Below are 57,671 nucleotides of genomic sequence, written 5' to 3'. Positions count from 1 at the left end.
CCCGGGCACCGGCTACGGCGTGTCGCAGTTCCTGGGCACGACGCTGGCCACGCCCGCCACTGCCTTCGTGCTGCCCGAGTACCAGGCCACCGGCATCGGCGCCTCTTACGCGTTCGGCCCGACCACGCTGGCAGCGCTGACCACGCGCACGAAGTACGAACTGGCCAATGGCGCATCGGACGCGATGAAGACGCTGGGCGTCTCGGTGGCGCACAAGATGGGTGAGCTGATCCTGTCCTCGGGCGTGCAACGCGCCAAGCTGGAGTCTTCCGCCTGGACCACCTTCACGCTGGGCGCTGACTACTACCTCTCCAAGCGCACCGACGTGTACCTCACCTTCAACTCGCGCAAGGCCTCGGGCCCGAACACGCGCGCGGTGCTGGTGACCAACGCCCCGTCGTCCAGTGACAGCCAGAACGCACTGCGCGTCGGCATCCGCCACCGCTTCTGACGCTGGCCACCCGCTTCGGGCTCCCGCCCGAAGCGGGTTGTGCAACGCGCCGCGCGGCGGCGTGTTGCAGCTGCGTGCATGGCCTGGCTGGCCGAACACGAACCGCGCCGAGGCGCGGATCCATCAGCCGCACTGATGGCTTGCGGTGGCTCATCCAGTGCGCGGATAAGATCGACGGCACCCCGCAGCGGCACCCATCCCGCTCTCCACCTCCCCTCACTGCCGCGCCATGACCCAAGCCACGACCTCCTCACGCCGCCAGCTCATCACCGTGGTGATGCTGGTGCTCGCGCTCGCGGGCGGCCTGCTGCGCTGGTTCGCGCCGGACCCATCGGGTGCGCGCGATCTCGGGTCATTGTTGATGGTGCTGTGGCTGCCCATCGTCGGCAACATCATCGGCTGGCTGCTCCAGCGCGCCAAGACCCCCAAGCACCTGCCGCCCGGCTTCGCCCCCGGCACCGTGTTCGAGCCGCACGCGCGCATCGAACTCACCCTGCTCGCGGCCGACACACCACGGCAGAGCCGGCCGATCCGTGCCGGTTTTTTCGATGGCGCACTGGTGGTCGGCACCGAGGGTTTCACCACCCGCCTGGCGGTGCCGCACGACGCCGAGCCGGTGCCCGAAGTGCCCTGCACGCTGGACGTGCAGTTCCTGCGCCCCGAGCTGGCACTGGCCCAGCTCACACCAGGCACCCAGTTCGCGCTGCTGTCGGGCCGCAGCCTGCTGGGCAAGGGGTACGTGTTGCCAGGCGGTGCTCCCGCGGCGGATTGAGCCGCCTCTGTGCGCTGCCGCACAGTCGGCACCGGCAGATGTGTTCAAACGCTTCCGCAAGCCGCGGTACTGCGGGTTTTCCTACACCTGTCGACGCGCTTCTCCTACGGATGGCCGCATGGCGTTGCAATGAAGATGAAGCTTCCAGCAACCCCTGAAGGAGCCGCCATGTACATCAAGACATTCACCGCCATTGCCCTCTGTGCCGCATCCGCCTTCGCATCGGCACAGACGATGACCAAGGCCGAACACGACGCGGCCAAGGACCGCATCGAGATGGACTACAAGAACGCCAAGAAGGCCTGCGACAGCATGAAGGACAACGCCAAGGACGTGTGCCAGGTGGAAGCCAAGGGCAACGAAAAGGTGGCCCGTGCCGAACTGGAGCACAAGTACAAGACCACCGAAGCCAACGCCCGCAAGCACGAAATGGCCAAGGCCGACGCCGCTTACGACCTGGCCAAGGAAAAGTGCGAAGACCAGGCCGGCGACGCCATGAAGGTGTGCAAGGCCGACGCCAAGGCGGTCCACGAACGTGCTGTGATGGCTGCCAAGGGCAAGGGCTGAATGGTGCGCTGAGCAACGCCGGCCGGTGCACTTGAGCGCCGTGCCGGCGTCGGTGCGTGATCTGCTGCAGGCGGCGTCAGGCGAGCTGTGTGCGCAGCACTGGCAACACTTCCCGTGCAAACAGCCGCATGTGCGCCAGCGCAGTGGTGTTGTCCAGCAGGCCGTTGGCGTTGAACACACAGCGCAGCGCTTGGATGCCGGTGTGCTCGAGCAGGACCTTGAGCTGCGCCAGGCACTGCTCGGCTTCGCCCCAGACGAACTGTTCGCGCAGCATGCGGCTGGTGTCGATGGGCTGCACCTCGTGCGACGGCACGCCGCGTTTGGCGGCGAAATACACGCGGCGTTCGTGCAGGCGAGGCCATAGCTGCTCGAGCTGCGCCAACGCTTCGGCACGTGTGGGCGCAATGCAGACATAACGCGCGAGCGACGAGCGCGCCCGCAAGCCCGGCGCGGCTGCGCCTGCGGCAGCGTCGAGCAGGGTCAGCTGGCGCGCTTCGGGTGGCTCCAGGCTCAGCAACAGGGGCAGGTCGCGCTGCACGGCGAAGTCGATGCTCTCGGCCGTGGTGCCGCCGATGTAGAGCGGTGGGTGCGGCCCTGCCAGCAAGGTATCGCAGGCTTTTTCAAAGAGCGGCCGGGTGTCTTCGGGCCGAATGCCCAGCGCATTCAGCGTGGCAGGGTCGGTGCCGCGGCCTAGGCCGACATCGAGACGGCCACCACTCTGAAAAGCCAGCTGTTGCAGTTCTTCCGCCAGCAGTTGCGGCTTGTGCAGGGGCAGCACCAGCACAGCGGTGCCGATGCGCAACCGTTCGGTGCGTGCGAGAAGGGCAGCGGCCAGCAGCAGCGGCGAGGGGTAGGGCCAGTCGGGCGAGGCGAGGCGGAATTCGCTGAACCATACGCCGTCAAACCCGAGTTGTTCGGCGGTCTCGAACAGCGCAAAAAAATCGTGCGCGCTGCCGCGTGTGGCGTCGCGTGTCCAGCCGGCGAGGTCGATGCGCAGTCCGGGTGGTGGCGCCGGTTGCGATGGCGCCGCGGCAGATATCGCCACCGTCGTGGGCGTGTCGCCGAGAGTCACCGCAAAACCTGTTTGTCGGGGCTCGGCGCGTAGGCCAGCGCTTCGACCGGCTGGCCCTGCAGCAGGTGCTCGGCGACGATGCGGTCCATACCGGCTTCGTCCACACCGCCGTACCAGGTGCCTTCGGGAAACACCTGCACCACGGGCGCGAGTTTGCAGGGGCCGAGGCAGCTGGTGCGGGCGCTCATCATGCCGTCGCCGGTGGTGCGCAGGTCGAGCCGTTTCTGTTCGTTGCGCAGGTGGCCCCAGACCAGCGCCGCACCGGCGTCGTTGCAAGGGCCGCCCTGGCACACCAGCACACGCCGCTTCTGCGGCGGGATCACCGAACCCAAGGCCGGTGCACCCGCCTTGGCGGGCGCCACCTCGGTGGTCGGGCCGTCGCACACCGCCTGCAGCACGCCCAGCATGGCGGCCGCCTGGCTGGGGCCCTCGGTGACGGTGATGCGTGGCAGCGTGCGCCCGGCAGCGGCCATGTGTTGTGCCCAGCGCTGCACCGCACCGGTGATCCAGGTCTTGAAGCCGGGCTCCATCGGCAGCAGGCAGGGCAGGATGCAGATCTCGTCGAACGGCGCCGCTGCTTCACCCAGGCTGTTGAGCACCTCGCGCAGGCTCGGGCTGCCTTGTTCGCTGAAGGCGTGCAGCACCGTGTGAAACCGCGAGCCGCCCAACACGCCGCGCGCGAGTGTTTCCATCTCGCGGCTGGCGGCGCCGGTGATCGAGGCCTTGGCCAGCAGGATGGCGGCACGCCGCCCGGCGGTGAGGGTTGGGTCGTTCATGGTCGCTCGGCGGTGGTCGGGATCACGTAGGTCAGGCCGGCGTCGGTACCGACGTGTGCGCCGACGTCGAACAGGGCCTCGATGTGGGCCGGTGTCAACACCTCGGCCGACGGCCCGGCCTGCAGCAGCCGGCCGCCGCGCAGCATCAGCAGGCGGTCGCAGAAACGCGCGGCCAGTGCGAGGTCGTGGATGGCCATGACGGCGCCCACACCGGCCTGGTCGGCGAGGTCTCTTACTGTCTGCAAGGTGGTGAGCTGGTGGCGCAGGTCGAGGTCGCTGGTGGGTTCGTCGAGCAGCAGCAGGCGGCCTTGTTGCGCCAGGGCGCGCGCCATCAACACCCGCTGGCGTTCGCCGCCGCTGAGGTCGCTGAAATGCCGCAGCGCCAGCGCTTGCAGCGCGAGGCGTTCGATGGCGGCGAGGCAGATGCGCTGGTCTTCGGCCGCGCTGTGGCGGCCGCGGTGCGGCAGGCGGCCGAGCATCACCATGTCGAGCACACGCAGCGACATGGTGGGGCCGGTGTGTTGCGGCACGTAGGCCACGCAGCGCGCAAGCTCGTCGCGCCGGTAATCGGCGAGGGCGCGCCCCTGCAGTTGCAGGCTGCCTGCGCTCAGTGGCCGCAGCCCGGCAATGCACTTGAGCAAGGAGCTTTTGCCCGAGCCGTTGGGGCCGATCAGGCCCACCACCTCACCGGCAGCCAGCGAGAAGCCGATGCCTTGCAGCACCTCCGGCGATGTGCGGTGGCCGTAGCGGCTGCGCAGGCCTTCGGCGCGCAACAGGGGCGGTGGTGCGGTGTGCGTCACGCCGCCATCTCGTTGCGCCGCGTCAGCAGCAGGTGCAGGAAGAGCGGCACACCGACAAAAGCCACCACGATGCCGACCGGCACCACCACCGGCGCAAACAGGAGGCGCCCGGCCATGTCGGCCAGCAGCACCAGCAAGGCACCGACCAGCGCGGCGAACGGCAGCAGCGCGCGGTGGTCACCACCGATGAGCAAGCGTGCGATGTGCGGCGCCACCAGGCCCACGAAACCGATGACACCGGTGAAGCTCACGATGGCCGCGCTCGACAGCACCGCCGCCAACGTGACCGCGATGCGTGTGCGCGCCACCGCCACACCGAGTGACGCCGCCACGTCGTCACCACCGGCGCTGAAGGCGTTCAGCGCGCCTGCGTGCAGCAGCAGCACCGGCGCGCAGAGCAGCCACACACCACCGGCCACGCCCACCTCGTGCCAGCTGCGGCCGTTGAGCGAACCAAAGGTCCAGTGCACGATGGCGGCGAGCTGCTGTTCGTTGGCAAAGAACTGCAGCGTGGCGGTGAGTGCGCCGAACAGGTAGGTGAAGGCCACGCCCGCCAGCACCAGCACGATGGCGTTGACACCGCGCAGCGCGGCCAGGCCGAGCACACCCACGGCGCAGACCAGCGCCGAGAAAAACGCCAGGCCCACCATCCAGTAGGCGCCGGTGCCTGGCAAGCTGTTCCAGCCCAGCAGGATGGCGATGGACGCACCGAACGCGGCCGCCGGCGAAATGCCCAGCGTGTAGGGACTCACCAGCGGATTGCGTGTGATGCCCTGCATGGCCACGCCGGCCATGGCCAGGCCGGCGCCGCAGACCAGCGCCATCAGCGTGCGCGGCAGGCGCAGCTGCAGCAACACCTCGCGCGCTGCGCCGGGCGTGGCGAGAAACTCCAGACCCGGCAGCAGCGACAGCAGTTCGCGCAGCACCGTGCTGGCGGGCTGCGCCTGCACACCCAGGCTCAGCGAGGCAAGCACGGTAGCGCCCAACACCAGCACAGCCAGCAGCGCCACGCGCCAGCGGCAGACACGCAAGGACGTGATGCCTTGCTGCAGCGTGAGCAGCGCCGCCGAAGGTTCGGTGGGTGTGTCGGGGCGTGCGCCGGCCATCGTCATCGGGGTCGCACGCCGGTCAGGGAATAGGCGTAACCGCGTTGTGGCGGCACACCCTGAAAGTCTTGCAGCCACCGGCCCATCACGGCTTCGGGGTCGATGCCCTGCATGCGCTGCGGGTGCAGCCACTGCGCGATCTGCAAGGCGCCGGTGATCTTGGAGCAGCCCGACGCGAGGTAGTAGCTCAGGTGGTACACCTGCCCGCTGCGCACCGGCGCTGCATCTTGCAGGCCAGGCCGCGCCGCCAGCTTGTTCAGCAGCTCGGCCGAAAATTCGCGCGTGTGCGGCAGGTACTGGCCGGGCTGTAGTTTGATGATGACCTCGGGCCGGCGCGCCAGCACTTCTTCGGGGTCGACGGTGAAGTTCTGCACGTTGCCGCGCGGTGAGCTGCCTCCAGGCAGCTGGATGTCGCCGAACACGTTGAGTCCACCCCCGGCCTCGATCATGTCGTGCCAACCCGAGCCCTGCAGCGCGGTTTTGTAGTCGCCCACTTCTTCAAAGTACACGCGCCTGGGCGTCACGCCCTGCAGGCGGCTGCGCAGGGTGTCGCGCCAGTGGCGGTAAAACGCGTTCAGGCGCGCTGCCGGTTCGGGCCGGCCGAACAGCTGGCCGAGCAGGGTCACGTTCCATTCGTGTTTGAGCAGGTCCCAGCCGGTGACGACGATCACCGGAATGCCGAAGGGCTGCAGCACCTGCGCGGCTTTTTTCCAGTCGCTGTTGCGTGGCATGAAGACCGCGTCGGCGCGCATGCCGACGATGGCCTCGTAGTTCACGCTGGTCTGACCGCTGCCGGCGAGCATGTCGCGCGTCACGCCGGGCCAGTAGTCGGGGAACTTGCCACCGTCAAAGTCCACCCCCACCACCGCCGGCATCGCGCCGATGGCGCGGATGAACTCGGTGGTGTAGCGGTTGAACACCACCACACGCCGGAGCGGCAGCGTCAGGCCGACGCGACGGCCCAGGTCGTCGGTGATGGTGGTCGTTTTGTTGCCTCCACCACCACCGGTTTGCGCACGTGCGCGCAGCGGCAGCAGCGCCGCTGCACCACCGGCAGCGGCCGCCGCCAGCAGCAGCGCACGCCGCTGCAGGGGCGGATGTTGCTGCACATGACCGAGGTCAGAAGGCATAACTGCCGGACAGCCAGACCGTGCGCGGCCGGCCAAGAATCCACTGCACGTCCGAGCCCTGCGTGGCGTAGGTCTTGTCGAACAGGTTGTCCACGCGCAGGTCCAGCGTGAGGCCGCGGGTGGCGCGCCAGTTCACGCCGGCGTTGGCCACGGTGTAGGCCGGCAGTGAGGCGGTGTTGGTGTTGTTGACGAAACGCTGGCCAACGTATTGCAGCGAGGTGCGGGCCGTCCACTGCGGCGCAAAGTCCCAGAACGCGATGATGTTGGCGGCGCGTTTGGGCACCGTCATCGGCACGTTGCCGGCCAACTGGCGTGTAGCACCACCGACCTGCGCCTTGAAGTCGTCGAACTTCGCGTCCAGCACCGTGCCGTTGGCCTCCAGGCGCCAGGAGCCGAGGCGCGTGGTAACCGAGGCCTCGATGCCGCGTGACGACTGCTGGCCCACCTGCTCCTGCACCGTGGGGTTGGCCAGGTTGGCGGTGAGCAGGTCTTTCTTGCGCAGGTGGTAAGCCGCCAGCGTCCAGTCGAGGCGACCGCCCCACAGCGTCTGCTTCAGGCCCACTTCCACCTGCTGGCCTTTGGACAGGCCAAAACCCTGCTGGTTGGCGCCGATGCTGGCGAGCGAGGTGACCGGGTCTTGTGCGGTGGCGATCTGGCCATACAGGGCCAGCTCCTGCACCGGGTTGAAGACCACGCCCAGGCTGCCGCTGGTGCCGCTGACCTTGCCGTTGGTGGTGCGGCCCGCCTGGCGGTCTTCGCGTTCGGTGCGGTAGTTGTCGCTGCGCAGGCCGGCCACGACCGACCAGCGTTCGTTGACCGTGAGGCGGTTCTCGGCGAACACACCCACCTTGTTCAGCGTCAGGTAGTACATCGGGATCGACTCGCCCAGCCAGCCCTGCGTGTACGTGCCCGGCACCGGGTTGAGCGCGTCCACCACCGTCGCGCCGCCGCGGTTGTTGTCGAAGCGGTCGTAGAAGCTGCGCTCCACCTGCAGGCCCGCGAGAAACTGGTTCTTCATGCCCGCCAGATCACCCTGGAACGTGGCCCAGGTGTTGACGCCGCGTTGCGTCTGTTTGGAGTGCGAGATGTCGCGGTAGCTGCTGCGCCGTACGGCCGAGGTGGCCGGCTGGTAGGTGAACACGGTCACGTCGCGGTAGCGGCGGTTGTGCTCCATGTTGTAGAGCGTGTTGTGCACCGTGATGTGGTCCGACGGTTTCCACTCGGTGTCCAGCGTGAGCCATTTGTCCTGGAAGAACAGGTCGCTGTCGGTGATGTTGTAGTTGATCTTTTCGGTGCCCGGCACCGGCGCGCCGTTGAACACCGGCGTGCCCAGGTAGTGCATGGGCTTCTGCCGGCCATGGTCGGCGGCGAGCACGAAGTTCAGCTCGGGCGACACGTCAAAACGCAACGAGGCCGACGCGGCCAGGGTGTCGGACTTGCTGCGCTCGACCCAGTTGTCCGAACTGCGGTGGCTCAGGTCCACGCGGTACGAAAGCCCACCGCCCAGCGGGCCGGTGCTGCTGATGGCTTCGTGCCGCGCCTTGTTGGAGCCGATGCCAAAACCGATTTCGTGCGAAGCCTTCTTCGGGTCCGGTCGTTTGGCGACCACGTTCACCGCACCACCAATGGCGCCGGCACCGTAGAGCACCGAGGCCGGGCCGTACAGCGCTTCGATGCGCTCCACGTTCCACGGGTCGAACGGGAAGCTCATCACACCGCCGGCGTTGTTGAGTTCGAGGCCGTTGTAGAGCTGCTTGACCGAGTTGGTGCCGGTGAAGCCGCGCGCGTTGAGCAGGTTGCCACCGTTGCCGGGGCTGTTGGCCGAGCTGAGGCCGGGGGCCAGGGTTTTGGCGTCAATCACCGAGCTGGTGCCCAGCTCGCGGATGAGCTCACCTGGCACGATGGCGATGCTGGCCGGCGTTTCAAACGGCGTGAGTTCCAGCCGGCTGCCGGCGGTGGACGGTTTCACCAGCGGCGTGGCGACACCACGTTCTTCCGTCACCGTGACCGGTGCCAGGGTGGGGGTGTTGCCGGCGTTGTTGTCGGCCGCCTGGGCCCAGGCGGAAGACGCACCGGACAGCAGGCAGGGGAACGCAGCGGCGAGGGCGAACGGAAGCGCAGCCACGCGCGCGCGGGGGGTGTTTTTCATGGGAACGATGCAGAACACAAAGCAGCCCTTGCCGGCATCCCCGCCGGCTCTGGACGAATAACGAACACACCGTTTGTTGCCGAAGCCACAACGCGGATGCGTTCACTGTGTTGGCCGGTATCCGGGCTGACGGCGCCGCAGGCATCGCCTTCCCAAACGCTTGTTCAAGGCGTTCAGTGGCGGAGTGATGCATGCCGAAGACACGTACGGCGGTGTTGCCGTGGTGCTTTCGTCCGTTTGACCGTTGCGGGGGCAGCGCAGGTGGGAGGTGTCGGCGCATCGGTGCCGCGTGTGCAGCGCCAAATGCCTGGCCTCCTCCTGCTTCCCGTTGAACTGCGGCATGTGAACCACGCCGCGAGCACCAACGGGCGCATTGTAAAGGTGGGGGATGCGCACCTCGTGCGTACCCACGATGGACCGGAGTTCACCTACCGCGCCTTCATGGTCAGGGCGCAGGCGCGCGGCATGCGCCACATGCCGATTCAGCCAGGGCGCCTCATGCAAAAACGGCTACAAATGTAGGTTCTCAGAAGACGCGCAAATTTCTCTTAGATGAATCAAGGAGCTTTGCACGCCATCTGAGAATTACGACGAAAACTAATCTCAAATAGATGCAAATTTCCTAACGCGTATCCTCGACAACGTTCAGTTGTAGATGCGGACCGGGGGCGCTGGGGATCCGGAAATGGCTTAAAAGTCACTGAGGTGCTTCTCGACGTCGAACGCTCTGGAGCTCATTTAGCGCTGCTTACGCTCGAGCTCTGCCAACACGCCCGCCAAGCTCAGGTCCCGGCCGCGCCCGTAGACTGCCCAGATTCCCCTGGGTTTTCTCCCACCCTGAATCGTCTCGTCCACGAGGCCCAACGGCTCCATGCGCTCAGCTAGGTAGATCTCCTGCTGAAGGCCGTTGATCACTGCGTAGCGATAGATCTGGTCTGCCTCGTTCTTGATCGCGATGACGCTGTCCGATGAGCCTCCAATCTTGCGCTTGGCTGCTCTGAGCGCCTTGAGGACATCTGCGTCTTTGACATGTGCCACAACTCCGTCTACCAATCCAGCTTTCACGATTGCGCTCCTTTATTCCATCACCGAGGCGGTGGAGACTTTGAGTCCCCTTGTCGTGAGTATGTCTGGAGATTTGATCTGACAAAAACACTGTTCTTGAGGGGCGTTTACGCTTTCCTAGTCACTGGAGTTCTTCAACAGACCCAAGCTGGCCGCCCTTTCCGGATAGGCGCGAATCCATTCCGCGAGAGCTTCCCCTTTCAGGAACAGATCTTCGCCCGCCGAATTGCGCATCCAGGCAGGAATCAAGCCCGGATACAGCGACGACGATTCGGACATGCGCTCACTAGGAGCGAGCTCCCTTCGCCTGGGGCTCCTCCTCCGCATTGACTTGTAGTGACCTTGAGTCGACTTGGTCAGAACATCCTTGATCTCGGGCAGCAGAGCGCCCAGAAATTGGTCGTATCGCTCTTCACGCACGTAGTTGGATGGCTCAAGCAACAGATCGTGACGCACCGTATTTCGCAAATCATCGAACGCCTTCCGATCTTCCTCGCTCATCGACAGCTTGAACACTAGGGCGGCGCCGAGATACACAGGCCCCCAGCCATGGTGCAGTCGATTTGGACCACTCAGCAGCTTTCGAATTAACTCAAACCCAGTTGCGCTGGCCTCGCTCAAAGGGCGCTCCAGCTTCATTGCCAGCAGGTTTGCGAGAACCGATGCACGGTGCAACATCATCACAATGTCAGTACCACTCATGCCGCGAATCTCAAGTTGACGGATGTGTTCGGTCGCTCGGGCTCGTAGCTTCTCTGCAGTGATCCATCTGGGGTCATTGCCAAAATAGCGACCACGGTGCTCACTCAGATGTTCGAAGAAAGCTACGACGGGTTCAAGATTGATGACGTCCGAGGAGTCACCGCGAGCTTGACTGTGCCAATTGCGCTCCCCCTCGACTGCTACCGTGGCTTCTGCTGCCCGCTCGGCGTCCACTTCCGCCTGCAGACGTGCTTGTTGAACGTTGGAATCAGGGTGGTGCAACCATGCCTTCATCGAAATGTTGTGAACCACCAACTGGCGCAACTGTGTTTTGGTGAGGCGACCGCTCAAACGCCTCAGGTCTATCTCCAGAGCAGCCAAGCCGAGCGATTGAATCCTGGCCACGCGGCGCGCATCCACAGGGTTCGTGACAGTTACCTCAATGCAGAGGGTGCCATAGGCCAGACTGCCGTCAACGCGCCAGGTGGAACACGTCAAATCTGGCCGAACTCCTCCAAGCCAGCTCTCAAGTTGAATGTCTTTGAGCTGTACAAGTTCGGGTTGCAGGCTCCAGCGCCTCTCGATGAGATCCTGGTGCCCCATGACTGAGGCAAGCAGAGTCTTGCCCGGAAGGCGTATTTCACCTGCCTCTTGCAGGATCAGCTTTACTGCGTAGTGCAGTACGGTCTCCGTCTTCAGTTCCGCCGGCATGTCATCGGGCAACTGAAGCTCACCTGGCACAACCGCCAAGTGCTCGGCGGCCATTTCGAAGGCAAGCACATCTGCTTCCTTTGCCAGATTGTCATCATCCCAGTGCTTCTGCCAGCAAACTGAACCCGTGATCTTCAGTCTCGCGCGCAGCTCTTGTGGGCTCATCTCCGCAAGGGATGCATCCCCGACGTCGATCGTGATCATCGCGTTGATAGCGCCGTTCGTGCCATCGATATCGGGAGTGCCAGTGAGCACGACATCTATGTGGCGGCCATCTTCAAGCACAAGCACCGCCCTGGTGTGATCTACGAAGTCCAGGTTCCGCACGTGAAGCTGTTGCGCAGGCCGGTGGGCGAAGGCGCTGTACGTTATCCCATCGATCCCAACAAAGTTTCCAGGGACAGTTCGCGCGGGAAGGTCAATCCACCCCTGCTGCTGCATGGTGCGCAGAACCGCCGCACGCGCGGCGACGATCGCGCAGTCACGGTGACCGTCCCCGATCATGTGGCGAAAGTGCGGGCGCCTTTTGAAATCCTCTTTTGCGTTGTTGACGGCGATCATCCTCTCGCCGCACGCGGGGCACAAACACCCCGAGCGGGCGCCGGACCGCTCAGGCCCTAGCTCCAGGATATGCCAGGGTGCCAGGCTTCGTGCATCCAGCGCCCAAGCGATCGTCAACCCGCCGAGTAGGGCCACCCCTTCATCGCGCGAGTTCACTCTGATTCTGGTGGTCGATTTCATTGACCACATGATGCCTGCGAGGGGCCAGTGAACTCAAGTGCCGACACGTCCTGCCTCAGCACGAGGTGGGTCTCCCGACGAAGATGCTCATATCGTTCTCGTGTCTGCGGTTAATTGCACTTCAGTGGGAAAGGTGCGGGTTGCGTTCTCGGACATCGACCGGGCAGCCGCGCTTTGAGTTGCATTTTCTGTCGCAGCACCCAATCTGGAGATGCTTCCTTCCGGCGCGGTGTTCTGGGTCCCAGCAGGCACACAGTACAGGACCAAGTCGGAGCCACAATGAGGTCCACCAAGTGCATCCAACTGACGTATCTGCCTTCTCTTTGCTGTAGCAAATCTGCGGCTGATGCTTGGCGTTGAACGGCCACTTTGGAAGTACCCCGCCGGCTGCTTCTGGCCGATGAGTGTCATGGTGATACTGGCAAGAAGATTATTCGAACAATCAAAATCGCATAAATCGGAAGAATCAAAAGGAATATTGATAGCCATTTGAACTGCAAAGAATCACCTTTTTCAACCGTGTAGTAATACCAAGGGATGCTCACTGATTTTCCTTCAGTAATCTTGCAAATGGCTGAAGCATGAAGCAACGCCACGAAGGCGGTGAGCGCTATGATCTTCCAATTAGCTGAAAAATCAGATGCCAAAAGTAATGTATCGATCAGAATCGCAGGGCAATATAAAATTAATAAAATGAGAGAAGATTGTAAGCTCACATTAAATTCTGACGTTGTCGCTAGTCTTCCGAGCGATGACATTTGGATCAATCACAGGAGTTCTAAAAAATGTTCGCTTGTGGCCGATGACCGTCATACTAGCTCAGGCCGGACCGGGCCCTCGGTCGACTCCTGGCCAAGCGTCGCAAAGCCGAGATTCCGACTGCAGCTGTCGACAGGTTGTCCGAAGGGCAATCTTATATTCCGACTAGACTGAGATGTGTCTTGCAGGCCTGACTGGACTAGCTGGCCGTTGCACACGAACGTCCATGCTCCCCATGGCCGCCGATGAACTTGGGCGTTAATGCCAAAACTCACCCTATGCCAGTTACTACCGAAAGCTTCTACGCAAACGTAACTTTGACGGACGTACAACTCGCATCGTGCTACTACCCAATTCTTGTTGATATTGCAAAGCACAAGCACTGCTTGACCTACGGCGAACTTGTCGAACGGGCCAAGGCCGAATACCCGGACCATCCCGTCGTGCAGAAGGCAATAGCCGTTTCGACAGGGCGTCGGCTCGACGTAGTGCGAATGTTTACGGCAGAGCGAGAGCTGCCAGACCTGACTTCACTGGTGATTAGCAAGGGGTCTGGCGAGTGTGGCACCGGATTCACGAACCACTTCGACCCGCAAGCAGCGCGGGACAAGGTGTTCGCTTTCGACTGGAGCAACGCAACTCTCGATTTCGATGGTTTCGTCAAGTCGACGGAGACCGGGATCACACCCCGCAAAAAGGTTAAGGAAAGCAAGGCACTCCAGCTAATGGCTGCCTACTATCAGGAGCACAAGTCGGCGATGCCTCTGTCGATCCGAGCGCAACGCGAGTTGATAGTTGAACTCATCATGGAAGGCTTTTCCGAAGAAGAGGCCTTCAAGCAGGCAGCGCACATTGACACATAGGTCGAAGCGACGCCCAACTGCCCGGGTGCCTTGCCATCGGCCCTGACGCACCGCAAAAGATCAATTTTTCTCACCCGTATGGACGCGAATCAAAAAATATCCATGACCCTGTCGGTTATGGCACTGTGCACATCTCTCTTTGCTGCATACCTGCAATATCAATCCAGACAAGACACCATTGCCGAACAGGTAAAAATCGAACTTAAGATGACGCTGGAAGAGTCACCCCTAAATTCGCTAGACCTAAGAATGATCAGTGGTGTAGAAGAGCGAAGAATGCTTGAGCCTGCCATTTTATTGACAAACACTGGCGCCACTAATGTGCGCATTATAGAAACTGGGTTTCACGACATGAATTTACCGGTGCATGCGTTTTATGCAAAGCCGGACGAATCTAGGCTTATAGCTCCGGGTGAGCAAGCGATTTTCAAGATTCCGGACCTGCTGAAAGTTGAAAATCAGTTGACAAGCAACGTCCGAATTGGAGAATCAAAAACAGCCAAAATATTTGCAGTTTCCACCAAGGGAAGTCGATTTGAAGCACCTGCGATAATTGAGGTCTCGCAGTAAAAAATAAGATACTTCCTATCGGTCAGGCCTCGAATCTCATACCATCCGCAAACCGGAGGACCATGGACTGGCTCACGTTCATCAGTAAATTGGTTGACTCGCTCGCGTGGCCGGTTGCGGGCGTTCTTCTTGGCCTGATCTTCCGCAAGAAGATACTTGACCTAATCCCATCACTACGAAGGGTGAAGGCGGGCCCGTTGGAGGCAGAGTTCGAGGTCGCGACCAAGCAGGTGCTCGCAAGCACGGTTGATCTAGCGTCCAAGCAGCATAGCTTTGAAGTCTCTCAAATAGAATCCAGACCGCGCGTCGAGGAAACAGCAACGAAGCTGCTCATGGCACGATCTGAACCTACCGCAACGATCATCGAGGGTTGGTCAACGCTAGACGGAGAGTTGCATAGGCTCGGACGGCAAACTGGCATTGTGGTTGATCCACTTGAGAGCCAACTTAAGGTCTATCGCGAAATCATGGAGTCAGACGTACTTCCAGTTGGAACGAAGCAGTTGGTACAAAGCCTGCGAGAGTTACGAAATCAAGTCGCACACGCCAAGGTCATCCCCACTCCCGAGTCCGCACAGGACTATCTGGTGTCGGTCGAGCGTGTAGTCGAACTCATACGCAACTACCGGAAGAACTTGCCTGGTTACACAGCAGATGTTCGCTAAGCGCAGTGGCGCGCCACCAGCGAGTCTAATCCCATCATTCGAGGCGAGGCTCAACGCAGCTTCGCATAACCTCAAACGTTGGGCATCAAACCCATGAGTTCCCGAATCTGGCAATATAGAAACCAAACTCAATCGACTCCTCTTTTATTGGCAGTTTTTGGGAGCAGTGCTTGCCCCTGCTGCAAAGGCGGCCCGGCGCTATCAATAACAGACCGGAAAGATGAATCTGATGATCGGAAATATTCTCAATACATTAAAGTAATGCGTTGTGAATCGTGTGGCTGGTGGTTCGCATCTCACGATCAGTGGGATAGTTCATGTGGTTCATCACCTGATCGCGCAGTTCGAATTCTTTCCGCAACTGGGGCCGCCCTTCACACGTTTTCGCCGGGGCCAGATGAACACCAGCTAGCATTGCTTGAACGCGAAATTCAATCACATCTATTGGGCCAAGGTTCTTCAACCGCCTGGGGAGTTCTAGAAGATATCACAAAGGGCGTATTCCGAGAGTTTGGCTACAACGCGCGAGTAACTGCTAGGTCCAAGGATGGTGGTATTGATGTCATCGTCGATCATGACGAGCATGGAGATGTATACGCTCAGGTAAAACACACTAAGAACAAGGTTGGAGTGCGTGTTCTTAGAGAACTCATTGGAACAATGGCAATCAATGGCGCTACCAATTCTCTACTTGTCACTTCATCTAAGTTTACTCGCGGTGTGACTAAAGAACAATTTTTAGCGGCACACCGAGGCTTTGTAGTGGAACTCGTTGATGGTGGGCGCCTGCTTGCGTCGCTAAATCTCGCTTATCGTCTTAACCCCCCTACGGTTACTGAGATAATGGCTGTCGCCAAGCCAACAGTTGAACTAGTCAGGGATGAGGTCGACATTTGACCGTTGGACGCCCAACCCATCATCCCACCGGACCTGTGCGAAATGCCGCACAGTTCGGTGAGTTCAAACGTTAAACGGCAGCTTTTGCGCATGCGCAAAGATCGTTCATGGCCGATCTGCGACATCGTAGGCGAGCCCTGAACAGGCTTCACGCGACAGCATCATTAGGGGTGCCACACGATGCCTCGGCGCTGGGTATATCTCAAGACTCAAGACGGAATTGCTGGACGCATACCTCTCGGGCTCCTAGGCAAGACTTCATCTATCGGTCAGAAGCGAACTCTGACTTCGGCAGCATGTGTTGGACATCGATATTCAAAGTCGTCACGGTCCTTCGCATGCCGATCACCTCTGACACTAAATCCAGTCATTCAGGGGGCCAGCTCATAAAAGTCAGATACAGATGTTGGGTACGGAGCAGAATCAAAGCCCGACGCAGGTCGCACTCCCTATACACCATGAGTTCTTCTACGCCTCCCCCGCCGCCAACTGGCTACGCATGCTGGCTGGACTATGCTGTTGAATCATTCGACACACGTAGTACGGCACTGCACACAATGTACGATGACGGCGCGCCGATAGATCGCGGCGCTATGCGAGACGCCGCACGTGCCGAACTGCGAGCGCTTAGGCGCGCCGTTCAGGAGCGCCAATTGGCAAAGCCACCAGGAGATTGAGGCAACTCTCGCCAGCGTCTGATCAACACCGAAGCAATGAAACCCGGAGGTTTCAGTCATGGCACCTTCAGAGACTTTGCGCCCATGGGACTTAGGTGACTGGCGATCCGATCTTGATGGATTGGGCTTTGTAGCCGACCATGCTCGTAGTAGTCACCGCTCGCTATATGATTCAACCCAAAAAGCAGAGGAGCAAGCAAGGCATTGCGTCGGCTTGCTTTCAGACGAACCCCTTTGGTGGACAAGCAATGTTGCCAACACGGATCCTCCGCATTTTGTGCAGGAAAAAGCAACGTTGTTGCCGTTCGCGTCCGCAGGAACGCTTGCGCCTTCCAGTCACCGTAACCATGAACCCTCCTAGGAATGAGCTTGCGCGTGAAGTAGCGACCGCTTTTGGCCTATTCCTTAAGGCTAGCTTTGGATCTCCTTTAATTGTGGCCCTGCGCGGTATCGTAGTCCGGTCCACTCGGGGATCGCAGTTGAGCGGAAGCTGACACGCTTCTGAGACCGGCTTAGGGCGGCAGTGCCTGTTGGACAGATAGTCACTTGACGCTCGCCCGGCCTGAGCTCCACTGCCCCCGGCAGAGTTGCATTGCCTCCGTGAACAGTCAGGGAGCCAGCGACGTCACAGATGCCTGGATGACAGCAATGTGACCACGGCGTGCATTGCGGGCGCGACCGCCAACGGCCGCAGCCGCTGCTGCACAGTTGTCGTTGTCTTCAGCACCTAGATCCGCCGTTCATGGGACCTTAGCGACTGACAGTTAGGGCAGTCACAACAACTAACGAGCGCCAGTCGCAGTACTTTGGCGCCAGCTCCATTTAATGTGGCGACCTACAAATCCTGCGGGGGCAACGTTTGCATTACTTCTGAGAAAGTTTGCACGACATCTGAGAACCTACAACAAATCGGTGTAGGCAGCTCCATAAGGTGAGAAGCTACCCCTAGGGAAATCAAGGCTTGCCGGCGTATAGAGAACCCGTAAGTTGGGAAGAGGTGGCCCATATCCAGAGAAAAAATTCCTGGGTGCTCGAATGCCATAGTGACTTGCGGTGGGAGCGACCGACGAATCTGGCTTAGCGTCGCCTCGCGTCGTTTGGTCGAGTAGACCGAGTCAACTGGCATTGCTTGGGGGTGACAGGCCCCGAAGGCCCATCCGAAGGCCTCAGGAGCATCGCGGCGGGGTCTCTTCTGCAGCCGTTACGGAGAATTACTAGGCTTCTCGTAATTACGTAGGCATCCCGTAACTGGCCCGTTGGGATTCTTTCAGGGGAGATACCAAAAACGGGCCCCTTCGTGAGCACGAGCCGCCGCAGTTTCAAAGCTAGGCGGGGAATCGCACCTGTATGCGGCCTGCCAAGGAAGGGCAAATGCGCTTGGGCGCCAACAGACAGGCTCTTTGTTCAGAACGCCCGGCACGGACTTGTGTGCGTGGTTCGCATAGCTTCGGTAAGAGTTGCACCGCTGATTTTTCCATGACTCACCTCCAAAAGTCGACGACTTGGCGCCTGTGTGTCGTCGACGATGGCTGCTGCCACGGAGCAGCCCATTAAGTGAGCACTATAGAAATTATTCCGAAAAATATAATTATTGGGATTCACAATAACTTCTGTGACGGCCAAACGAGGAACATCCTCTCAGCCTCTTACGCGCCACTGTTCTTCGCGTGGATACGTTCGAGTAGAGGCTTGATGGCCTGCACGGTGCCAGGCGCACTGATACCCAGTCGCTCATCCGTGATAACAACGTTCGCCTTCATCTCTGAGTTCCACCCCTCATCGACATCGTCGAGCGCCATCCACGCGTAGGGGCATCGGCGAAGCACATCTTCGATGACTTGCTGGCCTCTGGGTTTGGCTACAAAGGTCGCGCGGTCCATGTGGCTATGAAAGGTGGCACCGATTACCCTCGCGCGCAGCCCTGGGGGCAACCTCTTGGCGCTGCCGTAGCAGCCGTAAGTTCGTACCCAAGCAGTGCTCAACACAATGCGCATTTGAGGATAGGGACTCAAGAGCTCCTCCAAGAGAGGAGCGTGCTCGAAAAGGCGGAACCCCGGGGGGCCGGCATATGCGCCACGACTCGGATGCCAAAGCACGTTTTCATGGTGAAGAACACCGTCGTAGTCCAGATAGAGAATGGTTTCGCCAAAGCCCCGAGGTAGCTTTGTGCGGGAGTTCGCTTGCGCGTGGGGCTTTGTTCGCCAAAGCCAGGACTCGACCGCAGTCTGGACTTTGACGTCTGATAGTCCGAGGTGAGGTTGGCACAGCACAAGATTCAGCTTGCTTGACGTGAACTCGCGTGCGTCATCGTCAAGAACAAGATGGCTCGTCAGGAGCGTTTTGTTTGCCAGGAGAACTGACTCAATCGCATGCTCTCGGCGCATACGTGGCGCGCTGCCGATGAGCGCTCCTCCCAATGGGCCCAACAGTTCTCGAAGCTCTTGGTCTGTGTATTCGTAACGCCACGAGGAATGCACGACCACCCGCACATCGTCGTAGTGCTCGAGCATCTTGACCAGAATGGGTAGCCAGCAGAAATGGCCTCCTTGTAGATTGGCGTTCTCGACGGGGTGAAGAACACCATCAAAGTCAATGAACATAAGGCGCATGTTTTCCTCGCGTGAAGATGAGCGGTTGACTGCTTCAGTCAGTGCGCATCGCGAACGAGGCCCGGTTGCAGCGCGGCCGTCGCAAGGTCGGCCAAGCGCACAAGCCCACCGCGCATGGCTCCGCTGGGCAGAGGTTTGCCACCAAAAACTTCTACCGAGCCGAGCCTCTCAAGCAGCTCGGATGGGCGCGCGCCTATTGAATGAGCGAGACTGCTCAAAGGCACATAGGTTTGGCTGAACTTGACCAGGTGCTCGGGCATCACAACGCGGCAAGGCTGACCACGAAGAACCGCTGGAACCGACTCCAGGAACCCCTCATGAAGCCAGTGGCTGATGGACTCCCACTTCCAGCCCGTCGTCTTCGCCAGTTCTTGAACCGTGAGACCCGCCTCCACAACCTTGGAAGAGAAGAACGTGTCGACATCGGCCTCCAGGAACTCCACCTCTCCAACCGTTGTTGCGCAATTGACAGGATGGACGTCGCCATTCGCAACTGCGCTCAGAAGTCGACCGAGAGCCTTGATGTCGCCAAGCCGTCGTGCGGCGACTTCATTCAGACGAACTCGTCGGGCAACTGCTAGTGCGTCTTGGACACCCATTTCATTCAAGCGGGTGAGAAGTCGCTCGATGGAGGCTACCTCGACAGGTGCGCCACGGCGAATATCTGAGCGAGCAGAGCTGTCACAGACGATGAGGCCCGCTTGAACTAGGCCCTTGAACACATGCTCCGGCACGTTCATTCGTTCGCGTGCAGCGCCCTCCCCAATCCAGCCCTTGCGAGCGAGGATGACGCGCTCTACTTCGGCAACGGGTATTTCTCGAGCTTCGCCTCTGTTCGCGTAGGGCCGTTTGATGCATTCGACTTCCCCAGCCTCGACGGCCTTTCTCAAGGTGGTCCAATGCACGCCGATACGAGCTGCGGCATCGGGAAGCATCAGATGCGAACGGCGACGGCCGGCTAACCCGGACACATGGTCCAGGGCCAACACGCCAGAAAAGTCATTTACCGCAACGTTGTGGACGAGCTCAAGGAACACGCCCAGCGGACCCTCCGAAGCCACTTCTTTGATGCGCAAGTACCATTTGCCCAGTCGAGTGTTCAGCGTGCGCCCGCCCTGGGGGGACAAGTCGATGCGCTCGCGGACGTGGTCTTCAAATCCACGAGGCCATTTAGTAAGGAGTTGCTCGAGCGGCCGCAAGAACTCGATGGCCTCCAGAACCGCCTTGGGTGCAGCCGAGTTCTCGCGGGTCACCGTGAACGAAGGGTCATAAAGCTGGCAAAAGGTGCGCACCAAAAGGGCGAACAACTCAACCGGAACGTTCTGCAAGTCAGGAAGTCCTGATATGCCGCTGACGCTTCCGGACGCGATGACCGAGGACACCCAAAGCTGAGTGTGCGTGGCCGGTATCGTCTGACCCTCGAGCAGGTTGTGACCGCACGCGCAGACCTCCAGGCGTTCGCGCTGGTCGGACAAGCGCGTTCCGCATGCGTCGCATCTGTCAACGAGCAGGGTTTTGTGTTTCGGACACGCGACCATGTACACGTGCTCCCAACTTTGCCGGAGATGGGTGGACTCTTTCAGGCAGTGCGGGCAAATGGCATCGAATCCGGTTCGACGCAGGCCACGCCAGCTCAACGTGAGCTCCTCGCGTGCACTTGCCATTTGGCATGCGGCGCTTTCGATGCCCAGCATCCTCGATACATGTTCAGGATGATTGAAGAGTCCGCTGCGCGCGCCAGAGACTTCGCTGAGCTTTGCCAGCTCCTTCCAGCCGAACATGCCGTTGGCGGCCGACAACCGCCGGTAGAACTGAAGTCCCCCCTCGTCCTTTAAAGGGGAAAACGTCGTGATGAGTTTCGTTTCGTGGAGGCTCACTTTTTCGCGCCTCCGCGAGTTTTGCGAGTGTCGGCTCGCGATTCCTCTAGCACGAAGATGTGGCTGGCGTTCATGTTGACATCCGCAATGGTTTCTGCGGAGAACGCGGGGAAGTCCTCGTTGCTCGCAGCTTCAATCCGCGAGGCTGCTGCTGCACAGTCCTCAAAGGAAATGTCGCGGTTCTCGCGGCTCTTGATATCGAATGCCAGGCGTGCCATGAACTTGGTCACAATGCCAATCAAGCCGCCGGACAAGAGATAGGTGTTGCGCACCAAGGCCTCATGGTCAAAGAGAAAGCGGCTGCCGGTCTCTTCAAACATCGTCACGTATGCGCGCGTGCAGGCGACGAACTGTCTCCGCTCAGCGATGTCTTCCCATGAGTAGGGGTTAAAGCGCATGACTGCCCCGGACCTGAGTCTCAGCTGCTCGTTACTTTTGAGCAGCGACTCCAAGCGTGGGACGCCGAGAAGCACTACGCTGATGTCCAGTGCGTCGAGCAACTGTTTGAACCAGTCCCCTGCCGCTCGAGGCGACATTCGGGTTCCGACATCGACGATTTGGCTGGCTTCGTCAAAAAGAATCACACGGGTGCCTGCCGTTTTCAACTGGCGAGCCATGCGTTCATACATCAACGCTGTACTGGCCATGGATGCAGGTACGGGGGCCTTCAATGCAACAAGCACGCTGCGCGGCAGAACGCGGGGAGAGGCCGGCGATGGCGTTCGAACTTTCAAGACGGGTACTTGTCGAATTCCGTCCTTAGCGCTCTCCGGGTAGTTCCGAACGAGGGCATCGGCGAGCATGGATTTGCCGACACGCGAGGGTCCCACGACCATGTCGCAGGAGGGAGGATTACCTTCCAAGGCGTCCTGAATGCGCATGTGCAGCTCATTCATGTGTTCTTCAAAATATGCGTGCGGAAGTTCACGCGACTGGATTGCCATGCGAAGGGCGGCGGCTTGACTCATATCAGTGCTCCTGTGTTGCGATTGCGTGGCGACAATTCGTCCACGTCATCCCATGTAGCCATGGAGTTGTTTAAGGCCGGCGTTTTAGGTTTAGAAGGCAACAGCGGCGTTTTAGATGCACGCGCAACAGCCTCCCTGTGCTTGGCCTTTTGGACGACTTCACGCTTCTCACGGCGACCAGGAGACTTCTTCGACTTGTTGGCAGCGCTAGACGAGCGCATGGACCGGTCATAAACCGACTCAGTAAACGAAGCACTTCTGGCGGACTCGGGGTTCGCAGCTTTGATTGCGGCGCGGTGCTCTTTTGCGTACTCAAACGAGTAGGCAGGCGAAAACTCGTTGGCCGCTTCGTTGGTCAGTTCAACCAGCTCGGTGCCGTCCACGACATACACGCGGCGGTAGTCTTCTGGGTCAAACAGAACATCCACAGGCTCTTGACCGAAGCGCTCGAGCAGGAACTCAAGGTTGTCGCCCTTGAAGTCGTAGGTATCGTGGGTGACGCCAGATTTTCTGCTCAGCTTGCGGCGTACTGCGTTGTACTTGGTGCGAATCCATGCGCCTTTGTTTGGTGGCAGAGGCAGTGCGTGCCCCAGCCGCTCAAAGATGTTCTCGTATCGTTGGCGAGGGGTGACACCGAGTTTGCTTTCCTCACACACCTCTTCATCCACGAATCGTTTAAGAACGGTGTCGGCCCACTTTTCGTAGTACCACCGTGCAATCCAGCGTTTCAGCTCCTCAAACGTCATGAGGTCATCGCCCAGGGCAACCGGGTCGCGTTGACCGTCCAGGCCATTCAGGCGGGTGCATCCTGGGAGCAGTTCGAGCGCTTCCTTCAGGGAACGATTGAGACGTTCGATGAAAGGCTTTTCCTGAGGGTTGCGCGCCTTGCAATAGTGGACGTCCACCCCCAACTGCGTGAGCCTTCGAATCCGGTCACCGCGCGTTTCAGCGCCGTTGTCCAAGACCAGTAGCGCCGGTGTCCCATAGAGGTCAAGAGCGTCATCAATATCAAGATACTTGAATGAAGGCCCTTTTGAGAAGAGGATGGATTCGATACATCGAAGGCCGTCGGACTCGTTGAGGGTCCCAATCTTCAGGTGCCAGCCCGTCACGATGCTGCTACCGCAATCAATGGCATGCGCAAGGTTGACGTCTGAGCACACACCATCTGGTGTCCTGATGACGAATGGCAGGTGCAATGTGTCCTGCTCGACGCGTTGCAGCAAACCGTCCACTTGGATGCGTCTGCTGGCGACCGAAGCCTTGGCGGCCCGGTCCTTAGCCAGATGGCGCTGGACCTCCGGCATGGAATGTAGTCGGGTGACGATGATTTTGCGGACGAACTTCTGGCTGAGCGATGCTTTCGCGGAGAGTAACTCGCGCTGAATGGCAGTGCGTCGGCATAGGTCTGTCAGCGCTTTGAGGTTCCACTTCGAATGTTGCTCGCAATAGTGCTCCTCGCCCAATGTACAAATGAGCTCAATGAGCGCTGGAGAGTAGCGTTCTGACCGATTGCCCCGGACATGGTTTGGCATGAGCAAGGGAGCATTGCACTTGTCGCGTTCGAGAAGTCGGTAGGCCGTTGCCATTGACGGGAAAATCCAGCCTGGATACTCATTGTCAAACCGCTGACGAACAATAGGGTACGCGGCGTAGGCGCTGACTCGATGGCGCTTGCAGTACTCGTTCAGTTCACGAACGATGCGGGTGGCCCGCTCAAGCGCTGTCAGGTAATGTTCTTGTGCGACGCCTCGCGACGTGTGACGCGCGCCTTGGTGCTTGCGCGTCGCAGCGTCACTGCGGTCGAAGAAGGTCGTCAGAGCGGGATTCCCTGCTCGTTGCACTTCCAGATTGCCGGCGGAGATTCGATGGCGGAGCTCTTCATGGGGAATCCATCGCTCCGTGTCGGCGTCGATTTCGAGCACCCGGATGCGTCCCATGGTCGGCGTGGAACTTGTGACAGCCATGGTCACGTTCTGTGTTCTCGGGTCGACGAGCTTGTCGCCCAGGCTCAATTGATTCATTGCGCAAGCCTCCTCACCATTTGCAGGTGGCTCAGGTCTCCGAATGCAGGAGCAGTCGGCGTTGCAAAGCAAAGTGGCTGCTCAACAACATCTGCCTCCAGGTGACCTGAGACAAGGAGTAGTGGTGCCATGCGAGCGTCGAGCGCAAGTCCGCTCAAGAACTCGCCCATGGTCTTTGCCCCAGCGGCATGCAGGTCGTGAATGCGTTTGGCGATTTCGGGCTCTGGCCAGATGTCTCGCCGCATGCTTGCCTGGTGTAGCAGCGGAAGGTTGGTGCGCAATGGATGACGCCAATTGCTGGGTGTGACCAGCTTCAGAAACTCCATGCCGTGGCTGAACAACACCTTGCGGGCAAGGCGCAACTTGCGTTGGTACTCCTCGTCTCCTGGGAAGCGGTCAAGCTTGACCTCCACCGCGACCTTTGTTCCAGAGACCCAGGTCGCCCCAAAATCTGGGGTGTAGAAGGCGGCCTTGCCTCCATGTCGCTTGGCGCGAGCGCGCAAGTCGCCCTTCTCTTCGTCATTGCGTGCGATGGCGCCCATCGTGAGCTCGATCGCAAATGGCTGCGGACTGTATGAGCCGACCTCGGGGTCGAGGTTGAAGAGGTGGGCGACCATGCGTTCGCTTTCGCTTTCAAGAGCGATGCCACCCTCAGCCTTCACCCCATAGGTGAGCAAGGTGGACTTGCCGTAGGCGTGCGATACGTTTCTCGAGCCTCGGTCGAAGTCCTTGAGGCCACCGCGCATTCCGTAGGTCGGCGCCCTCATGACGTCGTGCGCCGCTGTGAGGCGAAGTGAATTGCGCCCGTCAAACAAGTCCGAACAATAAAAGCAGACTTCATGGGTGGGTTCCTTAAGAAATGAACAGATAGATTCCTGCCCAGGTCTAGCGAACTGCCCCAGAAAACGGTGTTTTAGTCCGTTTTAGATGACCAAAATGAGAGCGGACAATGATGAGCAGGCGACAAAAATGACGCCGTATCAGAATCCCGAGATTTGAAGGATAAAAAGGCGTTCGCACCCAACGCCTTTGAACCTTGGATACGGCTGTCTTTCGACTTCGCTTAGCCAGAGGTGTGCACTTGCTATCTCGAAAACAGCCGATAAACAGGGTGCGTGACCGCCGCCGGCACCGTCCGTCGAATTTTCTCATTCCAACCTCCAGTCTGCACAAATTGCATCGGGAGGCGGAAGTTATTGCAATTCAAATCAATCGAGAATTTGTATTTTTGAATTTACGAAATAAACCGGATTGATTTTCTTAATTTTAGATGAAATAGCAGACGCCATTTTAGATGGCTATTTTTCTAAAATCTAAACTGGCTTATTTGTCGGATGAAAGCAGTCGGCAAACTTGTCAACTAGCTCTCGCCAATGGAGTTGATGCTCGGGAATACCGGTCGTGATGCAGAGAAGCTGAGCCGCCATCATGAAGATGCCATTTGAGTTGCAAAGGGTGTCGAAAACCAGCTTGGGCGGATAGCCGGTGACGAACTTCGACAAGGGGTGGATGCCGCCGTGGGTAAAACTGTTTAGGGCTTTCCACGTGACTTCTTTGTATTCCTGGAGCTGAGTCACGATGTGAGCTGGTGCTTCGGGAACTCCGTCTAGGCGCTTGAGCATCTCACTCAGCATGGGAAGGTCATCGCCCCTGCGTGCGGTCTCTATGGTGAGCGGCATCGACAGTTTCTCGACCTGTGTCTCGGAAGCCGCGTACATCAACCAGAAAGCCCGCACCAGGCTCTCGAACTGAGGCCTCAGCAGCGCCATGCCCGAGGCCTCCATATCGTTTTGCACCAGAACCAGTGCTGCCGTGGCATGTTCCATCGACAGAAGTGCCGATTGAAACGCGAGTTCGAAGTGCAGTTCGGGGTACGGCTCGAAGCACTCGGTGAGCTCCTGCACAGCTTCATGTAGAGCGAGGCTGCGGGCCAGCGTATGTTCCAACTTGTCAGGGGTGATGTGCTTCACGATTAGTCTTCGAATTCTGGAGGTGCATCTGGCCAATACCGGTGCACCTTGAGGCGATTCCCTCGAATGTCATCTCGCAAGGCGCTTGCGGCTCTCGTGAATACTTTGCCACTCTCGAAGCACTGAAGTGTCACTACTCTCTGGTCTGGGCTGATATCGTTGACTCCCAGCCATTCGCCGTCCCGACCGTGAAGTTCGTCGTCGACTTCTACAACACCCCATTTCATTGGAACCAGCGGCCGCTGGTGTCGGGAAGTTACCGTAGTGGTTGAGAACTCGCGGGCCAAACGGAACTGCCTGAGCTGCTCCTGCAAGTCTTTGGAGTCGTACGACGTCACTTTGCCGGTGTCATGGCAAATCTGGCTGATGAATGCTGTGGGCCGCGTTGCTTCGTTGTGCATGCCCATGCTTTCATGCATGGTGCAGCCCCATTGCGAATCGACGCTCTCCTCAAGGTACAGGGGCTCGCTTGCGCAAGTTTCCAAGAATTCCTTTGACATACTGGGTCCGTTTCCTAGGTTGATGGTTGGACCACATGTAGCGAAGGGGTCGTTTTAGACCGCAGGCTCTCGCCGAACTACTTTAGAAAATGTCTTAAATGGTTTTCTCTGCCGTGTTTGGGGCTAGACCGACAACATAGGCGAATGGCGTGGGTGCCGTCCACGATGAGATTGTTGACGCGCTCAACCAGCGTTGATGCGTGAAGTAGGTCACGTCAAGCCGTATTCCAAATCTTCTGAGCAACTGAAGCAGTTTGTGTTCTTGAGGAGAACGGCGCTGCCATGGTTCAATGACTCAAGACAACGGGTACTGCGCACTCCTATTTCCATTTTCCGCCGTTCCTTTGTCATCCGACATTCAGAACCGAGGGAGATAAAAACATTGGACGCAGCCTCTAATCTCATGCATGGTCTCTTGGACTACGTCCTGGAGCAATCTAAAGTCGTAGACCCTCGCGGCTTCACGCTCGCGGCATCGCGTGGTCTTCTCAAGACCATGGACCAGCTCTCGGGCCTCCCCGGCGTCGACTTTGACATCAAGGTTGAAGGTGACCACATCTGGATGCGCGTGGAACGACTCGAGGCTCTCCCCCCGCCTCCACTGTCCGAGGCGTTTCGCGGCCTGATTTCGGCGTCTACGTCTCCCACTTCGGCACCGCCTGTGCTGGACGAAAGAGCAATCGAGCACAAGCTCGCGGTCAATGCCTCGGGAAAACCACCGGAGCAGGCTCAGCAAGAGGCTGCCGTCTTTCGGAGCACCGTGGGCAAGGCGCTGGCGCAATACACATTGCTTTGGCAAGCCTGGTCGGCCGGGGAGAAGCCGAGAAGACAGTCCATTGACCTCTATGGGGAGTTGTTTTCCCTCAAGCAACAGCTGGAGTCCGAAGAAACGGCCAAGCCGCAGGAACTGGTCTGGGGAATGGGCATTTCCGCTTGGAGGCTGAGGGACGAAGCGGGGAGCATTGACTACCAGTACCCCTTACTCACCCAGGCCATGGAGCTCAACGTGGACGAGGCCAGCTTGGCCATCACGGTACGTCCGCGTGGCGTAGAGCCGCGCTTTGAATTCGACGCGTTCTCGGCATGCCAATTGATGAGCGCGCCCGATGTGGAAAAGACGGCCAAACACGCGTTGACCCAAGCCGGTGACCGCACGCCGACCCCTTTCGACCCCGGCAGCTTTGAGCACCTCCTCAAGATGGTGGCTGGCAATCTGCACGAAAGAGGTCGCTACCTCAACGGGCAGCGCGTGCCACCAACGCCTTCGGAAGACCTGTTGGTTACCGATGCTTGGGTAATGCTGTCGCGGCCGCGGGCGCACAACTACCTGCATGAAGACATTCAGCGCCTGAAGAACCGCATTACGGACGGCGCCGTACTACCGGCAGGTGCCGCAGCCTTCGTAACCCCACCCTCCGACGAAAAAATCAACCATGAGCCCGTACGCTTTCGCGGGTTGTCTGGTGGAGGTGGTGGCGGCACAGGCAAGCCATTGGAGCTCTTCTTTCCCCTGCCCTATAACCACGAGCAGGTCACCATCATTGAGCAGCTGCAACGCTCAGATGGTGTCGCCGTGCAAGGTCCTCCTGGTACAGGCAAGACACACACCATCGCCAACATCGTGTGTCACTACCTGGCTACCGGGCGCAAGGTTCTCGTGACCTCCAAAGGGGAGCAAGCCCTGGAGGTGTTGCAGTCCAAGATTCCGGAGGCAGTCAGGCCTCTGACGGTGGCACTTCTCTCGGGGGACAGGGAGGGCATGCGCCAGTTCCAGAACTCCATCGAAGCCATCACGCACAACCTGTCCCAGCTCAATCTGGACGTGGTGCGAACAGAGATTGAGCAGTGTCTTGCTGGTATCGACCAGGCGCATGTGGAGTTGGCGCAAATCGACCGACGCGTCGACGACATCGCAATGGCTCAGCTCTCCAGCATCAGCGTCGACGGCGTGGAGCTGCGTGCGCAGAAGATGGCCCAGCTGGTGGTATCCGGGGCAGAGCGCCATGGGTGGTTCGATGATGTTCTTTCGCTGGCGCCTGAGCACAGCCCGCCTTTGACCGACAGTGAAATGGCGGGTGTTCGGGAGGCTCGGCGCCGGGTCGGGCAGGACCTGCAATACGCCACGGTGCGCATTCCCTCCAGCGCCGGACTCCCGGCTGCCGCTGATGTTGGCCGGCTGCACGACGTGCTTGTCAGCATGCGTGAAATCGAAGCTGCGGAGGCCAGCGGTGGATTGCTGGCTTTGCGCGCCTCCTCTGTTGAGGTGCTTGCGGACGCACACAAGATGCTGCCCGGTGTGGAGGCCGCTGCCCAGCTAGCCCATGAGCTGGAAGAAACGGGGCATGTGTGGACGGCTGAGCTGCGGCGCAAGTGCCGTCAGACCGACTTCGTCAGTGAGCGCGAGGCGCTTGAGGCGCTGTTCGCTGAAATAGATGAGCTGATTCGCGCACGCGCCGTGTTCCTCAAGGTGCCGGTGGACTTGCCAGAAGCGGCACTGGGTGGCGAGAAGTTCATCGAGGCCGTCAAGCGTGCGGCCGAGACGGGCAAGGCATTTGGAATGCTTGCTATCGGTGCTGGAGAAGCGAAAGAGCACATTGCTGCGGTTCGTGTTGCTGGACTGGCTCCTAAAAGCGAGGAGGACTGGAAGCACGTGCAGAAGTACCTGCATTTGCACGACAGGGTGCGCTCCTTCAGCGTGCGCTGGAACCAGTTTGCCGACTTGTTGTCAGTCCCCACTGTCAAGGCGAGCGTGCAGGCCTTGAGGGAAATCGAACTGGTGACCACCTATGCGCGCAAAGCACACTTGCTCGCAACCAATCACGACAGCCACCTTCCAGCTCTTGCCGAGCGTGTCTTTGCCAAGCCTCCCATGAAGGAGTTGCGCGGCACCTCCGCAGACTTGCACAAGGTCAGGGAGCACCTGCGCAGTCATCTGACGCGGGCCGAGCTGGCGGAGGCAACTGTGTTGCTGGCGACGTTGCAGGAAAAACTCGCAGGTGCCGCAGGTTCGGTTTCAGACCAACTGCGTGGGTTCGTCAGTGTGCAGCTGGGCAACAATGCGGTGCCAACGGAACGAGCAGTAGCCTCTTATGCTGAGCTGGTCGGCGAGGTCCGTCGAATCGAGGCGATGGCACACGATTTTCAGACACTCAACGCTGGCGCCGAAGCCATGGAGAAGGCGGGCGCCGCCCTGTTGGCTGCTCGAGTGAGGACGTCCCCGCTGCCGGTTTCGGGTGAGGACAGTGTTCTTCCAACGACGTGGCGCCAGGCATGGACCTGGGCGAGGCTGAAAACGCACCTGGACAGCATTGAGGCCAGAGATGAACTGCTGGCCATGGCCTCCAGGAGAAATGACCTTGAGCGCGGACTGGCGCGTCTCTATGAAAACATGGTCTCCAAGTCCGCGTGGCGTGAGACCAAGGCCGGTGCTTCACCGAAGACGTTGTCGGCGCTGGAGGCGTACCGAACTGCGGTGCGAAAAATTGGCCAGGGTACCGGACCCAATGCAAGCCGGTATCGCCGAGATGCTCAAAAAGCCATGCATGACGCACAAGGGGCCGTGCCTTGCTGGGTGATGAGCCATGCCAAGGTGTCGGAAACCTTGCCTGCGACCTTGGGCAGCTTTGACTTGGTCATCGTGGACGAGGCCAGTCAGTCCGACATCTGGGCCCTGCCGGCAGTTCTGCGTGGCAAGCAAATACTGGTCGTGGGTGACGACAAGCAGGTTTCGCCCGATGGGGGATTCATTTCTGCAGCCCGTATCCAGGAGTTGGCCAATAGATTTCTTGCGGGGCAACCGCATGCAGCGAGCCTCACGCCGGAGAAGTCTCTCTACGACATGGCGTCCACGGTTTTTGCGGCCAACAAGGTGATGCTGCGAGAGCATTTCCGGTGCGTGCCAGCCATCATTGCGTACAGCAATCGGTTCTACAACGACTCGATGCAACCGCTGCGCATCCCACGAGAGTCCGAGCGTATTGACCCTCCCCTTGTGGATATTTATGTGCCCACAGGGTACCGAGGCAAGAAAGACCAAAACGCCGATGAGGCCAGTGCCGTCCTTGCCGAAATCAAAGCCATCCTTGCCGACCCCAACCTCGCCGGCCGCACTCTCGGCGTAGTCTCTCTACTAGGCTCAGAGCAAGCCAAGAACATTGATACCTTGGTGCGCAGCAACTGCGATGCAGCAGAACTCCTGCGTCGGCATTTCAAATGCGGTGATGCACGGACATTCCAAGGAAGTGAACGCGACATCATGTTCCTCTCTATGGTGGTGGACCCCAGCAGTTGCAAGGCATTGTCCGGCAATATGTTTGAGCAGCGCTTCAACGTCGCCGCCAGCAGGGCGCGCGACAGGATGTACCTAGTTCGGTCCGTACAGATGAAGGACCTTTCTCAGGCCGACTTGCGCGCAGGATTGCTTGGTTACTACTCCAAGCCCAAGGGCGGCACAGTTGACGATGGAAAGAGCCTCATAGACATGTGCGAGTCTGGCTTTGAGCGTGACGTATACACGGAGCTATTCAATCGCGGCTACCGGGTGATTCCACAGGTCAAGGCCGGCTCCTTCTTCATTGACTTCGTGGTCGAGGGTGCGCACGACATGCGGCTCGCGCTGGAGTGTGACGGTGATGAGTTTCACGGGCCTGACCGCTGGGCCGCGGACATGAATCGACAGCGAGTGCTGGAGCGTGCGGGCTGGACATTCTGGCGCTGTTTTGCTTCTACATGGTCGCTGCGCAAGGATGAAGTGCTTGAGGAGCTTCTCGTGCGTCTGCACAACATGGGCATCGAGCCCCTCGGCGCGCTGGAGAAAATTCCCTCTCTGGTGGAGGCGCGCACCTGGACCCCAGCAGATGCGCACCGGGAAGCTCATGGCGGAGGTGACGCGCTCGCTGACGCCGTCGCAGCGGCGAATATGGCAAACGAGTCCGTCTCGGGAGAAGCGAGGCCATGAGCATCGTGCGCAGCGCGGCCACGCTGCGCAGCTTTCGCGAGCAACCCATGTGGAAATTGCTCGCCGCCGACCGTGCGCCCGTCATTGCGGCACTGTTGGACAACGTGTTGCTTCAGGAGGAGAAGGTGCTCTCAGCGTCCACCCTGGAAGAGAGGCTGACACGAGACATTGAGACGCTTCGCGCGCATGGGTACGAGCTTCCCAATGCCGCTGCCGGCTATGTACGGGAGTGGATTGACCAGGGGTGGTTGTCGCGCCGCTTGGCGCAAGGCGCACCTGAGGAAGAGCTCAGCCTCACGACTGATGCGGCCAACGCCGTGCGCTTCATTGTCGGCTCAACCCAGCCACGCCGCAGCGCGACAGAAAGCCGTCTGGCCACCGTCATCAATCAGCTCCAGCGACTTGCCGAAGAAACCGACGGTGACCGAAGGAGCCGCCTGGAGTCGCTGATGGAGCAGCGCGACCGCATTGACCGCGAAATCGAACGCGTCAACAACGGGCAAATCACCACCCTGGCTGATGACCGCGCGCTGGAGCGCGCTCGCGACATCATCTTCTTGGCGGAGGAGCTTGTCTCGGACTTCCGCCAAGTGCGCGACGAATTCGAGCGCCTGAACCGCGACTTGCGAGCAACCCTCATTGACCACGAGGGAAGTCGCGGTCATGTGCTGGAAAAGCTTTTCAGTGGTGTGGACATCATCGGCGAGAGCGACGCCGGGCGTACGTTCCAGGCCTTCTGGCGGCTACTCAATGACTACGAGCAATCGGCCATCCTTGATGACGCGGTGGATACGCTGAACTCGCGCACTTTCGCCAAGAGCCTGAGCGATGTAGAGCGTCGCCTGCTGCGCAACCTCACCACTCTGCTGCTCAAGGAAGGCTCGACCGTGCATGAAGTACAGCAAAGCTTTGCACGTGGCCTCAAGCACTTTGTCCAGAGTCGTGAGTTCATGGAGAACCGCCGCCTGCATCAGCTGCTCGGGGTGGCGCAGCGCAGCGCCGTCCAGGTCAAGGACCAGCTCCGCACCAATGCCAACATAGGCTTTACGCTCACCTCCACCGGAGCCCGCGTAGCCTCGGTGGCCCAGTGGGGCTTGTTGGACCCAGACCTGCGCATGTCGGACACCACCATGGAGAAGGTTCCCGAGGGCGAACTTTCAGCTGACGCCCTCTCTGAGATGGTGCTCCGCTCCGAAATCGACTCCCGCATCCTCAAGCACAACATCCTGACGCTCCTGGAAGAGAAGGAGGTGGTGAGTCTGGCCGAGTTGCTCGAGCGGTTTGACGCCGGACAAGGGCTTGGAAGCGTGGTGGGCTATCTCTCATTGGCAGCCAAGCATGGCCAGGTTTTTGACAACCAACGGTGTTCTATTGAATGGACCGGGACCGACGACATGCGCCGGCGTGCGGACGCCCCCACTGTGTTCTTCCGCCGGGAAAGGGCCCATGAATTCAAACTCTGAGAATCTTGACGTGGACGACGCTCGCTCGACGAGCGATTCGCATGACGCATCACTTTTGGCGCTTCAGGCCACGCGCCAGCAGACCTTCGATGGAGACTGTGGTGTTCTGCCACCCGATACGCGACGGGTACTCGTGCAGCTACTTACTGGCCCACTTGTTGATGGCCGGCGCCACTTCAAGGCCTGGGAAGTGGTCTTGCGCGACGAATCTGTGCTGCGTAGCCGCCTCCATGAGCTCTACCTTGAGCTTGTGCTGGACCGCGACCAGCAGGTCGCGTTCTTGCGCCAGGTGTCGCGAGAGGACGTCGACATCCCCATCTTGCTGCGTCGGAACACACTCTCTTTCATCGAGACGGCCTTACTGCTCTTCTTGCGTCTTCGCCTTACTCAGGCTGAGGCTCAGGGTGAACGCGCCGCGTTGGACCTTCGAGAAATGCTGGAGTACCTGAAGACGTTCGAGCGCAGCGACAACGTAGACCAATCTCGGTTCTCCAAGCAGTGCGACTCGGCGGTGGAGAAAGCCAAGAAACTGGGCCTCGTACGTAAGCTGGCCAACACGGACGAGCGGTTTGAGGTCTCGCCTGCGCTTAAGCTGCTCTTTCCTGCCGAGGAAATCGAGCAGCTCACCAAGGCCTACGCTGTGGCAGCGGGGCAGCCGAACGCGCCAGGCACCGGGGAGGGCGCCGACAACGCTGCCGGTGACGACGAAGATGACGAAGATGATGGAGGCCAGCCGTGAGCGCACCTGAAAATGCGAGTGCTGTTGACCAGACGGCGACCGAAGGGCTTTTTTACTCTGGCGGCGTACCGGCCTTCCTGCTGAAGGACACAGTCGCCCCGGATTCCTCGCCAACCAAGGCAGATGCGGAGGCGCCGCAGGGTGAATGGGTGGGCCCCTTCCCTATGAGCGTAGAGACGGATGCAGCTCCGGCCGTGGATGCGCGCGCGCCCACGACGCCGGCGACACTCCCTCGCGCCTTACTCGCGGCCCAAGCGTCGTTTCTTGATGCCCAGGACCCTGATGTGCAGGCGCAGTTCCGCTTGCGTCGCCTCCAGGCCTTCAACTGGGGCACGTTCCAGGGGGTAGCCGACTTTCCTATCGCGCATGAGGGCTACCTGTTTGTGGGCAGCTCTGGCTCAGGCAAGAGCACCATGCTCGATGGGCTGGCTGCGCTGACGACGCCCTCGAATATCAGAGCGTTCAACGCAGCTGCTCGGGAGGCGGACCGTGGTCGCTCCGACCGCAACTTGGTCACATATGTGCGCGGCGCCTGGGCGCGCCAGAGCAATGAAGAGAGGGAGGCTGTTCAACAGTTCCTGCGCAAAGGCACCACTTGGAGCGCCCTGGCAGCCACATACCGAAATTCCCTGGGCGCCTCGGTCTCTATCGTCATGCTCATGTGGATTCGCGGGCCGGGCACCGCAACCCGGGACCTGCGCCATCAGTACTTTGTTTTCGAACGCGAGTTCGACGTGACCGAGTTCAAGGAACCCTTCGCCGACACGGACTTCGATTTGAAGAAGCTCAAATTGGCGTTCCCGGAAGCGTTCATCCGCGAGGAGTTCAAGGCATACCAAGAGCGCTTTTGCAGGCTGCTGGGCATAGAGAGCGACCGCGCGCTGCGCTTGCTGCACAAAACGCAGTCGACCAAGGACCTGGGTGAGCTCAACGTATTCCTGCGCGACTTCATGCTGGATGAGCCCGAAACCTTTGAGGTGGCTGGGCGCCTGGTGCACGACTTCCAGGACCTCAACGCGGCTCACTCGGAAGTGGTCGCTGCCCGCAAGCAGATTGAGGCGCTGGCGCCCGCGCGCGAGAACTTCGCGGTGCGCGCGCAGGTCGTCGCCGAGATTTCGGCGCTCCAAGCCGTCGATGACCATTTGGACAGCTACCGTGAAGAGCGGCGCAGCTCGCTCCTCACCACGGAAATCGAGACCACCAAGCTTGAGATTAGCCACGCGCAGATTGCGATTGGGGAGGCAAAGGGCAAGGAGCATCACGAGAAGACCGTTCGCGACCAATACATCACCAAGGTCCAGGGCGCCGGCGGCGTACTGCTGCAAGGCCTGGACAGCCGTATCAAGGAGGCCGAGGGTCAGCGCCAGACTCGACTGGCGAAGCAGGCCCTGGTGCATGGGGCCTGCCATGCCCTGGAGTGGCCCACGCCTGACACCCCACAGACATTCCTGAAAACGCAGGGCGATGCGCGCGTCCTCTTGAGCGGGACGTCTCAAGACGACGAGCTCGAGAAGCGACGGGACCCCGTCAAAGCTGAGCACGAACGGCTAAGTACGCGCTTGAGCGAATTGCGAGCCGAAATCGACTCTATGGAGCGCCAGCCTTCCAACATCCCGGGACCCTACTTGAGGGTGCGGGCCGTCCTGGCCACGGCTTTGGGCGTGGAACCACCGGACCTGCCCTTTGCCGGCGAGTTGATGCAGGTGCGGCCGGAAGGGGCGGAATGGTCCGGCGCCATCGAACGTGTCCTTCGGGGGTTTTCGCTGTCCATCGTGGTCTCGCAGGACCTCTATGCGGATTTCAGCCGCACGCTCAATGACCTGAATACGGGCATGCGCGTCATCTACCACCGAGCCATGATGGCCTCGTCTTCAGAAACGGACCGGCGCACCTTGAACGAGGACTCCCTGGTGCGCAAGGTCGAGCTGGCTCGCGGCACACATCAGGACTGGATGCGCCAGCAACTGCGCCAGCACTTCGACTACGAGTGTGCCCAAGACATGGCCCAGTTTCGAAGTAGCACGCGCGCTGTCACCAAGACGGGTCAGGTTAAGCACAGCGCTACCCGTCATGAAAAAGACGACCGCACGAACCTGAACAACCGTCGCGAATGGGTCATGGGGCTGGACAACGTTGCCAAGCGCCAGGCCTTCGTCGAGGAGGCGAAAGGGGTGGGGGAGGACTTGGCGAAACTGCAATCTCAGCTCAACCAGCTGACGGGGGAGCGCAGGCGCTTGCAGGAGCTACGCGGCCACGCCCTCACCATCGCAAATACCGCGTGGGAGGAAATGGACATCGGGGGGCTGCTCGGGCACATCGCCGAACTGCAGAAGCAGCGTCAGTTGGAGGTCGACCGAAACCCGGACCTGGAACAGCTGCAGGCTCGACTGGCCAGCCAGGAAAGGCACTACGAGGATGCGGTGACCAAGCGCCAGAAGGCTGAGGGCGAGGAACGCTTGGCGCTTGAGCGCCTGGTCAAGTTCCAAGACCGGCTCGAAAAGCTGACGGTGCCTCGCGTTCTGACTGCGGAGCTGCGCGACGCTATTGACGCAAGGGTGTCTCGCGTTGGCAAAGAAGTGACCCTAGAGTCGCTGGACAGTGTGTTGCACTTGGCCTCTCGCAGTATCGCCACTGACCGTGATGCACTCAAGACGACGGCCTCAACCCTCCAAGCAGCCATCGAACGCGTTTTTCTGGATTACTCCCGGGATTGGCCGTCGCAGTCTGGTGGCCTGGACGCCAAACTGGAGAGTGCGCCGGACTTCATCGCCAAGCTTGAGCGACTGGAAACAGATGGGCTGCCACGTTTCGAGGACCGATTCATGCAACTGCTGCAGCAGCAGAGCAACCAGAACCTGGCCACGCTGCAGCAGCGTCTGGACCTCGAACGCAAGCAAATTTACGACCGGTTGGACCAAGTCAATAAGAGCTTGAAGTCGGCGCACTACAACCCAGGCACGCACTTGGTCATCGAGCCAAACGACCGCACGCTGGAAGACGTCAAGGCGTTTCGTTTGCAGCTGCGTGATGCGCTGTCACAGGCGTTCACGCAAGACAAGGCGGCCGCTGAGCGCCGCTTCGGCGCCCTGAGCGCCATGGTCAAGCGCCTTTCTAGCCAGGAGTCCGTAGACGTAAAGTGGCGCGCTCTGGTGCTAGATGTACGCCTGCACGTGGACTTCCGTGTCCGCGAACTGGACCAAGATGGACTTGAGCGAGAGGTCTATCACAGCGGCGCTGGCAAGTCCGGCGGTCAACGCCAGAAGCTCGCGGCGGCGTGCTTGGCCGCTGCCCTGCGATATCAGCTGGGCGGGCAGGACCGTGCGGTGCCCTCGTACGCCACTGTGGTGCTGGATGAGGCCTTCGACAAGGCAGACGCCGACTTTACGGCCGCAGCCATGACCATCTTCAAGACTTTCGGGTTCCAGATGGTGGTGGCCACTCCGATGCGCTCGGTGATGACGCTGGAGCCATTCATTGGAGGGGCTTCCGTCATCCACATCGTGGACGGCAAGAGCTCGCGGTTCTCACAGGTCCAGTACGACACCGCACGCGGAGGTCTGGCGTTCACTGCCGATATGCGTGCGGTGGCGAACGAAGCTTGAGCGCGCAGTATGAAACTCGAGTCACCCACATTTGTTCTTGCCGACATGGCTCGGCGCCTGAATATCCAGTTTGGCCATTGGTTGTCGCAGATTGACGATGCGCGGGAAGAGCCCTCCGCCGATGAGAGCAAGCCAGAGGTCTCTGCTTGGCCCTTGCGAGTGACCTTGGCGAGCTTTACCGAGCGTGAGGTGTCCACTCGTATGGACGCGGTCACTCAATGGGCCGGGGAGTGGCATAGAGCTGAGCTCGGGCTACCCGCTGGAATGACGCTGGTTTGGGAGACTCGGCAGTGGCCGCGCCTGGGTGAGCAGCGGTTCCCCTCACGGCTGGTCATTGACAGCCCCGGCGCGCTGGCGGCATGGGTGAACGAGAGCTCGCGCTGGAACCTGGCCCGCTCAAGACGGAACGCGCTGGTTCGTGTATTTCCCCATGTGGCACGTTCGAGTGTGTGCCGACGCCATCTCGCCGTGCTTACGGACTGGACCGAGCAGGACGTAGAACGTTTGCACGCGCTGCTTGCTTGGTTTGATGCCAATCCGCGCTCAGGTCACTATCTGCGCCAAATTCCAATGCCTGGCATTGACACTAAATGGATTGAGCCTCGCAAAGCCGTCGTGCGTGATTTCCTGCTAGCGACCAGGGGCCAACCACTTGCTGCCACATCTAAGGATTTCCATGAAATCTGCGGCCTGCGCAAGCCCTCTGCCAAGCTGCGTTTTCGAATCCTATGCCCCAATCTCAGGGCAAGTCTGGCTGGGCTTTGCGACATTGAAGCCCCTGTGGAGGACGTGGCTCGAATGGACCTTCGTGTCCGCTCGGTCCTCATCGTCGAAAACTTGGAAACCGGCCTCGCGCTGCCGGATTTCGAGGGAACTGTCGTCTTCATGAAATTGGGGCACGCAGTTTCAGAGCTCGCACGTGTCCATTGGCTGGGCCCGGACCACCAAGCGGATGCCGTCGAACAACCGCCGCTACCTCATCTTGTTTACTGGGGCGACCTTGACACACATGGGTTTGCCATTTTGTCCCGGGCTCGGGGCATCTTTTCGCGCCTGCAATCTGTCTTGATGGACGACGCCACCTTCCTCGAAGGTCAGTCGCTATGGGTTAAAGAAAACACGCCAAATCGTGCCGAAGACTTTCGCCACCTCACGCCTGCTGAGAGAACCATGTACGCGGGGCTACGTGCAAACAAATGGGGAGTTAACCTTCGGCTAGAGCAAGAGCGGCTATCTTGGCCGAGCTGCTTAAAGGCGCTTCAAAACGCCCTGATTGGTGACCCTCAGGAACGCTCACGGATGCGCGAAAGCAACTGACCATCTGACCTAAATTTGATAGTTCGACATCAATTCCCGTGATGTCTCGAACTCAAGAGAGTTGACCTGAGTGAAGTTATTTGTGGAGACCTTATGGTGACCAAGAAGAGCTCAAAAAAGCGGAGTGCTGTAAAAACTGTGCAAGACCCAAGGGTCTTCGCGGATAGCAAGTGGACCATTTGCCAGGGCGAATTGACCAGACCAACTAAGCGAGGGCGTCCTTTTGTAGAGGCGGAGCACTTGTTCAGAGTAGTGGGAGAGAAACTCCCGTTTGAGGCGCTGACAAGTGTGAGGAATCATCTTCGGCAGTCAAGTCTTACCACCCAGGGTGTTTACATTGCTCACGACTCCATGGGTTGTCCAAGATACATTGGCCGCGGTGATATTTTTAGTCGGCTTGCAGCACGAAAAAAGGCTCAGGACCTCGAGCTTGAATACTTTTCCTTCTACGTGGTTTCGGAAAAAAAACATGAACGGGAAGTAGAAACACTGCTGATTCGCGCGGCGGGGTTTCTACTGGAGTTCAACGACCGCAAGAAGCGCGTTGGACTAGAGCCCGGTAGCATCTCGGACTACGAGGCGGGCACGGTCTTCTATTTGCGTAAGTTTAAAAAGTAGACGACGAGAGCTATCCTCTGCTCAACCGCGGCGCGTCCTACGTGAGAGCGCCAATACGTGGGCAGTATCATTAAATGATTCACGCTACAAAAAGAGGGAATTCGATGGAGACAAGTCTGCTGCAGGAGTTTTTGAGCTCGCGTCTTCTGAACATTGGCGCTGATGACTCTCGTTTAGAAAAGCTCGATGCCTCTTGCAACGAACTCGCGCAGTTGTACGCGACCAATCCCATGGCAGCCTTGGAGCCATTGCTGGCGACATGGGACCCCGCTGCCGGCGCTGACCAATCGTTGCTTGCAATCGGTGAGGTCCTTCAAAAGCACTGGTCAACCTTCAGAGGCGCGTTTTCGGACGAACCACTGACCCTTTATCGGGCAGTTGTACTTGATGCGGTTATGCGTGCCATGGAATTGCAGGGCACGCTGGCGGTGGCTGTCAGCTTGGTCGCATCAAACATCCTCCCGCGGCTGCACGTCGGCCAGGAAGTCCATATCTTTTCAAGACTTGTGAAGCGAGCCGACGCGATAGTCTCTGAACGACTCGAGCAGGCTTGGCCAAAGCAAGCCGAGGCAGCGCAACTTTCTCCGCTAGAGGTTCCATCAGTTAACAGTCTGAAGAAGCTCGACGCAAATTTTTGGTTTCCGCAGGTCGCTGCTGCTTCTGGGCCAAGCACGAATAAGCCTAACGTGAGTCTTACCGCGGCCAATCCACATTGGACTAACCAACCGCAGCACTGGTCATGGGAGTTCTCGGAACGTATGGCCGTGGTGCTGGCAGACGTCCATGACAAAGCCGCCGCAAATGCCCTGAGGGTTACTGGCGTAGCCTTCAAAGCCCTTGGGGAGGCAGTCGCTACAAAGCTCAATGAGTTTATGAGCGCCGAGTGTGCGCGGAGCAATCAGCGTGATGTGGCAAATCGCCTTGTTTGGTGGCGACAAGCCCTTTACTCGGAAACCGCCGAAACGCCCTACCGAAAGCTCACCGTCGCGCTCGTCGCTTGGCACATGGCACTGGACATGTCAGACCTGCTCCCGGAGGTCTACCCTCCGGCAGTGGAGTCGCTGCTTTTCGAAGCGGTCCGCGCTGCTGCGGGTGCAGAGGGCGACACCGAACTCACCATTGGCGAACTTCTCGAGGTGTATGGAGAGAAATCTCATCTGGCAACTCTCGTGTGGCTCAGAGAGCAGGGGACGACTGCGTCACGAACCCTTTTGATTCAGGCATTGGCGAACTCGTTTTCCGGTGGCCGACCCGAGCTCCCAAAGCTCGGAATCGACGCTGACACGAGGATGCTGCCGGGAGATTGGGCAATCTGGCTTCTTCGGGAAGTCAAGGCGCTTGACGCCCTTAGCAGTCCCGACGAAGTTGAACATACCGTGGAGCAGTCGTGAGCCTACCCTGCTCACAAACAGCCTGTATCGCACCGAATGAGGTCGGCTGCATGGTCGGGGAAGCTGCACCACAGCAATGCAAGTACTGGCAAAACAGTGGTGGCGCGCAGGACCAAACCCCTGTTGCGGCGACGGAGGAAAGCGCGCGCGTACCTTGGACGGGAAACGCAATGGGCGTGGGGGACGTTGGTATCCTCGCAGGCCGAGCGCGCACCCGCTTGGTTGGCATTTTCGGAGTTTCGGACAGCGGCAAGACGTCACTCCTGGGGTCGTGGTACCTGCTTTTGGGTCGTGGCATCGGTCCGCAAAGCGTGTCGTTTGCCGGCTCCTTAACGCTAGAAGGCTGGGAAAACATTGCTGGCAATCTGCGCTGGAATGCGGCGCACGGACCTTCGTTTCCTCCGCATACATCCAGCGGTGGTGGTCGGCATCCGGGACTGCTGCACCTGGACCTGCAAGTTCGTAGCACTCGGCAAGACCTGCTCTTCGCGGATGCCCCTGGCGAGTGGTTTAGCCGTTGGTCAGTGCGTCGCGATGCGGACGACGCCGCCGGCGCAGCCTGGCTTTCGGGTGCCGCCGACGTACTGCTGGTCATTGCTGACTCTCACGAATTGGCAGGCCCAAAGCTTGGGACCGCGCGCACGAACTTGGTGGCACTCCTGCGCAGGGTTGGCGCCGAGAGACGCGGCAGACCGGTGGCGCTCGTCTGGACGAAGTGCGACATAGTGGTGGACGCGCAGATGCGGGGGGCCATCACGCAGGCTGCGGATATGGTGCTCGGAACCTATGAAACCTTCAGCGTGAGCATGCATGCAGCCACCGGACAAGAGCCACACAACCGCGGACAGGGCCTTTTGAGTTTGCTGGAGTGGGTTGTCTCCGTACATGAGGGCGCGTACCCTCGGCAGGAGCTGCCCCATCCGGAAAGGGACTTGCTGCAAATTGTCGGAGGCGTTCATGCCTGAGGCGACTTTGAAAATTGCTGTCTTCGGCGAGTCCAATGTGGGCAAGAGCCACTATGGGGCCCAACTCATTGGCCGCCTGAACGCGGAAACGGGGTCCCTGCGGATGCGGGGCGCTGCTCCTGACTTGTCAGCCTTCGACGAAGTCGTGCAGTCGCTCAGCGGCGGCGTGCCAGGTGCCCACACGTCTGCGGGTACATACACAGAAACCCTGCTTCCTGTTCGAGCCGCCGACGGCACCGACATAGACATGAACTGGCCTGATTACGCGGGCGAACAGGTCAGTCAGCTGCTGGAAGAGCGGCGGGTTCCTGCCTCTTGGCAAGAGCGTGTGGAAGCGGCCGATGGCTGGATTCTCATGGTTCGGACTAAACCCATCCCACTGCGTCACGACATCTTTTCCAAGCCGCTGGGCGACTTGCAGGCTTCGCGCTCCAGCGCGGTTGTCGAGCGCTCTCCACAGGCGCGCTTGGTGGAACTTCTGCAGATGCTGCTCTATACCTCGCATGCACGGACAAGGAAAAGCAAACCTGCGCTGGCAGTTCTGCTGTCATGCTGGGACGAGCTTGAAGAGCCGCAGGGGACCACCCCAGCGTCAGTGCTTCGGCGCAGTCTCCCAATGCTCGCTGACTACATCGCCAACAATTGGAGCGAGCAGCGCCGTCTCGTGCTGGGGCTCTCTGCCACAGGCGTAGCACTTTCGAAAGTCTCCCCCAATGTGGACTTCATATACAAGGGTGCTGAGCAGATGGGCTGGGTCGTTGACAGCGATGGAAAGTGCTACCCTGACCTCACCTTGCCTATAACGAAGCTCGCTCAGGCTATTCAGTGCTGATGCGTGTCCATAAGGCTTGGTATGGTCCAAAGGGTGGGCACGCCCTGTTGTCGTCCACTGACCCCGGGATGCTGCAGGTGTTTCGGCAGGCCGCTTGGCTTACGGACCTTCCGGGCACTGCTCCACCCGGGCGTGAGTGGCAGCCGTACTTTCGTACGGCAATCTTCCAAAATTACTTCGTATTTGTGCACACACGAGCCAGCCACGACTCGACCAGAGCAGGCATGGTCGACTCGGTAGCTGCATTCATTCCATTGGCTCAGTTGCCGCAGATTCCCGACCTCCGCGTCTTGGCTGAAAACCTTCGGCACTCACACGACAGCCAAACGCACGAACCTTTCGAGGTGACGCTGGACCCTGAAGAGCAGGTCGGCGCACCCAGCCCGTTACTCCTAACCATAGCCAATGCGCTCATCTCGGCGCAGGCGAGGCCAGTAGTGCACATCGGTCAAGAAGGGTTTGACGAGGCAATGCTGGACCTCCTGCAGTTCGTGCCAAAACAGTTTCGTCGTGAGATTCTCTTTAGCCTAAGCTTCTCTCCAGATGATGCGGGTCAATCCTTCGCGGTAGCGACGCCTCGAGAGCAGGCCTCCCGCTTTCCGCCAGCGCAGGTCCTGACACCTTCTAAGTGCGGCCCCAGTGGCCGAGTCGCCGCCCTTCTGAATATGCCCGAGGGCCAGCCATTGTTGGAGTTCGGGGAGTTAGCCGGCTTTGACTTGCAATCTTCCAATGCGCTAGTCCTCCTGGAACAAGGCTTCCAGCTTTGGACAGACGAGACAAACGTTGAACGAACAATAGCCCTTGTGCGCTTGCTGGCGGTGAAGTCATCTGACGCAACCAGTGCACGCAAGCTGCGTGCGGCTGCGCTGCAGCGGCTCACATCAAGCGCCGACCAATGGACACCTACAGACGTTCTGGCTATGCGTAACCTGCAAATCGAGCGATTCGATTCAAGCAGTCTGACCCAAGAGTTTCAGGCTTGGGTGGCGCGTAGGGCGGCCAGTCATGCTTCATCAACGCCCGAGGACTGCCAGCTGCTTGTCCAAGCCGCGCGGGCCGCCGCCCAGCAGAATTGGTGGAACACCCACGCGCAAAACGGATACTCAGCATCGAGCAAGTCGTCACCTTCCAGCGTTAGTTCTTTGGTATGGCTCACTCTCCAAAGTCAGCCCGAGGACATTGAGCCGGTCCTGGCTCTTGCTGAAAGTTGTAGTCTACTGGCACCCCTTACCCAACAGGTGCCTTCTCATTTGCCAAGTTCGGTCGCAAAAAGGTTGGCAGAGGTATGCGCGCGCCGCCAGGCGTGGGCACTGTGCGGCACGGCTTTGGCGGCTGCCTATTCGCCCGCCCATGCTTTGAGCGAGGTACTGAAGCACGCGACGACGAGAAGCGCCCGGCGTGTGGCTGTCGAACCGGCCCTGGCAAAGGCCACGCCGGCCGAACTCATCACACTTGCCGTGGACGTAGACCTTGAAGAGGTTACAGCTCTGGCGGCTAGTGCCGTCGTCAGTCGCCCCAGTCTGATTCGGGAGTTCGATTGGACCTCGCATGTCTGGTTTGACATCCTCCAGCGCGTTGCCGGCAAGCGTCGAGCTGTCGCCGTCGAGTTGCCCGGCAGCCTCGAAGGGCTCCAGGGCGTTATCACCCGCGGGGACGCTTCCGAACGAGTCTGGATACCTCTAGTCAGCACCGGCTTGGCGGACTTGTCCAAGGTGCCCAACAGAGCTGATGCTTGGGCACTCATACCGAAGTCGCTCCACCGGGATGTGCTCGCACTTACAGCCAAGGGGTGGCTTGCCTCACTACTAGATGGCACGGCATCGTTGGCAGCGCTTGAGGAGCCTTTTGGGAGCGCAGCCCGTTTGCTGCTTAGAGACTCCAACGTGTTGCCGACCCTCGCGCAGAAGTCTCCCGCGCTTTTTATCAACATCATCAATGGGGTGCACCCGCTCAGCGACGACGACTGTGTCGGTGTTCTCGACTCCCTGGCCAACATCCCGGGCCAGCGACTAGCACCTGTGCCCGCCAAGGCTCTCGGCGCTCTTATTCGCGAGCGCTCCTGGCGCTCAGCTGCCTCACGCGCGGCTAGTTTTGGGCGCCTTCGTGACGACTTTTTGGCCGTCTGCAAAGAGTGTCTCGAGGTGATGTCATTTTGGGACAGCTTCCCTTTGGCTGTGCGTATCGGCAAAGCGGTCGAAATCAAGGCAGACGATGCTTGGAAGATGCTCGAGGAGAGCTTGGTCAAGCTGTACCCGGGCGGGCCTACCGAGCAGGAAGTCTGGAGCCGAAGCGGCGGCTACAACGAGGATTTGAGCCATCACGGCAATGGGGTCGCCCAGTGGCATCGCTGCTTGAAGCAAGTGCGTGCAGGTAACGGGACGAGCTCCTCGTCCCTGCTAAACACAGCGCTAAAAGACTTCGGCAGCAATCCTGTACTGCAAGTTCTGCGCGACAGTCGCGCGTTAGGCTAAGACGTGAAAAAAACTTTCTCTTCCGGTCGCGGCTTCATTATTGGAATCGGCGGCTACGACAGTCTCAGCGACTTAGGACTTGCGCCGGTCTACGACGCTGACGACATGGAAAAGCTGTTGACTAGCGAGAAGCACTGTGGATACCTGACGGCTAACGTGCAGGTGCTTAGAAATACCCAAGCGTCTCGGGATGCAATCATTGCTGGACTGAGGGACTTGGCCGCGACAGCTCAGCCAACTGACACGGTGGTCGTTTACTTCTCGGGTCACGGCGCACAACGCCTCGACGGCCCGGACATGGGAACTTACCTTTGCCCTCCGGAATTCGACAGCCTGCGGCCTCGCGAGACAGGCATCGAAGCGGAGGAGCTCTCCGACCTGCTCAAGCAAATACCGGCCGAACGCCTGCTTGTTCTAATTGATGCCTGCCGCTCAGGGGGCGCTGCACGCATCAAAGCAGAAGACGGTGCGGATGCGCTGAAGTGGGAGTTCGGAGGGGCTAGGCTCGATAAGCTGGCTGCCGGTAAGGGCCGCGTCATCATCTCCGCTAGCGAAACTCACCAAGACTCCTTCATTCTTGGGAGGCACCGCAACAGCCTCTTCACGCACTTCTTGCTCACGGGCCTCCAAGGAGGAGTGGACGACCGTTCTGACGGCCTAATCCACGTCCTTGACCTCTTTCACTACGTTTCAGCAGAGGTCAGCAAGCTGCGCGATAAACAAAATCCGGTCCTCACTACGAGGACCCAAGACAACTTTCCTATAGCCCTGCGCAAAGGTGGCCTTCTCAAATCCGAGGAGGCATCAAGAAGAGACGCGTACAGGGAAAAGGAGGCGCCCAACGGGAGGGAGCTCGAGGACCTAATGGTGACTCTTTACCCTCTAGGGCCCACGGACCGTGAAATCTGGTCTCGAGCCGGCGGCGACCTTTCGAGCCTGAGTCTGGGTGGCTCAGGGCATGCAGCATGGCACGCAGCGCTTCGTACGCTGTCGCTGGGTGGGGGCGGGGCCATAACGGTCGATAGCCTACTGAGAGCAGCTGACACCGAATTCGGCAACAACCCGCAGCTGCGCCGTCTACTTGCGGGATGACTTTTCGACCTGTGAGTTAGCCGTCGCGCCCAGAACGGCGCGGCACCAGTGCTGATTTCGGCTAAGCGTCATATTTGAGTCTCAAGGAATCCCCTGGTGGTTCTCACCGCCTTCGAACTATTCCAGATGCTGCGGACGACCTCAATCGAGGTGTACGAATGCGGCGAGACCGCGGTAAGAACGCAAAAAGGGGCGTCCGCCCCGACATTTGCTCAGCTTGCTACCAAGAGACAGGACTTGTCATTTCGTGCCGTTCAGTTGGCGCATGCTGTGGTGAAGGCCGATTACCTCGACAGAAGAAACCTCCTCAGGCCGGTCGTCTCCTAAGCTTCGCCAGCCAGAAGGGTCGGGCGCCGGTGATTTGTTTCAGCACTTTCAGAGGGTCGAAATGCCGCCGGATATCGAGATTGTGCAGACAGGGAGGCGTACGGCCGTTGGCATGGTGCCTTCGGCAGCACAAACGAGCGGGGGCAGCTGAAATGCAGGCGAATTTTCGAAGATGGGTGTCAAAAAATCGAATTGATAGAGGCGAACCAAAAGCAAGAGCCTCATAGGTTTCTCAACTTATGAGGCTCGGTTTCTCAGCTTATGGTGCTGCCTACAATCGGATCAAACGTCGATGTTGCCCGCCCGCAGCGCGTTCGTCTCGATGAAGTCGCGGCGCGGTTCCACCTCGTCGCCCATCAGCATGGTGAACACGCGGTCGGCTTCGATGGCGTCGTCGATCTGCACGCGCAGCAGGCGGCGCACGTTCGGGTCCATGGTGGTTTCCCACAGCTGCTCGGGGTTCATCTCGCCCAGGCCCTTGTAGCGCTGGCGGCTGGTGGTGCGCTCGGCTTCGCTGATGAGCCAGCGCATGGCCTGGCGGAAATCGCCGACCTTTTCTTCCTTCTGCTTCTCGCCTTCGCCACGCATCACCTTGGCGCCCTCGCCCAGCAGGTCGCGGAAGGTTTCGGCGGCGGTGGCCAGGGCCGCGTAGTCGGCACCGTGCACGAAGTCCTGCGTGAGCACGCTGCTCTTGATGTTGCCGTGGTGGCGGCGGCTGATGCGCAGGATGGGCTTGTCGGTGCGCACGTCGAACTCGGCCGCCACTTCGGCGGGCACGCCGGTGGTGGTGAGTTCGCGCAGCTTGCCTTGCAGCGCGACGGCGCTCACTTCGGCCTGCTCGACGCTGTCGAGGTTGAGCGAGACGCCGTCGGCGATCGCGCGCAGGGCTTCGGCGTCCATGAAGTTGGACAGGCGCGCGATCACGCTCTCGGCGATCTGGTGCTTGCGCGCCAGCTCACCCAGGGTGTCACCGTTGAGCGTGCTTTGCGTGGCGCCACCGGTGAAGACGCTGGCGTCTTTCAGGGCGATGCGCAGCAGGAAGCCGTCGAGGGCCGAACCGTCCTTGAGGTACAGCTCTTCCTTGCCGGCCTTCACCTTGTACAGCGGCGGCTGCGCGATGTAGATGTGGCCGCGCTCGACCAGTTCGGGCATCTGGCGGTAGAAGAAGGTCAGCAGCAGGGTGCGGATGTGGGCGCCGTCGACGTCGGCGTCGGTCATGATGATGATGCGGTGGTAACGCAGCTTGGCGACGTTGAAGTCGTCCACGCCCGCGGTGCCGCCCACGCCGGTGGCCTTGCCGATGCCGGTGCCCAGCGCGGTGATGAGCGTGAGAATTTCGTTGCTGGTGAGCAGCTTCTCGTAGCGCGCTTTCTCCACGTTCAGGATCTTGCCGCGCAGCGGCAGGATCGCCTGGAACTTGCGGTCGCGGCCCTGCTTGGCGGAGCCGCCGGCGGAGTCACCCTCGACGATGTAGATCTCGCACAGCGCAGGGTCTTTCTCCTGGCAATCGGCCAGTTTGCCGGGCAGGCCCATGCCGTCGAGCACGCCCTTGCGGCGCGTCATTTCACGCGCCTTGCGCGCGGCTTCACGCGCACGGGCGGCTTCAACGATCTTGCCGCAGATGATCTTGGCGTCGTTGGGGCGTTCCTGCAGGTAGTCGGTGAGCAGGCGGGCCACCACGTCTTCCACCGGGCCGCGCACTTCGCTGGAAACCAGCTTGTCCTTGGTCTGGCTGGAGAACTTGGGCTCGGGTACCTTCACGCTCAGCACGCAGCACAGGCCTTCGCGCATGTCGTCGCCGGTGACTTCCACCTTGGCCTTCTTGGCCAGCTCGTTCTCTTCGATGTACTTGTTGATCACCCGCGTCATGGCCGCGCGCAGGCCGGTGAGGTGGGTGCCGCCGTCACGCTGCGGGATGTTGTTGGTGAAGCACAGCACCTGCTCGTTGTAGCCGCTGTTCCACTGCATCGCCACTTCCACACCGATGTTGGTGCCCTGGTCGCTCTGGCGGTCGCCCATGGCGTGGAACACGTTGGGGTGCAGGACGGTCTTGCCCTTGTTGATGAAGTCGACGAAACCCTTGACGCCGCCGGCGCCGGAGAAGTCGTCTTCCTTGCCGCTGCGTTCGTCCTTCAGGCGGATGCGCACGCCGTTGTTCAGGAAGCTGAGTTCGCGCAGGCGCTTGGACAGGATCTCGTAGTGGAAGTCGTTGTTCTCTTTGAAGATCTCGGTGTCGGGCAGGAAGTGCACCTCGGTGCCGCGCTTCTCGGTGGCGCCGGTGATGCGCATGGGCGAGATTTCCACGCCGGTGGGCGTGGCCTCGATCACGCGGTTCTGCACGAAGCCGCGCGCGAACTCCAGCAGGTGCACATGGCCTTCGCGGCGCACGGTCAGGCGCAGCCACTGCGAGAGCGCGTTCACGCAGCTCACACCCACGCCGTGCAGGCCGCCCGAGACCTTGTAGCTGTTCTGGTTGAACTTGCCGCCCGCGTGCAGTTCGGTCAGCGCGATTTCCGAGGCCGAGCGCTTGGGCTCGTGCTTGTCGTCCATCTTCACGCCGGTGGGAATGCCGCGGCCGTTGTCCACCACGCTGATGGAGTTGTCGGTGTGGATGGTCACCACGATGTCGTCGCAGTGGCCGGCCAGGGCCTCGTCGATCGAGTTGTCGACCACCTCGAACACCAGGTGGTGCAGGCCGGTGCCGTCGGACGTGTCGCCGATGTACATGCCGGGGCGTTTGCGCACCGCCTCCAGGCCTTCCAGGATCTGGATCGAGCCCTCGCCGTAGCCCTCGCTCGCGCCGGCCTGGTGGGCGTCGATGGTGGGCTGGAAGTTGGAGCTGTCGGCTTGAGCCGCACCGGTGTTGACGGAATCGGCGGGCTTGTTGGCGTCGGACATGGTGAAGTTTCTCGATCTCAGTAAACGCCAAACCCGCGGGCTTCGCGGGTTTGGCATGCGGGAGCAACCAGCAGGCGGGGCCTCAGATGCGCATCGGCATGACAACGTACTTGAAGGCGTTGTCGTCGGGGTTGGTGACCAGGGCGGAGCTGTTGCCGTCGGAGAGTTCGATGCGAACCATCTCCTGCGACATGTTCTGCAGCGCGTCGATCAGGTAGGTGACGTTGAAGCCGATCTCGATGGTGTCGCCACCGTAGTCGATGTCGAGCTCATCCACCGCCTCTTCCTGCTCGGCGTTGCTCGAAGCCACGCGCAGCGCGCCCGGCTCGACGTTCAGGCGCACGCCCTTGAACTTCTCGCTCGTCATGATGGCGGTGCGTTGCAGCGAGGCCAGCAGCGGCGCGCGGCCCAGGGTGACGATGTTCTTGTGGTTCTTCGGAATCACGCGGTTGTAGTCGGGGAACTTGCCTTCGACCAGCTTGGTGACGAACTCCATGCCGTCGAAGCTGAACTTGGCCTGGTTGGCGGCGAACTGCATTTCGATCGCGCCTTCCTTATCGGACAGCAGGCGCTGCAGTTCCAGCACGGTCTTGCGCGGCAGGATCACCTCTTGCTTCGGCACTTCCACGTCCAGCGTGGCGGAAGCGAAAGCCAGGCGGTGGCCGTCGGTGGCCACCAGGCTGAGCTGCTTGCCTTCGGCCACGAACAGGATGCCGTTGAGGTAATAACGGATGTCGTGCACCGCCATGGCGAACGAAACCTGGCCCAGCAGGCTCTTGAGCGTCTTCTGCGGGACCGAGAACACCGGGCCGAAGCTGGCCGATTCCTGCACCAGCGGGAAATCTTCGGCCGGCAGGCTTTGCAGCGTGAAGCGGCTCTTGCCGCCCTTGAGGATCAGCTTGCCGCCGCTGGATTCCAGGCTCACGGTCTGGTCACCCGGCATGGTGCGCAGGATGTCGATCAGCTTGCGCGCGCCCAGCGTGGTGGCGAAGTTGCCGGCGTCGCCGTCGAGTTCGGCAGTGGTGCGGATCTGGATTTCCAGGTCGCTGGTGGTCAGCTGCACTTGCGAGCCGGTCTTGCGCAACAGAACGTTGGCCAGGATGGGCAGCGTGTGGCGGCGTTCCACAATGCCCGCCACCGATTGCAGCGCGGCCAAAACCTTGTCCTGGGTCGATTTCAAAACGATCATTTCAGACTCTTTCGTCTCTGGTTGCTTGTAGGCCGGCCCCCGCCCCCGGTGGGCCCACTTGATTTTTCGGGCCAAATCCCCGCTATTTTCGCCTTTTTATGAAGGCATTCGGCAAAACGCTTCCCCGGGCTTTCCAGAGGGGCGGTTTGGTCATGGGGCATGGCGCAGAACATGGGTCTGGCATCAGCCCTTGAGCGTCTGTTCCAGCACGTGCAGCTGCTGGTTGAGTTCAGAGTTCTGCTGGCGCTCGGCGCCGATTTTGCGCACCGCATGCAGCACCGTGGTGTGGTCCCGACCGCCGAACAGCTCGCCGATCTCGGGCAGGCTCTTCTGCGTCAGCTCCTTGGCCAGGAACATCGCGATCTGGCGTGGCCGCGCAATGCTGGCAGGCCGCTTCTTGCTGTACATGTCGGCGACCTTGATTTTGTAAAAATCGGCCACCGTCTTCTGGATGTTCTCCACGCTGATCTGGCGGTTCTGGATCGACAGCAGGTCTTTCAGCGCGTCGCGCGCCAGCTGGATCGAGATGTCCTTCTGGTTGAAGCGCGAGTAGGCCAGGATCTTGCGCAGCGCGCCTTCGAGCTCGCGCACGTTGGAGCGCACGTTCTTGGCGACGAAAAACGCCACCTCTTCAGGCATGACGGCGTTTTCCACCGCCGCCTTGTTGATCAGGATGGCAACCCGCATCTCCAGCTCGGGCGGCTCGATGGCCACCGTCAGCCCGGAGTCGAAGCGCGAGACCAGCCGTTCGTGGATGTCGGCCAGGCCCTTGGGGTAGGTGTCGCTGGTCAGCACGATGTGGCTCTTCTTGGCCAGCAGCGCTTCGAAGGCGTTGAAGAACTCCTCCTGCGTGCGCTCCTTATTGGCGAAAAATTGCACATCGTCGATCAGCAGCAGGTCCAGCGAGTGGTACCGCTCCTTGAACTCGTCGAAGGTTTTGCGCTGGTAGGCCTTCACCACGTCGGACACAAATTGCTCAGCGTGGATATAGAGCACCTTGGCCTGTGGACGATCGGCCAGCAGGTGGTTGCCGATGGCGTGCACCAGGTGGGTCTTGCCCAGGCCGACGCCGCCGTAGATGAACAGCGGGTTGTAGAGCTGGCCCAGGCTGCCGGCCACGTGCATGGCGGCGGCGCGCGCCATGCGGTTGGCCGAACCTTCGACCAGGGTCGAGAAGGTCAGCGCCGGATTCAGCCGGGTCTTGGGGCCGCTCGGCACCACCACCTCGGCCGGCGCCAGATCGGGCAGCTCGGCGAGCACCTGGTCTTGCACCGTACGGGTTCTGGGTGCAGTGAGGCTGGGCCCTTCACGCGGAGCAAGCACCAACTCCAGCGTCACTGGGACACCCTGGATGGTCTCCAGAATGGCGCCAATGCGGGACGCGTACTGGGCCCGGATCCAGTCCATCTTGAAGCGGTTGGCGACGGCCACGACCACGCGTGAACCGTCCGCCGCCACCGTCGCGGCGAGCGGGCGGATCCAGGTGTTGAACTGCTGTTCGGGGATTTCCTGTGCCAGCCGGTCCATGCAGGTGGACCATAGAGAAGGGCTGTCAGGCCGGGTGCCGGCCAGGGAGGCGTCTGGGGGATTGCCCTCGATCATGCTGAAACCGGTGAATGCGTTGTGCTTGTGGACAATTGTCGCGGGGCGGATCGGCCATTGTAGTGCGCGCGGCCACTTATCCACAAGGCGCGCAGACGCCCGGACCGGTACCCGACAGGGCGCCTCCGCGGCCCCGTGCGCTTGAAGTGAAACGCGGGCTGCTGGCGCCAAGTGCTTGCCGGATATGGGTTTTGTTTGCGATAATTGCGGGTTTTCCCGATTTCTCAGAGACCACCATGAAACGCACTTACCAGCCCTCCAAGATCCGCCGCGCCCGCACCCACGGCTTCCTCGTCCGCATGAAAACCCGCGGAGGCCGCGCCGTGATCAACGCACGCCGCGCCAAGGGCCGCAAGCGCCTGGCCGTCTGAGGCCACTCGTGTCTTGCCGGTGCCGCCTGGTCCTGACGGTTCAGCGGTGATCCAGCGGCTGCGGTCCCGGCACCAGTTCCAGGCCGTCATGGCGGGAGCCCCCGTGGCAAAAACCCCCCACTTTGCCTTGCACCGTGCGGCGCTTTCCAGTGCGCACGAAGGCCGGGTGTTGTTTCCCGTGGCCGATGCATGGCTGGGTGTGATGCTGCCCAAACGCTGGGCGAAGCGTGCCGTCACCCGCAATGCGATCCGGCGCCAGATCTACGAGACCGCCCGCCTGCAGGCCGCGAGCCTGCCGCAGGCCGCGCTCGTGGTGCGCCTGCGCAGCGAATTCAGCCGCAAGCAGTTCGTCAGTGCCACCTCCGACGCGCTCAAGCGTGCGGTGCGCGCCGAGCTCGAGCAATTGCTGGCGCGTGCCACGCCGCGTGCGGTGAAGCCGGCGGAGGCCCGTGATGCTGTCTGACTGGCCGCGCCGGGGCCTGATCGGCCTGGTCAAGGGCTATCGCCTGCTGCTCAGCCCGTCGCTGGGCAGTGGTTGCCGCTTCGAGCCCACCTGTTCGCTCTACGCCATCGGCGCGCTGGAACAACACGGCGCTGCCCGGGGCACCTACCTCACGCTCGCGCGGCTGGTGCGCTGCCATCCCTGGTGCCAGGGTGGCCATGATCCGGTGCCCGCTACCCTCCCCCGGCTGTTCTCCGGCCTGATTTCTTCCCCTTCCTGCGAAAAGAAGAACCCGTCATGAATGACATCCGTCGGTCCATCCTGTGGGTGGTTTTTGGTCTGTCCATGGTCCTGATCTGGGACAAATGGCAGATCCACAATGGCCACAAGCCCACCTTCTTCCCCGGCTCCGCTCCTGCGGTGACGGCGCCCGCTGCCAGCACCGGCAACGCGCCCGATGCCAGCCTGCCGGTGGCGGCACAAACCCCGGTGACCGCCGCGGGCGAAGCGCCGACCGCGGCGCCGAGCGCCGTGGCCCAGCGCCATGAAGTCACCACCGACGTGTTCAAGCTGGTCTTCAACAGCGAAGGCGGCTCCCTGATCGGCGCACAGCTGCTCAAACACGCCGAGGCCACCGGCCAGAGCAAGGACAAGACGGAACAGCCGTTCACGCTGCTCACGCAAGGCCAGAGCGAACACATCTACGTGGCGCAGACCGGTCTGATCGGCGGCAACTTCCCGACCCACAAGACGCCCATGACCCTGGTGGGCAACCCCACCGCGCTGGCCGACGGCCAGGACGAGCTGCAGGTGCGTTTTGAATCGGCCGAAGTCGGTGGCGTCAAGCTGGTCAAGACCTACACGCTGCGCCGCGGCCACTACGAGATCGCCGTGCAGCACGAGGTTCAGAACGTGAGCGGCCAGACCGTGAACCCGCAGCTGTACCTGCAGCTGGTGCGCGACGGCAGCAAGCTCAGCAGCGAGACCCCGTTCTACTCGACCTTCACCGGCCCGGCCGTGTACACCGAGGAGAAGAAGTACCAGAAGATCGAATTCGCCAACATCGAGAAGAACAAGGCCGAATTCGTCAAGAACGCCAATGACGGTTACGTCGCCATGGTGCAGCATTACTTCGCCACGGCCTGGTTGCTGGGTGACGGCGTGGCGCGCGAGAACTTCGCACGCAAGATCGACAACAACCTGTTCGCCGTCGGCAGCATTTCTGCGCTGGCCGCGATCGAACCGGGCCAGAGCCAGAGCGTGCAGTCGCGCCTGTTCCTCGGACCGCAGGAAGAGAAAGTGCTCGAGACCATCGCCCCCGGCCTGGAGCTCGTGAAGGACTATGGCTGGCTCACCATCCTGGCCAAGCCGCTGTACTGGCTGCTGGAGAAGATCCATGGCTTCGTCGCCAACTGGGGCTGGTCCATCGTGCTGCTGGTGGTGCTGATCAAGGCTGCGTTCTACTGGCTCAATGCCAGCGCGTACCGCAGCATGGCCAAGATGAAGAAGATCAACCCGCGCATCATGGAAATGCGCGAGCGCCTCAAGGGCAACCCGCAGCAGATGCAGCAGGAGATGATGAAGATCTACCGCGAGGAAAAGGTCAACCCGCTGGGCGGCTGCTTCCCGATCCTGATCCAGATCCCGGTGTTCATCGCGCTCTATTGGGTGCTGCTGTCCAGCGTGGAAATGCGCAACGCGCCCTGGGTGCTGTGGATCCACGACCTGTCCTCGCCCGATCCTTACTACATCATGCCGCTGGTGATGGCGGTGACCACGCTGATCCAGACCGCGCTGAACCCGCTGCCGCCGGATCCGCTGCAGGCCAAGCTGATGTGGCTGATGCCGCTGATGTTCTCGGTCATGTTCTTCTTCTTCCCGTCCGGCCTGGTGCTGTACTGGATCACGAACAACGTGCTGACCATCCTGCAACAGTCCTTCATCAACACCCGCATGGGTGTGCCGCTGAAGTTCAGCATTCCGAACTTCAGAGCTTGAGGTTGGAGACCCCCCTGCGCCGCTGACGCGGCTTCCCCCTTGAAGGGGGACGGTGTCTTGGACCGGCACGGCCGGGCCCTTGACGCCCCTGGATGATGTGTCTGCTCTCCGGCAAGGGGCCTGCATAACGCGGGCCCTTTGTCTTTATGCTCCTGCCTATGTTTGCCGCCTCGCGTGATCCCATCCTCGCCATCACCACCGCCCCCGGCCGGGGTGCGGTCGGCATCGTGCGGGTGTCCGGGTCGGGGCTGGCGTCCTTCGTGCAGGCCTTGCTGGGGCGCGCGCTCAAGCCGCGCGAGGCGAGTTACCTGCCATTTGCCGACGCCGCGGGCCAGCCGCTGGACCATGGCCTGGCCTTGTGGTTTCCGGGCCCGCATTCGTACACCGGCGAGGACGTGCTGGAACTGCAGGGCCACGGCGGGCCAGTGGTGCTGCAGTTGCTGCTGGCGCGCTGTCTGGAGGTGGCGCGCGACAGCCTGCCCCGGCTGCGGCTGGCGCGCGCCGGTGAGTTCACCGAACGCGCCTTCCTCAACGACAAGCTCGACCTGGCCCAGGCCGAGGCGGTGGCCGACCTGATCGACGCCAGTACCGAAGCGGCGGCGCGCAGCGCCTCGCGTTCGCTGGCCGGTGTGTTCTCGGGCCGGGTGCACGGCCTGCGTGATGCCCTGATCCACCTGCGCATGCTGGTGGAGGCGACGCTGGATTTTCCCGAGGAAGAAATCGACTTCCTGCAGAAGGCCGACGCGAGTGGCCAGCTGCAGCGCCTGCGCGAGGCGCTGGCCGGCGTGCAGGCGCAGGCGCGCCAGGGCGCGCTGCTGCGCGACGGCCTGCAGGTGGTCATCGCCGGCCAGCCCAACGCCGGCAAGAGTTCGCTGCTGAACGCGCTGGCCGGTGCCGAACTGGCCATCGTCACGCCGGTGGCCGGCACCACGCGTGACGTGGTGCAGCAGACGATCCAGATTGAAGGTGTGCCGCTGCACGTGATCGACACCGCCGGCCTGCGCGAAGGCGCCGACGTGGATGAGGTCGAGAAGATCGGCATCCAGCGCGCCTGGGCGCGCATCGGGCAGGCCGACGCGGTGCTGTTCCTGCACGACCTGGGCCGCCGCGACGCGCCCGACTACATCTCCGCCGACGCCTCCATTGCCGCCAGCCTGGCCAGCACCCTGCCCGCCGGTGTGCCGGTGCTGCAGGTGTGGAACAAGCTGGACCAGGCTGACGCCACGGCAGCGGCCGCGCTGCAGGCCGAGCCCGATGCGCTGGCCATCTCGGCCAAACACGGCACCGGGCTGGAGGCCTTGCGCCAGCGCTTGTTGAGCCTGGCCGGCTGGCAGCACGCGGGAGACGGCCTGTTCATGGCGCGCGAGCGGCATCTGCAGGCGCTGCGCCGTGTCGGTGAGCACCTGGACACCGCGCACGAACTGTTGCACCTGCAGGCCGAGCACCTGGACCTGCTGGCCGAAGAGCTGCGGCTGGCGCAGCACGCGCTGGGCGAGATCACCGGCGAGTTCACCGCCGACGATTTGCTGGGCGAAATCTTTTCCCGTTTTTGCATCGGCAAATGAGCGGCGCGCACCGCTCGGAGTCACTCTGATACCGCCCGGAGTACAACTGTAAGCGCGGGTAAGAACCCGCTTGCGCCGACCCGGCGGGCCCGGTTATCTTGGCCGCATGACCGCCCACCTGCCCGCCTCTGTGCGCTTTGACATCAACGGCCTGGCCCAGTCCATGCGGCTGAGCAGCGCGCTGGATGCCGTGCCCCTGAACCTCACCGCCGTGCAGTGGCCCTTGTTGGCCAACTACCTGCAACCGGTGGCGCTGCAGCAGGGCCAGGTGCTGATCGAGCAGGGCGTGAAGGACCGCACCGTCTACTTCGTGGAGAGCGGCACGCTCACCGTGCACTATGAAGATTCGCGCGAGCGCGTGCGCATTGCCGTGGTGGGCTCGGGCTCGCTGCTGGGTGAGGGCGCCTTCTTCAGCCACCTGCCGCGCAGCGCCACGGTGCATGCCGGCAGCGACTGCCGGCTCTGGTGCCTCACGCCGTTGCGCTTTCGCGAACTCTGTGCGCGCCACCCTGACATTGCCCTGGACGTCACCGTCGCCATGTCGGCGGTGCTGGCGCGCCGCATGTACAACCGGCCCAAACGGGTCGCCGTGACCTGAGGCGGCGACGCCTGCGCCGCGCAACTGGGCCCTTTTGTGCCGTCTTTTCAACCCTCTGCGCCGCGCTCATTCGCGCACACTCTGCCCATGTCATTGCTGAGCTGGCTTCAGGCCAAAAAAACCGCCACCGGCGGCACGAAGGGTGGCGCGTTCACGCGCGCCCGCAACAAGTTCAGCCAGACCACGCTGCCCCTGATCTCGCCGCGGCGCGGGCGCCGCATCCTGCGTCGCGAGCAGCTGTTTTCGGTGGTGCGCGAATCCCTGATCCGTGCCGGCGTGCTCTCCACCAGCTACGAGTTCAAGGTGCTCACGCTGGACGCCACGGGCGACCACTTCCTGGTGCTGGTCGAGCTGGCCTTGCCGGTGAAGGCCATGCCCGACGAATACCTGCTGGAAATCGAGCGCTGGGTGCAGGACAGCGCGCGTTCGCGCCACGACATGGATGTGCGTTCTCTCTACTGGCGCCGCAAGGCGGTGCACGACCAGGTCGGCATGGCGCTCAAGGCCGCGGTGGCGGCGCAGACGCGGCGCGAAGCCGTGCCCATGGCGCCCGGCATGGTGCCGCCTGCTGTGGTGCGGCCCGAGTCGAGCCCGACCGCCATCCCCCGCCCGGCCATCGTGCCCGCCAGCGCACCGGTGCAGGTGGTGGCAGAGGACGAGGTGGAGGCTTTCCGGCGCGCGTTGAACAGCGCCGCTGCCCCGGCCTACCGCTCGCCGGCCGAGGCGCAGAGGCAGTTGCCGGTGCCCGAGTCGCACAGCGATTTTGCGGCGCTGAGTGAAACGCAATACGGCAAGCTTTAGGACACCCCCCTG

At 60.9% G+C, this 57,671-nt stretch carries 44 protein-coding genes and 1 riboswitch (1 of these 45 running past the window's edge); of the genes, 25 read left to right on the top strand and 19 right to left on the bottom strand.

Annotated elements, in window-relative coordinates; genetic code table 11:
* From HPA01S_RS14260 to HPA01S_RS14250, 3 genes are all read left to right on the top strand, one after another.
* On the top strand, positions 1-451 hold the 3' portion of the coding sequence (locus HPA01S_RS14260) for a porin (protein WP_066271209.1). 665 nt of this gene lie to the left of the window's left edge; the window shows 451 of its 1,116 coding nt (coding positions 666-1,116); the start codon falls outside the window, past its left edge; the stop codon is at positions 449-451.
* Between the two features lie 229 nt (positions 452-680).
* Entirely contained in the window at positions 681-1,223 is a 543-nt protein-coding gene (locus HPA01S_RS14255; RefSeq protein ID WP_066271205.1) for a hypothetical protein, read from the top strand.
* A gap of 168 nt (positions 1,224-1,391) precedes the next feature.
* Entirely contained in the window at positions 1,392-1,790 is a 399-nt protein-coding gene (locus tag HPA01S_RS14250; RefSeq protein WP_066271198.1) for a hypothetical protein, read from the top strand.
* Between the two features lie 76 nt (positions 1,791-1,866).
* Here HPA01S_RS14250 and HPA01S_RS14245 read toward each other — a convergent pair whose 3' ends face one another.
* From HPA01S_RS14245 to HPA01S_RS23145, 9 genes are all read right to left on the bottom strand, one after another.
* Positions 1,867-2,862 carry an LLM class flavin-dependent oxidoreductase gene (locus HPA01S_RS14245; RefSeq protein WP_245638658.1) on the bottom strand — a complete coding sequence of 332 codons (996 nt, stop codon included), beginning with the start codon at positions 2,860-2,862 and terminating at the stop codon, positions 1,867-1,869.
* Entirely contained in the window at positions 2,859-3,638 is a 780-nt protein-coding gene (locus HPA01S_RS14240) for a (2Fe-2S) ferredoxin domain-containing protein (protein ID WP_066271196.1), read from the bottom strand. Before HPA01S_RS14240 ends, HPA01S_RS14245 begins: the two co-directional genes overlap by 4 nt.
* Positions 3,635-4,438 (bottom strand): ABC transporter ATP-binding protein, encoded by an 804-nt coding sequence (locus tag HPA01S_RS14235; protein WP_245638657.1) that lies wholly within the window; start codon positions 4,436-4,438, stop codon positions 3,635-3,637. The genes HPA01S_RS14240 and HPA01S_RS14235 overlap by 4 nt, the downstream gene beginning before the upstream one ends.
* Positions 4,435-5,544, bottom strand: coding sequence for a FecCD family ABC transporter permease (locus tag HPA01S_RS14230; RefSeq protein WP_084360695.1), 1,110 nt, complete (start codon positions 5,542-5,544; stop codon positions 4,435-4,437). Before HPA01S_RS14230 ends, HPA01S_RS14235 begins: the two co-directional genes overlap by 4 nt.
* 2 nt (positions 5,545-5,546) lie before the next feature.
* Complete coding sequence (locus HPA01S_RS14225) at positions 5,547-6,674, bottom strand: ABC transporter substrate-binding protein (protein ID WP_084360694.1); 1,128 nt, start codon at positions 6,672-6,674, stop codon at positions 5,547-5,549.
* Complete coding sequence (locus HPA01S_RS14220; RefSeq protein ID WP_066271191.1) at positions 6,664-8,823, bottom strand: TonB-dependent receptor; 2,160 nt, start codon at positions 8,821-8,823, stop codon at positions 6,664-6,666. Before HPA01S_RS14220 ends, HPA01S_RS14225 begins: the two co-directional genes overlap by 11 nt.
* A gap of 95 nt (positions 8,824-8,918) precedes the next feature.
* Positions 8,919-9,203, bottom strand: a riboswitch (cobalamin riboswitch).
* 358 nt (positions 9,204-9,561) lie between these two features.
* Complete coding sequence (locus HPA01S_RS14215; protein ID WP_157085032.1) at positions 9,562-9,888, bottom strand: hypothetical protein; 327 nt, start codon at positions 9,886-9,888, stop codon at positions 9,562-9,564.
* Positions 9,889-10,005: 117 nt separating this feature from the next.
* Positions 10,006-12,042 carry a hypothetical protein gene (locus tag HPA01S_RS14210; protein WP_169801536.1) on the bottom strand — a complete coding sequence of 679 codons (2,037 nt, stop codon included), beginning with the start codon at positions 12,040-12,042 and terminating at the stop codon, positions 10,006-10,008.
* A gap of 407 nt (positions 12,043-12,449) precedes the next feature.
* Positions 12,450-12,800, bottom strand: a complete 351-nt coding sequence (locus HPA01S_RS23145) for a hypothetical protein (protein WP_157085030.1) — start codon at positions 12,798-12,800, stop codon at positions 12,450-12,452.
* A gap of 279 nt (positions 12,801-13,079) precedes the next feature.
* Here HPA01S_RS23145 and HPA01S_RS14205 point away from each other — a divergent pair, with 279 nt between their 5' ends.
* The 4 genes from HPA01S_RS14205 to HPA01S_RS22755 all read left to right on the top strand — a co-directional run bounded on the left by HPA01S_RS14205 (position 13,080) and on the right by HPA01S_RS22755 (position 15,796).
* A complete protein-coding gene (locus tag HPA01S_RS14205) occupies positions 13,080-13,664 on the top strand; it encodes a hypothetical protein (RefSeq protein WP_066271187.1) in 585 nt (194 codons plus the stop codon).
* A gap of 102 nt (positions 13,665-13,766) precedes the next feature.
* Entirely contained in the window at positions 13,767-14,234 is a 468-nt protein-coding gene (locus HPA01S_RS23140; RefSeq protein ID WP_157085029.1) for a PDDEXK family nuclease, read from the top strand.
* Positions 14,235-14,296: 62 nt separating this feature from the next.
* Positions 14,297-14,899: a hypothetical protein gene (locus HPA01S_RS14200; protein ID WP_066271186.1), complete on the top strand. Its 603-nt coding sequence runs from the start codon at positions 14,297-14,299 to the stop codon at positions 14,897-14,899.
* Positions 14,900-14,992: 93 nt separating this feature from the next.
* Positions 14,993-15,796 (top strand): restriction endonuclease, encoded by an 804-nt coding sequence (locus HPA01S_RS22755; protein ID WP_084360693.1) that lies wholly within the window; start codon positions 14,993-14,995, stop codon positions 15,794-15,796.
* Positions 15,797-18,119: 2,323 nt separating this feature from the next.
* On the opposite strand, the gene HPA01S_RS23365 is transcribed toward HPA01S_RS22755, so the two are convergent.
* The 7 genes from HPA01S_RS23365 to HPA01S_RS14165 all read right to left on the bottom strand — a co-directional run bounded on the left by HPA01S_RS23365 (position 18,120) and on the right by HPA01S_RS14165 (position 26,421).
* On the bottom strand, positions 18,120-19,073 hold the full coding sequence (locus HPA01S_RS23365) for an HAD domain-containing protein (protein WP_169801535.1): 954 nt from the start codon (positions 19,071-19,073) through the stop codon (positions 18,120-18,122).
* Between the two features lie 47 nt (positions 19,074-19,120).
* The gene (locus tag HPA01S_RS14190; RefSeq protein ID WP_066271184.1) at positions 19,121-20,959 is read right to left on the bottom strand and encodes a TniQ family protein; all 1,839 of its coding nucleotides are present in this window, start codon (positions 20,957-20,959) and stop codon (positions 19,121-19,123) included.
* Positions 20,956-21,927 (bottom strand): TniB family NTP-binding protein, encoded by a 972-nt coding sequence (locus HPA01S_RS14185; protein WP_084360691.1) that lies wholly within the window; start codon positions 21,925-21,927, stop codon positions 20,956-20,958. Before HPA01S_RS14185 ends, HPA01S_RS14190 begins: the two co-directional genes overlap by 4 nt.
* Entirely contained in the window at positions 21,924-23,951 is a 2,028-nt protein-coding gene (locus tag HPA01S_RS14180) for a TnsB C-terminal domain-containing protein (RefSeq protein ID WP_066271178.1), read from the bottom strand. The genes HPA01S_RS14185 and HPA01S_RS14180 overlap by 4 nt, the downstream gene beginning before the upstream one ends.
* Positions 23,948-24,718 carry a hypothetical protein gene (locus tag HPA01S_RS14175; protein ID WP_157085028.1) on the bottom strand — a complete coding sequence of 257 codons (771 nt, stop codon included), beginning with the start codon at positions 24,716-24,718 and terminating at the stop codon, positions 23,948-23,950. Before HPA01S_RS14175 ends, HPA01S_RS14180 begins: the two co-directional genes overlap by 4 nt.
* 546 nt (positions 24,719-25,264) lie before the next feature.
* Positions 25,265-25,921, bottom strand: a complete 657-nt coding sequence (locus HPA01S_RS14170; protein WP_066271173.1) for a DUF6988 family protein — start codon at positions 25,919-25,921, stop codon at positions 25,265-25,267.
* A gap of 2 nt (positions 25,922-25,923) precedes the next feature.
* Positions 25,924-26,421 (bottom strand): hypothetical protein, encoded by a 498-nt coding sequence (locus HPA01S_RS14165; RefSeq protein ID WP_066271170.1) that lies wholly within the window; start codon positions 26,419-26,421, stop codon positions 25,924-25,926.
* A 415-nt stretch (positions 26,422-26,836) separates the two neighbouring features.
* Here HPA01S_RS14165 and HPA01S_RS14160 point away from each other — a divergent pair, with 415 nt between their 5' ends.
* The 11 genes from HPA01S_RS14160 (at position 26,837) to HPA01S_RS14120 (ending at position 45,868) form a co-directional block, all read left to right on the top strand.
* Entirely contained in the window at positions 26,837-31,378 is a 4,542-nt protein-coding gene (locus HPA01S_RS14160; RefSeq protein WP_218005351.1) for a PDDEXK-like endonuclease domain-containing protein, read from the top strand.
* Positions 31,375-32,841: a DUF3375 domain-containing protein gene (locus HPA01S_RS14155; protein WP_066271164.1), complete on the top strand. Its 1,467-nt coding sequence runs from the start codon at positions 31,375-31,377 to the stop codon at positions 32,839-32,841. The genes HPA01S_RS14160 and HPA01S_RS14155 overlap by 4 nt, the downstream gene beginning before the upstream one ends.
* Positions 32,825-33,580: a DUF4194 domain-containing protein gene (locus tag HPA01S_RS14150; protein WP_066271162.1), complete on the top strand. Its 756-nt coding sequence runs from the start codon at positions 32,825-32,827 to the stop codon at positions 33,578-33,580. The genes HPA01S_RS14155 and HPA01S_RS14150 overlap by 17 nt, the downstream gene beginning before the upstream one ends.
* Positions 33,577-37,182: an ATP-binding protein gene (locus HPA01S_RS14145; protein WP_066271159.1), complete on the top strand. Its 3,606-nt coding sequence runs from the start codon at positions 33,577-33,579 to the stop codon at positions 37,180-37,182. The genes HPA01S_RS14150 and HPA01S_RS14145 overlap by 4 nt, the downstream gene beginning before the upstream one ends.
* A gap of 9 nt (positions 37,183-37,191) precedes the next feature.
* A complete protein-coding gene (locus tag HPA01S_RS22745) occupies positions 37,192-38,499 on the top strand; it encodes a DUF3322 domain-containing protein (protein ID WP_084360690.1) in 1,308 nt (435 codons plus the stop codon).
* A 93-nt stretch (positions 38,500-38,592) separates the two neighbouring features.
* Positions 38,593-39,117: a hypothetical protein gene (locus HPA01S_RS23135; protein ID WP_157085027.1), complete on the top strand. Its 525-nt coding sequence runs from the start codon at positions 38,593-38,595 to the stop codon at positions 39,115-39,117.
* Between the two features lie 74 nt (positions 39,118-39,191).
* Positions 39,192-40,508 carry a GTPase-associated system all-helical protein GASH gene (locus HPA01S_RS23130; RefSeq protein WP_157085026.1) on the top strand — a complete coding sequence of 439 codons (1,317 nt, stop codon included), beginning with the start codon at positions 39,192-39,194 and terminating at the stop codon, positions 40,506-40,508.
* The gene (locus HPA01S_RS23585) at positions 40,505-41,473 is read left to right on the top strand and encodes a TRAFAC clade GTPase domain-containing protein (RefSeq protein ID WP_245638656.1); all 969 of its coding nucleotides are present in this window, start codon (positions 40,505-40,507) and stop codon (positions 41,471-41,473) included. Before HPA01S_RS23130 ends, HPA01S_RS23585 begins: the two co-directional genes overlap by 4 nt.
* A complete protein-coding gene (locus HPA01S_RS14130; protein WP_066271149.1) occupies positions 41,466-42,305 on the top strand; it encodes a TRAFAC clade GTPase domain-containing protein in 840 nt (279 codons plus the stop codon). The genes HPA01S_RS23585 and HPA01S_RS14130 overlap by 8 nt, the downstream gene beginning before the upstream one ends.
* Positions 42,305-44,776 carry a GAP1-N1 domain-containing protein gene (locus HPA01S_RS14125; protein WP_245638660.1) on the top strand — a complete coding sequence of 824 codons (2,472 nt, stop codon included), beginning with the start codon at positions 42,305-42,307 and terminating at the stop codon, positions 44,774-44,776. Before HPA01S_RS14130 ends, HPA01S_RS14125 begins: the two co-directional genes overlap by 1 nt.
* A gap of 3 nt (positions 44,777-44,779) precedes the next feature.
* Positions 44,780-45,868: a caspase family protein gene (locus tag HPA01S_RS14120; RefSeq protein ID WP_066271146.1), complete on the top strand. Its 1,089-nt coding sequence runs from the start codon at positions 44,780-44,782 to the stop codon at positions 45,866-45,868.
* A 609-nt stretch (positions 45,869-46,477) separates the two neighbouring features.
* On the opposite strand, the gene gyrB is transcribed toward HPA01S_RS14120, so the two are convergent.
* From gyrB to dnaA, 3 genes are all read right to left on the bottom strand, one after another.
* On the bottom strand, positions 46,478-49,093 hold the full coding sequence (gyrB, locus tag HPA01S_RS14110) for a DNA topoisomerase (ATP-hydrolyzing) subunit B (protein WP_066271141.1): 2,616 nt from the start codon (positions 49,091-49,093) through the stop codon (positions 46,478-46,480).
* 82 nt (positions 49,094-49,175) lie between these two features.
* Positions 49,176-50,282 (bottom strand): DNA polymerase III subunit beta, encoded by a 1,107-nt coding sequence (dnaN, locus tag HPA01S_RS14105; protein ID WP_066271138.1) that lies wholly within the window; start codon positions 50,280-50,282, stop codon positions 49,176-49,178.
* Positions 50,283-50,465: 183 nt separating this feature from the next.
* Positions 50,466-51,809, bottom strand: a complete 1,344-nt coding sequence (gene dnaA, locus HPA01S_RS14100; RefSeq protein ID WP_066271136.1) for a chromosomal replication initiator protein DnaA — start codon at positions 51,807-51,809, stop codon at positions 50,466-50,468.
* 311 nt (positions 51,810-52,120) lie between these two features.
* Here dnaA and rpmH point away from each other — a divergent pair, with 311 nt between their 5' ends.
* The 7 genes from rpmH (at position 52,121) to HPA01S_RS14065 (ending at position 57,659) form a co-directional block, all read left to right on the top strand.
* On the top strand, positions 52,121-52,255 hold the full coding sequence (gene rpmH / locus HPA01S_RS14095) for a 50S ribosomal protein L34 (protein WP_006299042.1): 135 nt from the start codon (positions 52,121-52,123) through the stop codon (positions 52,253-52,255).
* A 49-nt stretch (positions 52,256-52,304) separates the two neighbouring features.
* On the top strand, positions 52,305-52,718 hold the full coding sequence (locus HPA01S_RS14090; protein ID WP_066271278.1) for a ribonuclease P protein component: 414 nt from the start codon (positions 52,305-52,307) through the stop codon (positions 52,716-52,718).
* Entirely contained in the window at positions 52,708-52,998 is a 291-nt protein-coding gene (gene yidD, locus HPA01S_RS14085) for a membrane protein insertion efficiency factor YidD (RefSeq protein WP_066271134.1), read from the top strand. Before HPA01S_RS14090 ends, yidD begins: the two co-directional genes overlap by 11 nt.
* The gene (gene yidC, locus HPA01S_RS14080; RefSeq protein ID WP_066271131.1) at positions 52,995-54,695 is read left to right on the top strand and encodes a membrane protein insertase YidC; all 1,701 of its coding nucleotides are present in this window, start codon (positions 52,995-52,997) and stop codon (positions 54,693-54,695) included. Before yidD ends, yidC begins: the two co-directional genes overlap by 4 nt.
* A 158-nt stretch (positions 54,696-54,853) precedes the next feature.
* Positions 54,854-56,260 (top strand): tRNA uridine-5-carboxymethylaminomethyl(34) synthesis GTPase MnmE, encoded by a 1,407-nt coding sequence (gene mnmE, locus HPA01S_RS14075; protein WP_066271130.1) that lies wholly within the window; start codon positions 54,854-54,856, stop codon positions 56,258-56,260.
* 106 nt (positions 56,261-56,366) lie between these two features.
* Positions 56,367-56,858, top strand: a complete 492-nt coding sequence (locus tag HPA01S_RS14070; protein ID WP_066271129.1) for a Crp/Fnr family transcriptional regulator — start codon at positions 56,367-56,369, stop codon at positions 56,856-56,858.
* A gap of 87 nt (positions 56,859-56,945) precedes the next feature.
* On the top strand, positions 56,946-57,659 hold the full coding sequence (locus HPA01S_RS14065) for a hypothetical protein (protein WP_157085024.1): 714 nt from the start codon (positions 56,946-56,948) through the stop codon (positions 57,657-57,659).
* Positions 57,660-57,671 lie beyond the last annotated feature (12 nt).

Origin of the sequence: Hydrogenophaga palleronii NBRC 102513 (genome assembly GCF_001571225.1) — a bacterium.
In the GTDB taxonomy this organism is placed as follows: domain Bacteria; phylum Pseudomonadota; class Gammaproteobacteria; order Burkholderiales; family Burkholderiaceae_C; genus Hydrogenophaga; species Hydrogenophaga palleronii.
Note: the sequence above shows the minus strand (reverse complement) of the source record. Positions and strands in the feature narration are given on the sequence as shown.

What these genes read in the sequence shown, in the direction of transcription:
- HPA01S_RS14255 (WP_066271205.1), top strand. Translation starts at nt 681, where the DNA reads ATGACCCAAGCCACGACCTCCTCACGCCGCCAGCTCATCACCGTGGTG.
- HPA01S_RS14250 (WP_066271198.1), top strand. Translation starts at nt 1,392, where the DNA reads ATGTACATCAAGACATTCACCGCCATTGCCCTCTGTGCCGCATCCGCC.
- HPA01S_RS14240 (WP_066271196.1), bottom strand. Translation starts at nt 3,638, where the DNA reads ATGAACGACCCAACCCTCACCGCCGGGCGGCGTGCCGCCATCCTGCTG.
- HPA01S_RS14230 (WP_084360695.1), bottom strand. Translation starts at nt 5,544, where the DNA reads ATGGCCGGCGCACGCCCCGACACACCCACCGAACCTTCGGCGGCGCTG.
- HPA01S_RS14225 (WP_084360694.1), bottom strand. Translation starts at nt 6,674, where the DNA reads ATGCCTTCTGACCTCGGTCATGTGCAGCAACATCCGCCCCTGCAGCGG.
- HPA01S_RS14220 (WP_066271191.1), bottom strand. Translation starts at nt 8,823, where the DNA reads ATGAAAAACACCCCCCGCGCGCGCGTGGCTGCGCTTCCGTTCGCCCTC.
- HPA01S_RS14210 (WP_169801536.1), bottom strand. Translation starts at nt 12,042, where the DNA reads ATGAAATCGACCACCAGAATCAGAGTGAACTCGCGCGATGAAGGGGTG.
- HPA01S_RS23145 (WP_157085030.1), bottom strand. Translation starts at nt 12,800, where the DNA reads ATGTCATCGCTCGGAAGACTAGCGACAACGTCAGAATTTAATGTGAGC.
- HPA01S_RS14205 (WP_066271187.1), top strand. Translation starts at nt 13,080, where the DNA reads ATGCCAGTTACTACCGAAAGCTTCTACGCAAACGTAACTTTGACGGAC.
- HPA01S_RS23140 (WP_157085029.1), top strand. Translation starts at nt 13,767, where the DNA reads ATGACCCTGTCGGTTATGGCACTGTGCACATCTCTCTTTGCTGCATAC.
- HPA01S_RS14200 (WP_066271186.1), top strand. Translation starts at nt 14,297, where the DNA reads ATGGACTGGCTCACGTTCATCAGTAAATTGGTTGACTCGCTCGCGTGG.
- HPA01S_RS22755 (WP_084360693.1), top strand. Translation starts at nt 14,993, where the DNA reads ATGAGTTCCCGAATCTGGCAATATAGAAACCAAACTCAATCGACTCCT.
- HPA01S_RS23365 (WP_169801535.1), bottom strand. Translation starts at nt 19,073, where the DNA reads ATGTTCATTGACTTTGATGGTGTTCTTCACCCCGTCGAGAACGCCAAT.
- HPA01S_RS14185 (WP_084360691.1), bottom strand. Translation starts at nt 21,927, where the DNA reads ATGAGTCAAGCCGCCGCCCTTCGCATGGCAATCCAGTCGCGTGAACTT.
- HPA01S_RS14180 (WP_066271178.1), bottom strand. Translation starts at nt 23,951, where the DNA reads ATGAATCAATTGAGCCTGGGCGACAAGCTCGTCGACCCGAGAACACAG.
- HPA01S_RS14175 (WP_157085028.1), bottom strand. Translation starts at nt 24,718, where the DNA reads ATGAGGGCGCCGACCTACGGAATGCGCGGTGGCCTCAAGGACTTCGAC.
- HPA01S_RS14165 (WP_066271170.1), bottom strand. Translation starts at nt 26,421, where the DNA reads ATGTCAAAGGAATTCTTGGAAACTTGCGCAAGCGAGCCCCTGTACCTT.
- HPA01S_RS14155 (WP_066271164.1), top strand. Translation starts at nt 31,375, where the DNA reads ATGAGCATCGTGCGCAGCGCGGCCACGCTGCGCAGCTTTCGCGAGCAA.
- HPA01S_RS14150 (WP_066271162.1), top strand. Translation starts at nt 32,825, where the DNA reads ATGAATTCAAACTCTGAGAATCTTGACGTGGACGACGCTCGCTCGACG.
- HPA01S_RS22745 (WP_084360690.1), top strand. Translation starts at nt 37,192, where the DNA reads ATGAAACTCGAGTCACCCACATTTGTTCTTGCCGACATGGCTCGGCGC.
- HPA01S_RS23135 (WP_157085027.1), top strand. Translation starts at nt 38,593, where the DNA reads ATGGTGACCAAGAAGAGCTCAAAAAAGCGGAGTGCTGTAAAAACTGTG.
- HPA01S_RS23130 (WP_157085026.1), top strand. Translation starts at nt 39,192, where the DNA reads ATGATTCACGCTACAAAAAGAGGGAATTCGATGGAGACAAGTCTGCTG.
- HPA01S_RS14130 (WP_066271149.1), top strand. Translation starts at nt 41,466, where the DNA reads ATGCCTGAGGCGACTTTGAAAATTGCTGTCTTCGGCGAGTCCAATGTG.
- HPA01S_RS14125 (WP_245638660.1), top strand. Translation starts at nt 42,305, where the DNA reads ATGCGTGTCCATAAGGCTTGGTATGGTCCAAAGGGTGGGCACGCCCTG.
- gyrB (WP_066271141.1), bottom strand. Translation starts at nt 49,093, where the DNA reads ATGTCCGACGCCAACAAGCCCGCCGATTCCGTCAACACCGGTGCGGCT.
- dnaN (WP_066271138.1), bottom strand. Translation starts at nt 50,282, where the DNA reads ATGATCGTTTTGAAATCGACCCAGGACAAGGTTTTGGCCGCGCTGCAA.
- dnaA (WP_066271136.1), bottom strand. Translation starts at nt 51,809, where the DNA reads ATGGACCGGCTGGCACAGGAAATCCCCGAACAGCAGTTCAACACCTGG.
- rpmH (WP_006299042.1), top strand. Translation starts at nt 52,121, where the DNA reads ATGAAACGCACTTACCAGCCCTCCAAGATCCGCCGCGCCCGCACCCAC.
- yidD (WP_066271134.1), top strand. Translation starts at nt 52,708, where the DNA reads ATGCTGTCTGACTGGCCGCGCCGGGGCCTGATCGGCCTGGTCAAGGGC.
- yidC (WP_066271131.1), top strand. Translation starts at nt 52,995, where the DNA reads ATGAATGACATCCGTCGGTCCATCCTGTGGGTGGTTTTTGGTCTGTCC.
- mnmE (WP_066271130.1), top strand. Translation starts at nt 54,854, where the DNA reads ATGTTTGCCGCCTCGCGTGATCCCATCCTCGCCATCACCACCGCCCCC.
- HPA01S_RS14070 (WP_066271129.1), top strand. Translation starts at nt 56,367, where the DNA reads ATGACCGCCCACCTGCCCGCCTCTGTGCGCTTTGACATCAACGGCCTG.
- HPA01S_RS14065 (WP_157085024.1), top strand. Translation starts at nt 56,946, where the DNA reads ATGTCATTGCTGAGCTGGCTTCAGGCCAAAAAAACCGCCACCGGCGGC.